Source organism: Shewanella frigidimarina (assembly GCF_003797125.1).
Taxonomy (GTDB): domain Bacteria; phylum Pseudomonadota; class Gammaproteobacteria; order Enterobacterales; family Shewanellaceae; genus Shewanella; species Shewanella frigidimarina.
The window spans coordinates 1-57,671 of the sequence record NZ_RKKE01000008.1; the positions used below are offsets into that span (position 1 = coordinate 1).

At 40.0% G+C, this 57,671-nt stretch carries 41 protein-coding genes, 9 tRNA genes and 3 pseudogenes (1 of these 53 running past the window's edge); 17 read left to right on the plus strand and 36 right to left on the minus strand.

Annotation, left to right across the window (positions count from 1 at the left end; translation table 11 throughout):
* Nucleotides 1–545 precede the first annotated feature (545 nt).
* The 17 genes and pseudogenes from EGC86_RS18355 to EGC86_RS18435 all read right to left on the minus strand — a co-directional run bounded on the left by EGC86_RS18355 (nucleotide 546) and on the right by EGC86_RS18435 (nucleotide 19,943).
* The gene (locus EGC86_RS18355; protein ID WP_123778516.1) at nucleotides 546–731 is read right to left on the minus strand and encodes a hypothetical protein; all 186 of its coding nucleotides are present in this window, start codon (nucleotides 729–731) and stop codon (nucleotides 546–548) included.
* Nucleotides 732–808: 77 nt separating this feature from the next.
* Entirely contained in the window at nucleotides 809–1,414 is a 606-nt protein-coding gene (locus EGC86_RS18360; protein WP_165872455.1) for a DUF3592 domain-containing protein, read from the minus strand.
* Between the two features lie 372 nt (nucleotides 1,415–1,786).
* Nucleotides 1,787–2,894: pseudogene (locus EGC86_RS18365) on the minus strand (IS91 family transposase).
* A 4-nt stretch (nucleotides 2,895–2,898) separates the two neighbouring features.
* Nucleotides 2,899–3,735 carry a tyrosine-type recombinase/integrase gene (locus EGC86_RS18370; protein ID WP_123778518.1) on the minus strand — a complete coding sequence of 279 codons (837 nt, stop codon included), beginning with the start codon at nucleotides 3,733–3,735 and terminating at the stop codon, nucleotides 2,899–2,901.
* Nucleotides 3,736–4,750: 1,015 nt separating this feature from the next.
* Nucleotides 4,751–4,836: transfer RNA gene (locus EGC86_RS18375), tRNA-Leu, on the minus strand.
* 49 nt (nucleotides 4,837–4,885) lie between these two features.
* Nucleotides 4,886–4,959: transfer RNA gene (locus tag EGC86_RS18380), tRNA-Cys, on the minus strand.
* A gap of 41 nt (nucleotides 4,960–5,000) precedes the next feature.
* Nucleotides 5,001–5,076, minus strand: a tRNA-Gly gene (locus EGC86_RS18385).
* A 237-nt stretch (nucleotides 5,077–5,313) separates the two neighbouring features.
* On the minus strand, nucleotides 5,314–5,862 hold the full coding sequence (pgsA, locus tag EGC86_RS18390; RefSeq protein ID WP_011638096.1) for a CDP-diacylglycerol--glycerol-3-phosphate 3-phosphatidyltransferase: 549 nt from the start codon (nucleotides 5,860–5,862) through the stop codon (nucleotides 5,314–5,316).
* A gap of 44 nt (nucleotides 5,863–5,906) precedes the next feature.
* Entirely contained in the window at nucleotides 5,907–7,739 is a 1,833-nt protein-coding gene (gene uvrC / locus EGC86_RS18395; protein ID WP_123778519.1) for an excinuclease ABC subunit UvrC, read from the minus strand.
* Between the two features lie 44 nt (nucleotides 7,740–7,783).
* Complete coding sequence (gene uvrY / locus EGC86_RS18400; protein ID WP_011638098.1) at nucleotides 7,784–8,428, minus strand: UvrY/SirA/GacA family response regulator transcription factor; 645 nt, start codon at nucleotides 8,426–8,428, stop codon at nucleotides 7,784–7,786.
* 246 nt (nucleotides 8,429–8,674) lie between these two features.
* Nucleotides 8,675–9,094, minus strand: a complete 420-nt coding sequence (locus EGC86_RS18405) for a secondary thiamine-phosphate synthase enzyme YjbQ (RefSeq protein ID WP_123778520.1) — start codon at nucleotides 9,092–9,094, stop codon at nucleotides 8,675–8,677.
* A 512-nt stretch (nucleotides 9,095–9,606) separates the two neighbouring features.
* Nucleotides 9,607–11,442 (minus strand): PKD domain-containing protein, encoded by a 1,836-nt coding sequence (locus EGC86_RS18410; protein WP_123778521.1) that lies wholly within the window; start codon nucleotides 11,440–11,442, stop codon nucleotides 9,607–9,609.
* Between the two features lie 421 nt (nucleotides 11,443–11,863).
* Nucleotides 11,864–13,615 (minus strand): PTS glucose transporter subunit IIBC, encoded by a 1,752-nt coding sequence (gene ptsG, locus EGC86_RS18415; RefSeq protein ID WP_123778522.1) that lies wholly within the window; start codon nucleotides 13,613–13,615, stop codon nucleotides 11,864–11,866.
* A gap of 37 nt (nucleotides 13,616–13,652) precedes the next feature.
* Nucleotides 13,653–16,244: a phosphoenolpyruvate--protein phosphotransferase gene (gene ptsP / locus EGC86_RS18420; RefSeq protein WP_207893060.1), complete on the minus strand. Its 2,592-nt coding sequence runs from the start codon at nucleotides 16,242–16,244 to the stop codon at nucleotides 13,653–13,655.
* Between the two features lie 480 nt (nucleotides 16,245–16,724).
* Nucleotides 16,725–18,020, minus strand: a complete 1,296-nt coding sequence (locus EGC86_RS18425) for a carbohydrate porin (protein WP_123778523.1) — start codon at nucleotides 18,018–18,020, stop codon at nucleotides 16,725–16,727.
* Between the two features lie 760 nt (nucleotides 18,021–18,780).
* Complete coding sequence (locus tag EGC86_RS18430) at nucleotides 18,781–19,470, minus strand: LrgB family protein (protein ID WP_102036316.1); 690 nt, start codon at nucleotides 19,468–19,470, stop codon at nucleotides 18,781–18,783.
* A gap of 35 nt (nucleotides 19,471–19,505) precedes the next feature.
* Nucleotides 19,506–19,943, minus strand: a complete 438-nt coding sequence (locus tag EGC86_RS18435; RefSeq protein WP_102036317.1) for a CidA/LrgA family protein — start codon at nucleotides 19,941–19,943, stop codon at nucleotides 19,506–19,508.
* Nucleotides 19,944–20,049: 106 nt separating this feature from the next.
* On the opposite strand from EGC86_RS18435, the gene EGC86_RS18440 reads away from it, so the two are divergent.
* Nucleotides 20,050–20,961 (plus strand): LysR substrate-binding domain-containing protein, encoded by a 912-nt coding sequence (locus EGC86_RS18440; RefSeq protein ID WP_123778584.1) that lies wholly within the window; start codon nucleotides 20,050–20,052, stop codon nucleotides 20,959–20,961.
* Nucleotides 20,962–21,537: 576 nt separating this feature from the next.
* A complete protein-coding gene (locus EGC86_RS18445) occupies nucleotides 21,538–23,409 on the plus strand; it encodes a methyl-accepting chemotaxis protein (RefSeq protein WP_123778524.1) in 1,872 nt (623 codons plus the stop codon).
* Nucleotides 23,410–23,650: 241 nt separating this feature from the next.
* Here EGC86_RS18445 and EGC86_RS18450 read toward each other — a convergent pair whose 3' ends face one another.
* From EGC86_RS18450 to EGC86_RS18460, 3 genes are read right to left on the minus strand one after another with little or no spacing between them, the layout of a single operon-like run.
* Entirely contained in the window at nucleotides 23,651–24,310 is a 660-nt protein-coding gene (locus tag EGC86_RS18450; RefSeq protein WP_123778525.1) for an SCO family protein, read from the minus strand.
* A complete protein-coding gene (locus EGC86_RS18455) occupies nucleotides 24,285–24,869 on the minus strand; it encodes a toxin-antitoxin system YwqK family antitoxin (RefSeq protein WP_245423183.1) in 585 nt (194 codons plus the stop codon). Before EGC86_RS18455 ends, EGC86_RS18450 begins: the two co-directional genes overlap by 26 nt.
* Nucleotides 24,856–25,683, minus strand: coding sequence for a YHYH protein (locus EGC86_RS18460; protein ID WP_123778526.1), 828 nt, complete (start codon nucleotides 25,681–25,683; stop codon nucleotides 24,856–24,858). The genes EGC86_RS18455 and EGC86_RS18460 overlap by 14 nt, the downstream gene beginning before the upstream one ends.
* A 135-nt stretch (nucleotides 25,684–25,818) precedes the next feature.
* Here EGC86_RS18460 and EGC86_RS20995 point away from each other — a divergent pair, with 135 nt between their 5' ends.
* Nucleotides 25,819–26,043, plus strand: a complete 225-nt coding sequence (locus tag EGC86_RS20995; protein WP_245423184.1) for an anion permease — start codon at nucleotides 25,819–25,821, stop codon at nucleotides 26,041–26,043.
* A gap of 162 nt (nucleotides 26,044–26,205) precedes the next feature.
* Here the strand turns inward: EGC86_RS20995 and EGC86_RS18470 are convergent, their stop codons facing one another.
* Nucleotides 26,206–27,837, minus strand: coding sequence for a methyl-accepting chemotaxis protein (locus EGC86_RS18470; RefSeq protein WP_123778527.1), 1,632 nt, complete (start codon nucleotides 27,835–27,837; stop codon nucleotides 26,206–26,208).
* A gap of 513 nt (nucleotides 27,838–28,350) precedes the next feature.
* On the opposite strand from EGC86_RS18470, the gene EGC86_RS18475 reads away from it, so the two are divergent.
* The gene (locus tag EGC86_RS18475; RefSeq protein ID WP_123778528.1) at nucleotides 28,351–29,577 is read left to right on the plus strand and encodes an MFS transporter; all 1,227 of its coding nucleotides are present in this window, start codon (nucleotides 28,351–28,353) and stop codon (nucleotides 29,575–29,577) included.
* Nucleotides 29,552–30,526 (plus strand): HTH-type transcriptional regulator YidZ, encoded by a 975-nt coding sequence (gene yidZ, locus EGC86_RS18480; RefSeq protein ID WP_123778529.1) that lies wholly within the window; start codon nucleotides 29,552–29,554, stop codon nucleotides 30,524–30,526. Before EGC86_RS18475 ends, yidZ begins: the two co-directional genes overlap by 26 nt.
* Before the next feature lie 190 nt (nucleotides 30,527–30,716).
* Here the strand turns inward: yidZ and EGC86_RS18485 are convergent, their stop codons facing one another.
* Nucleotides 30,717–32,861 (minus strand): putative bifunctional diguanylate cyclase/phosphodiesterase, encoded by a 2,145-nt coding sequence (locus EGC86_RS18485; RefSeq protein ID WP_123778530.1) that lies wholly within the window; start codon nucleotides 32,859–32,861, stop codon nucleotides 30,717–30,719.
* A gap of 931 nt (nucleotides 32,862–33,792) precedes the next feature.
* A tRNA-Ser gene (locus EGC86_RS18490) sits at nucleotides 33,793–33,882 on the minus strand.
* A gap of 275 nt (nucleotides 33,883–34,157) precedes the next feature.
* Between EGC86_RS18490 and EGC86_RS18495 the strand changes: the two genes are divergently transcribed.
* Complete coding sequence (locus EGC86_RS18495; protein WP_041413633.1) at nucleotides 34,158–35,897, plus strand: AAA family ATPase; 1,740 nt, start codon at nucleotides 34,158–34,160, stop codon at nucleotides 35,895–35,897.
* A gap of 75 nt (nucleotides 35,898–35,972) precedes the next feature.
* Nucleotides 35,973–36,488, plus strand: a complete 516-nt coding sequence (gene fabA / locus EGC86_RS18500) for a bifunctional 3-hydroxydecanoyl-ACP dehydratase/trans-2-decenoyl-ACP isomerase (RefSeq protein ID WP_011638105.1) — start codon at nucleotides 35,973–35,975, stop codon at nucleotides 36,486–36,488.
* Nucleotides 36,489–36,584: 96 nt separating this feature from the next.
* Here fabA and rmf read toward each other — a convergent pair whose 3' ends face one another.
* The 5 genes from rmf to rlmKL all read right to left on the minus strand — a co-directional run bounded on the left by rmf (nucleotide 36,585) and on the right by rlmKL (nucleotide 43,207).
* Nucleotides 36,585–36,761: a ribosome modulation factor gene (gene rmf / locus EGC86_RS18505; protein WP_011638106.1), complete on the minus strand. Its 177-nt coding sequence runs from the start codon at nucleotides 36,759–36,761 to the stop codon at nucleotides 36,585–36,587.
* A 251-nt stretch (nucleotides 36,762–37,012) separates the two neighbouring features.
* Nucleotides 37,013–38,902, minus strand: coding sequence for a DUF3466 family protein (locus EGC86_RS18510; RefSeq protein ID WP_123778531.1), 1,890 nt, complete (start codon nucleotides 38,900–38,902; stop codon nucleotides 37,013–37,015).
* 25 nt (nucleotides 38,903–38,927) lie between these two features.
* Nucleotides 38,928–40,844: an ABC transporter ATP-binding protein gene (locus EGC86_RS18515; protein ID WP_123778532.1), complete on the minus strand. Its 1,917-nt coding sequence runs from the start codon at nucleotides 40,842–40,844 to the stop codon at nucleotides 38,928–38,930.
* Between the two features lies 1 nt (nucleotide 40,845).
* Nucleotides 40,846–41,082 carry a glutaredoxin family protein gene (locus tag EGC86_RS18520; protein WP_011638109.1) on the minus strand — a complete coding sequence of 79 codons (237 nt, stop codon included), beginning with the start codon at nucleotides 41,080–41,082 and terminating at the stop codon, nucleotides 40,846–40,848.
* The gene (gene rlmKL, locus EGC86_RS18525) at nucleotides 41,069–43,207 is read right to left on the minus strand and encodes a bifunctional 23S rRNA (guanine(2069)-N(7))-methyltransferase RlmK/23S rRNA (guanine(2445)-N(2))-methyltransferase RlmL (RefSeq protein WP_011638110.1); all 2,139 of its coding nucleotides are present in this window, start codon (nucleotides 43,205–43,207) and stop codon (nucleotides 41,069–41,071) included. The genes EGC86_RS18520 and rlmKL overlap by 14 nt, the downstream gene beginning before the upstream one ends.
* Before the next feature lie 295 nt (nucleotides 43,208–43,502).
* On the opposite strand from rlmKL, the gene EGC86_RS18530 reads away from it, so the two are divergent.
* From EGC86_RS18530 to EGC86_RS18555, 7 genes and pseudogenes are all read left to right on the plus strand, one after another.
* Nucleotides 43,503–43,578, plus strand: a tRNA-Met gene (locus tag EGC86_RS18530).
* A 45-nt stretch (nucleotides 43,579–43,623) separates the two neighbouring features.
* A tRNA-Met gene (locus tag EGC86_RS18535) sits at nucleotides 43,624–43,699 on the plus strand.
* A 45-nt stretch (nucleotides 43,700–43,744) separates the two neighbouring features.
* A tRNA-Met gene (locus EGC86_RS18540) sits at nucleotides 43,745–43,820 on the plus strand.
* Between the two features lie 46 nt (nucleotides 43,821–43,866).
* A tRNA-Met gene (locus EGC86_RS18545) sits at nucleotides 43,867–43,942 on the plus strand.
* A 44-nt stretch (nucleotides 43,943–43,986) separates the two neighbouring features.
* Nucleotides 43,987–44,081, plus strand: a pseudogene (locus tag EGC86_RS20910).
* Nucleotides 44,082–44,127: 46 nt separating this feature from the next.
* Nucleotides 44,128–44,222 (plus strand): annotated as a pseudogene (locus EGC86_RS20915).
* Between the two features lie 46 nt (nucleotides 44,223–44,268).
* Nucleotides 44,269–44,344 (plus strand) — tRNA-Met (locus EGC86_RS18555).
* 390 nt (nucleotides 44,345–44,734) lie between these two features.
* Here the strand turns inward: EGC86_RS18555 and EGC86_RS18560 are convergent.
* From EGC86_RS18560 to prmB, 7 genes are all read right to left on the minus strand, one after another.
* Nucleotides 44,735–45,097, minus strand: coding sequence for a rhodanese-like domain-containing protein (locus EGC86_RS18560; RefSeq protein ID WP_123778534.1), 363 nt, complete (start codon nucleotides 45,095–45,097; stop codon nucleotides 44,735–44,737).
* Between the two features lie 416 nt (nucleotides 45,098–45,513).
* On the minus strand, nucleotides 45,514–46,056 hold the full coding sequence (locus EGC86_RS18565) for an RNA methyltransferase (RefSeq protein WP_123778535.1): 543 nt from the start codon (nucleotides 46,054–46,056) through the stop codon (nucleotides 45,514–45,516).
* Nucleotides 46,057–46,079: 23 nt separating this feature from the next.
* Nucleotides 46,080–46,358: a YfcL family protein gene (locus EGC86_RS18570; protein ID WP_059744468.1), complete on the minus strand. Its 279-nt coding sequence runs from the start codon at nucleotides 46,356–46,358 to the stop codon at nucleotides 46,080–46,082.
* Between the two features lie 3 nt (nucleotides 46,359–46,361).
* The gene (locus EGC86_RS18575; protein ID WP_123778536.1) at nucleotides 46,362–47,513 is read right to left on the minus strand and encodes an ATP-NAD kinase family protein; all 1,152 of its coding nucleotides are present in this window, start codon (nucleotides 47,511–47,513) and stop codon (nucleotides 46,362–46,364) included.
* Nucleotides 47,514–47,583: 70 nt separating this feature from the next.
* Complete coding sequence (locus tag EGC86_RS18580) at nucleotides 47,584–48,756, minus strand: MFS transporter (RefSeq protein ID WP_123778537.1); 1,173 nt, start codon at nucleotides 48,754–48,756, stop codon at nucleotides 47,584–47,586.
* A complete protein-coding gene (aroC, locus tag EGC86_RS18585; RefSeq protein WP_059744462.1) occupies nucleotides 48,756–49,850 on the minus strand; it encodes a chorismate synthase in 1,095 nt (364 codons plus the stop codon). The genes EGC86_RS18580 and aroC overlap by 1 nt, the downstream gene beginning before the upstream one ends.
* 56 nt (nucleotides 49,851–49,906) lie before the next feature.
* Nucleotides 49,907–50,851 (minus strand): 50S ribosomal protein L3 N(5)-glutamine methyltransferase, encoded by a 945-nt coding sequence (gene prmB, locus EGC86_RS18590; RefSeq protein ID WP_123778538.1) that lies wholly within the window; start codon nucleotides 50,849–50,851, stop codon nucleotides 49,907–49,909.
* A 79-nt stretch (nucleotides 50,852–50,930) separates the two neighbouring features.
* Here prmB and smrB point away from each other — a divergent pair, with 79 nt between their 5' ends.
* Nucleotides 50,931–51,458 carry an endonuclease SmrB gene (gene smrB, locus EGC86_RS18595; RefSeq protein ID WP_102037301.1) on the plus strand — a complete coding sequence of 176 codons (528 nt, stop codon included), beginning with the start codon at nucleotides 50,931–50,933 and terminating at the stop codon, nucleotides 51,456–51,458.
* Nucleotides 51,459–51,542: 84 nt separating this feature from the next.
* Here the strand turns inward: smrB and sixA are convergent, their stop codons facing one another.
* The gene (sixA, locus tag EGC86_RS18600) at nucleotides 51,543–52,016 is read right to left on the minus strand and encodes a phosphohistidine phosphatase SixA (protein ID WP_011638119.1); all 474 of its coding nucleotides are present in this window, start codon (nucleotides 52,014–52,016) and stop codon (nucleotides 51,543–51,545) included.
* A gap of 188 nt (nucleotides 52,017–52,204) precedes the next feature.
* Here sixA and EGC86_RS18605 point away from each other — a divergent pair, with 188 nt between their 5' ends.
* Both EGC86_RS18605 and EGC86_RS18610 read left to right on the plus strand, forming a co-directional pair.
* Nucleotides 52,205–54,994, plus strand: a complete 2,790-nt coding sequence (locus tag EGC86_RS18605; RefSeq protein WP_123778539.1) for an insulinase family protein — start codon at nucleotides 52,205–52,207, stop codon at nucleotides 54,992–54,994.
* A gap of 247 nt (nucleotides 54,995–55,241) precedes the next feature.
* Nucleotides 55,242–57,671, plus strand: the 5' portion of a protein-coding gene (locus tag EGC86_RS18610) for an EAL domain-containing protein (RefSeq protein WP_123778540.1). 1,920 nt of this gene lie beyond the right edge of the window; 2,430 of the gene's 4,350 nt are visible here — the first part of the coding sequence; its start codon is at nucleotides 55,242–55,244; the stop codon falls past the right edge of the window.

Consider the following 57,671-nt stretch of genomic DNA (forward strand, 5'->3'; position numbering starts at 1 on the left):
ACATAAGCTTGGTCGCTGCGTCTATTTCATGCTGAAGAACAAAACGGTGTTTGATGAACAACGATTCTTAAAAGGATAAGTCGCGCAATAAGGTGAGCTGAACGTCTAACTAGATACTCTTAAAAAGAGAAGCGAGCATGACCGTGAATGATGTGGCTAATGAAGCAATGACTTCTCACCATCATCACTATGCCAAATGCTATTTAAGCTACATTGCCTTGATTAGACACCTTATTGGCGCGCATTGATAAATACAATCAACAAAGTCGTTTACACCCTAAATGAGCCTGAAACTAACTGTGCAAAAAGCACCTCTGACTTGAATAGTGCCATCTTAGGGTTAACCGATAAATGTCTAGTGCCCCTGATATTTCAACGGATTGAAAAGAGTCAGGCAGCGATAAGATCGCACTAAGAGAGCCTCTATATGTGTTTGCTGTAAACGATGATTTGACAGCTAAATGACGTTGATTGATTTTAATTTGACTGCAAAAGCAGTCAAATAAGTTAAGCTCGCCTATTGACTGGTGGAAGGCTCATATGTGTTATGTGTTTTTTGCACTCCACTGGCCAGAGAGAATCATGACATAAACACCGACGGTAATTGTACCAAGCATTAATCCTATAAAAGGCGATGAGCTCCCAACAAATATAGACATGCCTAGTGAAGTACCTAAACATAAAGTTACAGCACTTAACTGTACTCGATTAAGTTTATTTTTGAATTTCATTTTGGACTCCTCATCCTTGAAGTTACTGTAAATAGTCGAAACACATAACGCCCCATTAAGGGGAAATTTATAGTTTGCTAAAATGTTGAGCGGAGCGAAAACAGCAAACTGTAAATTTTCCCTCTTGAATGGCTTGTTATATGCCCGACAATTACCTTTTTTGATGTTTTTACTAACAGGTAAACAATCCCACAGGCAAAAAGTATAACAATAATAAGTATAATTCCCATACTAGTGAACTTTGACCAATGAATAGCTCTATCTACGACAGACTCACAAGGCTTATCAGGATTTACAAAAACTTTGATAGGTATTTTATGCTTAAAATGATATTTAAAATTATAAGCTAACTCTTTCAATGGACCGTCATCTCCACCTTCTACCCACGCTACTTTACTGCCTATACAAGCTATACCATTAAAATTATATTTATAAGAAATTTGAGGGGCATAATAGGTGTATCTGGTTCGATTTGACGAGCTAGTAGAACCTTGAGTTATTTTAATAGATGCATTTAACAATGTTGCATCCATTTGAACCCAGTTAATTGATTTAATGTTACCTGATATTGATTTTATAATATTTTGTGACATCAAATAAACAAAAAAAATCATAGCTAAAATAAAAAAATATAAAATAAACCGAGTCATTTTAATATTGTCCTTTTTAGGCTTTCTAGTCATATTAACATCCATATTTGAACAACAAGGAACATCTGCTTAGGGCATATAACGTTTTAGTATTTATGCGTTGCGCTGTTTGCAAAGCATAAATCGCTTGTTGGACTTGGCCGATGCCACATCCATATTAATCGGTATGATTTATGCTATAGGAATTTGCTTTTTAACGGTAGTGGTATTTTGTACAACCTTTCGGCTAATCGTCTGTTCTGATTACACCTTTTAAGGTGGATTTTGTTGGCTTCCATCTTTTTCCATTGCTCGATTATTGCCTTATTTACTGATTTCTCGATACCAAATCGTGTGCCATCGTCCCACCTAATCCAAGATTAGCTAAGTCTGCTTTATTTGCTGACATCCCCCCACTTAATCTGACTAACCTGACAGCTTCAACTTCGCTTCACGCGCTAACATCGTTAGCAGTGGCACCAGTCCCATAAACATTAGCCGCCCATTCGCGCACTGTGGACAACACCAGTGGCCTAATGCGTCAGTGATTACTGCTGGGATGTCTTTCACTTTACTCCCCAGTTGCTCTCTAATTTTGGTGAGCCTTTTACGCCGACAACTGTTGGCTAAAAAACCAAAATGTCTTATCCGCATCACGCCTTTAGGCAGTACATGTAATAAGTAGCGCCTAATGAGTTCTTCTGGAGCCAGTTGCATGATTTTACGTTGGTTATCGACATAGTCGGTGTAGCTGATATCAACACGCTCTTTGGTGACCGCCTTAAGCCGTGATTCATGCAGCATACCTTTGCGGGTGTAACGCCCAAGATAAGCCACTACGGTTTCTGCTTTATACAAACACGCTTTGCTGTATACGCACCACGTCTTATTGATGAGGTTATTGGCGTCGGGAATAGTGAGTTCACGCTGGCGCAGTGCAGCCAACATCTTAGCTTTGAACACGGTTGAGACAGCCTTAACAGGAAATAAATAGTCTGATTTAACGCCGCGCCACTGACCTTGCTCAGTGACCACGCCACCTGGGATTAAACAGTGTAAGTGGATATGCTGGGTTAAGGTTTGCCCCCATGTATGCAGTACGGCAGTGCACCCTAGTTGACCTTGTAAGTGTTTACGGGTCATGCCAAATCGGCTTAAGGTTTGCCACACCGCTTCAAATAACGCGCTATACACAAGCTTTGCTTGCTCATCGGTATGGGTGAGCGCGTTGAGCTCATGGGGCAAGGTAAACACCAAATGAAAATAGCGACAACGCAGTACTTGCTGTTGCTGTTTCTCTATCCATTCTTGAGTTTGCTTACCTTGGCAGCGCGGACAATGCCTATCTCGGCATGAGCAGAACACGCTTTGCTGATAGTGGCATTGATTACATTGCCACTGCTGTTGACCCAGTGCAGCTGTGCGACAGGCCAAAATACGCTGACACCAAACGCTGTTGCTGACTCAGGTGATGATGTTGTTGATAGTGACCGTAATGGGTTTGCAGTATGTCACTCAAGTGATAATGCGCCATCTCATCACCCCAAGTCAGCGAGTAAATCGCCCCCTTTATGCCCAAGCTCTGGCGACCAGTGCAGATATCGCTCGGTGGTTTTAATGCTTTTGTGACCCAGTTGATGTTGGAGTTGATTCAGTAACATGCCAGCGGCCAATTGATGTGTCGCATAGGCATGGCGCAAGCTGTGCGGGCTGCAAGGTTTGGTGATCCCTGCGGCTAACGCCGCTTTTTTGAGGGTTTTACGCACGGTTGACACATCTAACGGGTAGGTGTTGCCATGGTAATGCACACCAAACAGCCACGTTTGCGGATGATACTTAAGCCAGTAATGGCGCAATAAATTAAGCAGTGAGGGTGAGATGATAACCAAACGGTCTTTAGCACCTTTGCCCTGACACACTTTGAGTAACTGTCGCTGACCATCAATATCACTGACTTTAATATTCACCAGTTCACTCACCCGTAATCCACAGCCATAGCACAGCGCTATCATGGTGTGATATTTCTGATTAGGGCAGTGTTGCAATAACTGACCAATATCTTGTTTACTGAGCATTTGCGGCAGTTTTTGACTGGGACGAGGTAAACACACATCAATCCTAAATTGACGCTTTAAAATGTGTTCAAAGTAAAAGTGAATACCATTCAGCTGAAGCTGAATGGACGCTCTTGATAGTTGCCTTTCAAGGTTTAAATAGCGGAAATAATCACTTAACTGCGTATCGGTAACTGTATCAACGGGTTGATGATAGTGCTCTGCCAGTTTAGTAATGGCATATAGATACGCTTTGCGGGTTCGCTCAGAGTAGCGCCTAAGCGTAATTTCATCATGGAATAATTGGGTTTGTACTAACATGACTTACCTCCTTGATAGTGGGAAATCCACTGAGGTAAGTGTGGTGCAAATGACAGGCTTTGGGGCTCCGCGCAGCGGCTTAGTTCAACAGCTTATTGAACGGCTCGCCCGATAAAGTCGGCTGTTCAAGTTATTGATTTATATCATCCTACATTCTCTATGTCTTTGATGTAAAGCGATAAAACACTCTCAACATCCTAAAACAAAACGAGCTTGCGTGTTAATACCGTTCAAAAAACAAGCAATAAAATTTATTTTCAATATTATCAATCAATTATATTTTTCTAATTAAGCCTACGTTACGACTTTAGGCTTAATTAATGAATTGTTTGATTTAAATTAAGCCAAATCTCATTATACCTGTATATAAAACCAGTTCATTAGATTATGCAATCTAGGCAGTAAGAATGGCATCGGTAAAAGAGCTATATCAATTGTATTTTGTATGGAAAACGAAGGTAAGCATTATTAAATAGAGCTTTGGTTCTAAGTAACTTTAGGTCAAAAACCAGTTAGTTTTCTTGACTTGGAAATGGACCGATTCAACATTAAAATTGAGGCCGTTGAAGAAAATAGCGTGAGCCTGACAGGACGTCAGGCTAGCTTTCGTTGGCCAGGGATGGCCTATCGGAAGCGTTAGCATTTTCGAATAAGGACTAAGCAGGATTCAAATGAAGTTAAAAGCTGGATCTACCCCATGGCGACCTTTTCGCTGTTTGGAAATGTTGCGGGGCGGCAGGGTGATCCAAGAGGGAATAGCCGTTGATTTCCTCTTGGTCTGGTGTGGGCGAAGCGCCACGACGTTAGTGGCCACAGGCCATGATTTAAAAACATAATGGGGCAGAAATGTGTTGGCCTGCTTAATTGAAAATGGACAAATTGAACTCTGAACTTGAGGCCGTTGAAGAAAATAGCGTGAGGGATTTCATCTTTATTCTTTACCATTAATTTCAGACGTAAAAAAGCCCCAACTAATGTTGAGGCTTTTTTACACCATACTTACGTATTTAAAGGATGGTACCCGAGGCCGGACTTGAACCGGCACGCTTATTCAGCGAGGGATTTTAAATCCCTTGTGTCTACCGATTCCACCACTCGGGCAAAGTGTTGTTTTAACCGTTACTTAAAGTAACCATTAAACGCAATTTTGTGGAGGCGCGACCCGGAGTCGAACCGAGATAGACGGATTTGCAATCCGTAGCATAGCCATTCTGCCATCGCGCCATCTTTAACCAAATTCAAATCCATCGGATAAGATAAGAAATTGGAGCGACATATCGGGTTCGAACCGATGACCTATACCTTGGCAAGGTATCGCTCTACCAACTGAGCTAATGTCGCGTATTCAATCGTTTCAATGCTTTATTATATCTGCTAGAAAGGTATCGTCTTTCAACCTATTCAACTGAGCTAATGTCGCATTAATCGTGTTAGTTAACATAAAACCCTAAGGCTTGTTGCTGACTCATCACTTGTCTACGGGGAGGCATTCTACCGAATTAACCTCGTGTGTCAATTATTGATTTACGCAATTTTGACTGTTTGCGCACTAAATAATCTTATTGAACTATTATTACGCTATTCTGCCGTTAAATCTTTCCAAGCTGCTGAAATGTAACTCATCATCGACCAGAACGTCAGTGCTGCGGCAATATAAAACAAGCCGTAAGCGACATCTGTTAGCCAAGGTGTGGGTTTCCAAATCAATCCAATAATGGCGATCATTTGCGTGGCAGTTTTATATTTACCAATCCAAGACACGGCAACTACGCCACGTTTGCCTATTTCGGCCATCCATTCACGCAAGGCTGAAATAACAATTTCGCGACCAATCATAAATAACGCCGCTAAGGTTAAGTACACATTGTCATTTTGTTGAACCAACAGCACTAATGCTGTCGACACCATGACTTTATCTGCTACTGGATCTAAAAAAGCGCCAAATCGGGTTAGTTGACCAAGTTTACGCGCAGCATAACCGTCTAACCAATCGGTCAAAGCGGCCAACCAGAAAATAAATGCCGAAACAAATGGTGCCCATGGATATGGTAAATAGAATACCGCTATAAATACGGGTAACAAAGCAATACGGAATAGTGTCAGTGCAATAGGTAAGTTAAACGGCATAAAAAGACCAATTTGTCAGAAGCAGCGCCAATCTTGCCTTAATTTTAGCCCCCTCGCAATGCATCATGAATTGTTTGTGCCATTTCTAAGCTAATTCCGGGTACTTTTGTCAATTCAGCCACACTAGCGCCCTTCACTTCTTGAATTCCGCCTAAATGTTGCAACAAAGCTTTACGTCTTTTAGGGCCCACACCTGCGATGGATTCTAGGGTAGAAGTATTGCGAGTTTTTTGACGTTTATTACGGTGTCCGGTAATCGCAAAGCGATGTGACTCATCGCGAATGTGTAGCATCAAATGAAATGCAGGTGAGTCACTGGCAACCTCGAACGTTTGCTCACTACCACCAACGGTAAACGTTTCGAGCCCTGCTTTACGGCCTTCACCTTTAGTTACGCAAATGAGCAATGGCGGATGATCAATGTTGACACACTTTTCATCGACAATTGTTTGCGCCACTCTTAACTGGCCAATACCGCCATCAATGAAGACTAAATCGGGTACTTTGCCATTGTTATCGATTTTATCAAATCGACGGTTTATAGCTTGTTCCATCGCGGCATAATCATCACCACCAGTAATACCGGTAATGTTGTAACGGCGATAATCAGCTTTATGTGGCCCTTCACGATTGAACACCACACACGATGCGACTGTGCTTTCGCCCATGGTGTGACTAATATCAAAGCATTCCATCCGCTTAATCGGTTCATTAAGCTCAAGTGCTTCTTCAAGTAATTGAAAGCGTTGTTCTACGGTATTCTTATGCGATAACTTGGTAGCGACGGCATTACTGGCATTGGTCATGGCAAGGCGTAAAAAATTTGCTCTGTCGCCTCTTACTTGCGTTTTTAACTCAAACTTTTTATCTAATGCGTGTTCTATCGACGCTTGTAATTCTGTTATACCGTCAAAGTGATGACTGAGGATGACTTCTTTTGGAATCGTGCGCTGAATATCGGCATTTAGGTAAAACTGGCCCAGGAATGATGACAACACTTCTTCAATTTCAGTTTCTGCTGGTACGGAAGGATAATAGCTGCGACTGCCAAAAATTTTACCATCACGAATAAACAGTAGGTGAAAACAGGCAATACCAGAGGCGTAATCGACGCCGATGACATCCATATCACCTTTATGATTTGACACTTCCTGCTGCTCTGCTACGCGCCTTAATGCGGTAATTTGGTCACGATACTGCGCAGCTCGCTCGTATTCCATATCAATTGCAGCGGTTTCCATTTTGGCCACCAGCTGTGATATGACTTGTTTGTCTTTTCCGCGTAAAAATAAACCGGCTAATTTGACCTGTTCACTGTATTCCTCATCACTGACAATCCCCACGCAAGGCGCACTGCAACGATCTAATTGATACTGTAAACAAGGGCGAGATCTGGATTTATAATATAAGTCATCGCATTGACGGATTGGAAACAGCTTTTGCATTAAATGCAAACTTTCACGTACTGCGCCACCATTAGGATATGGGCCAAAATAATGGCCTTTTTCACGCTTGGGACCACGATGATAAGCAAGTCGAGGGTGCTTATGGCCACTCAATAGAATATACGGATAAGATTTATCATCACGCAGTAGCACGTTATATTTGGGCATGTACTGTTTGATGTAATCGTTTTCGAGCAATAGCGCGTCAGTTTCGCTGTGAGTAACGGTCACATCAATATTATCGATATGCGAAACCAGCGCCTGAGTTTTGACATTAGGAATGTTGACTCTAAAATACGAGCTTAAGCGTTTTTTGAGATCTTTGGCTTTACCAACATAAATAACCTGTTGGTGTTTATCGTACATTCGATAAACACCAGGTGCTGAAGTGACATTTTTTAAAAAAGATTTGGCGTTAAAACCACTTGGCATGATTGAAGCTACTTAATGCGTTGCGAGGAATACATTATTCCTGACTAGAATGAACCTGTATCGAGCATTTTGTAACGGATAGCTAAACGGGTCAACTCAACGTCACCGCCGATCCCCAGTTTGGCAAATAGTCGATAACGATAACTATTGACTGTTTTAGGACTTAAATTTAATTTTTCAGAAATATCATTAACCTTTTCACCATTGGTAATCATCATCATGATTTGCAATTCACGTTCAGACAAACTGCTAAATGGATTCTCGTCAGAGTGGTTAAATTGACTGAGCGCCATTTGCTGCGCAATTTCTGGCGACAAATAACGTTGACCACGAGCCACTTGAGTAATGGCTCGTAATACTTCTGGCGATGTGGAGCCTTTAGTTAAGTAACCAGAAGCACCTGCCTGCATTACTTTAGTCGGAAAAGGGTCTTCAGTTTGCACGGTTAATACAATAATTTTAGCGTCTGGCTGATAGCGCAAAATCTTACGGGTGGCTTCTAACCCACCCATACCAGGCATATTCATGTCCATTAAAATGACATCAGCTTCATTCTGTCGCGACCACTGTACAGCGGTTTCTCCATCGGGCGCTTCACCGATGACTTTAATACCGCGTTCATCTTCCAATATGCGACGAATGCCCGTTCTAACGAGTTCATGGTCGTCAACCAAATATACAGATATCAAGTAAACCCACCTATTATTATGCGTAATTCATTTTTGAATTTTAGGGCCGTTTTTATATATGAAAATTTGTATGTAAAATCTTATCGAAAAAATACTGGTTTCATTGCATATTTTACACATCTCACTTATCTGCCTGAATTTAGCATCTTTACATTTACTGACACAAGCAAAGTCAGTTATTAACGTGAAGATGGATATAAAACAGCCAGTTTTGTTGCCTTATTATTGCAATTTAACCTTTTTAAATCATTCACCCTGCAAGGTGATAATAATGGTACGAGCCGATGCATAATCGCGATGTTCACATAAATATAAACCTTGCCAAATACCCAAGTTCAAATGCCCATTGGTAATCGGTATAGACTGACAAGAACCAATCAACGTCGACTTGATATGAGCAGGCATATCATCTGCACCTTCATAGGTATGCTGGAAGTATGGTGCACCTTCGGGTGCGAGTATATTAAAATGCCGTTCCAAATCACCACGGACCGTAGGATCCGCATTTTCGTTTATCGCCAGTGATGCTGAAGTATGCTGGATAAACACATGTAATAAGCCAACATTGATACCTCTTAGCTCAGGCAGCTGCGCTATCACTTCATCAGTAATTAAATGAAATCCACGCTGCTGAGGATTAAGTGTCATCTCTCGTTGTAACCACATCAAATAAATCCTTCTTTAAACGACATTTGCAGGTAGATCAGCAATTATGTAGCTTATCATCGACAATACTTTTGGCGGAATAATGGTAAATTATACACCTGATTAGGGTTACGTTTGAAACATCTTGCATTGATTTTCACGCAATTTACCTACCATTTACCGAACAAACGCCCAATAAATAGTAACATCAATATTTACCACTAAAACAGATGTTTTGAGCCTTAACACTAAAAGTGGAGTAAACGTCACGATTGTGAGTGATTGTATTTAAATACACAGCAGCATAGAGCGGGTACGCCCAAGTGATGAATACAATAAAAACAATATGATAATAATAAATTTAAAATCAGCTACCAATAACGCCAAAAGCAACGGCATAAATATACTGTGACAAGTTTATAGCACTGACATATATACAAAAAAATTGCACCAACGGCAAATAATAAAGCCCTTACATCTTTATTGATGTAAGGGCTTCACAAAATCTGATTAATGCATTAGCAAAATGATTGCTACGTACATGCTCCCCAAGTAATACCATCCTTACTGCACTGCTTAATATTAGTATTATTACTTTGCTCAGTTAACTGGGTCCAACTAATCATACCAGTACTTGCATCATAGTTTTTCTCGGTGGTTACCCTATGCTCTTGAGAGTCGTCTGTTTTACGTTTATACCAACTAAAGTCAGCATCTTGTAAGCCAGTATCATCTGTAAATATATAACCATAATCAGTTAATAAAGTGACTAATTCTGTGGTTGAATATTCTGCAGAACGGTCTTGTAAATTAACCCAATCATTAAGCGTTGCAAACGCCCCATTAGTTTTAAATTGTGAAAACTGCATAAGATAATTAATATTGTTTTCGCTATAATCAACGTAATAAACACGCTCATAAGCTTGAGTAAAAATATCGGCCGTGAATTGACACTCACCAGTATCTGTTGAGTAGGTATTGCTTAGTGTAAATTGTACCGGTACGAGTTCGACGTCATGAGTAACCATAACACTTTCGTTATTAAAACAAGTCTCTAACTGACCATCAGCGGTATTTCGCTCATCATAACTAGCGATGTACCTGCCATTGTCCCCCCATGAAAATGCGTTGTTATGACGGCGATAATAGACATATAGAACGGCATCAGTTACGTCGCCATTATCATCGCTTTCCATTCTTGCCGACTCTGAGAAAAATTGACTATCGTCAGGGTAGAAAACAACGATATCTCGGTACCAGACATTTTCAGTAAGCTGTTCTGCTGCAGGTGCTTTATCTAGATAATGAATAACTCGGATATAACTCGCGTCCTTGTAGGCATCATTAGTTAACAGTTCAGCTTTCTTCTTCAAACTTAAGCTTAACCCTGTCACATAACGGCGCGCCGTCTGTTGCAATGCTTGATTCCCATTTTCAATAAAGTCGCTGAATAGATCATCAATCGATATGTTAGATTTTCGAGTAAAATCGTCAATGGCTTCATTAATAAGCGAAGCATAATTCAGTTGGCTTTGAGGATTGTCAATGAGCTGTTGACAACTAGCTTGAAGAACCTCGGCATTTCTATCCATTGCGTTTGTACTGTTAACCGTAGGAGATGAAGATAACATGTCCCAAACTGCCGACGTTAGTGGCGTAATATATGCGGCTTGTTCAGGATTAAACTGTCCATAAAGCGGAGGATAAATAAGTTGATAAGCAGAGGTAACCACGCCTTCGGTTTCATCAATTGCGCCGACAGGAACATCTACTCTTACCGGTACTAAAGTGGCACAAACTTGTTGCTCGGCATTATATTTCAACGAATACTCGCCGCCTGCATCGGTGACATCATTTGGCTCATCTTCATCAAACACACCGTTATTGTTAATATCTAACCATACCGTAGCACCCATTAAATACCCATCAATCACTCTCCCCTGATGCCCTTGTTGTAAAGGGATAGGTAATACAGTTAGTCGGGTTTCAACGCTGTTTGTTGCACCTTCATTATCGGTAACAGTCAGTTGGAAACTAAATTCGGTATCTAGTTGTACTTCAGGTGCAATAAAGCCTGTTACAGATTGCGTAGCATCAGAAAGCGCAACCGTGGGCGCGCCATTGTCAATTTGTAGCCATTGATAGCTTTGGATTTGGCCATCGGAATCCACGCTGGCACTGCCATTTAATTGTACTTCGGTCAAAGAAATTACTGATGAAAGAGAGGCAATGTTAGCAACCGGAATAATATTTTCCGGCGGGGGCGGGGGCGGTGTCAATGGGGCTTGATCTGAGCTACTGTCATTTCCACCACCACATGCTGTTAAACCCAGTAATGTGGTTAATGTTACTATCCTATGTAATTTCACTGTATATCCTTATCTTTTTTTGATTTTAAATTATTAGTTATTAGTGAATCAATTGTTGCAAAATATGAGTATTTTTAGTTAACAACAAAGAATACTATCACCAAGGTTTATTTTCGACAACAAAAAATGAAAATGAAAACAAAGGTTAACTAACATAAAAACATATACTTAAGTTTTTTCATTATGTCGAGGATGAATCGAGACCTTATAAGCATCAACTTTAGGCACAAAATGATGAACATATTAAAATCATTAAAAAGCCCCATCATTTCTGATGAGGCTTATTCTTTTCAACGCTAATCGGACACTTTCCTAAAAAGCCTTTCCAACTTCAATTGTTAGCTATTCAGCATGTGGTAAATACTGTCATCCTATATTGTAATACTCATATATCTGACTGCATCACCTCTTCTTAACAGCTTCAGTCGGCAAAAGTCTCATTTAACACGCTGGCTAGTCCTGCTGTATTCATACTAAAAATTAAATGAACCAAGTTCAGATTTAAAACCAACATAGCTTCAATGCCATGGGCTTGAAGGGCGGTACTGTCTAATAGACTGGCATCTTTCACTTCTAAGCGTAAACGATTATCAGCAATAGCACGACATGAACTCACGTCACCCAATAGTGGCAGGATAGCTTGAGCTTGCTCGCGATCTTTTGCTGAAATGTTAACCGTTGCTGTTGCTATTACAGGCGTGGGAGTAGCTGCAAGATAACCACCCGACGCGAGCATTTCATCAATTTCGGTACGTGACACTTCGGCGATAGTCCCCACAATGGCTTGTACTGCATTCCCCGAAATCAATACGCCACTGGCGCCTAACTGCTTCAATCTAGCCTGATCCACTTTACTGGTATCGCGCACATCCATCCGTAAGCGGGTAATACAAGAATCCACATTGACGAGATTCTCTGGTCCGCCAAAGGCTTCGATAAAGTTACGTGCTCTTTCTGTCCCTTCTGATGAAACGATCTCTAATTCGACATCCATCCGCCCTGGCGTTTTCAAGTCGAACTTCAAAATTAAGAATCTGAACACTACGTAATACAACGCCGCATAAATGAGACCTAGCACTACCAGTAGCCAGATTTTTTGCGAATTCCCCGAAAGAACAAGAAAATCGATTAAGCCATGAGAGAAAGAGGTTCCATGAACCACACCCAGCATATTGACAAGCACATAAGCAAAACCAGCCATCAGCGCGTGTACAACATAAAGTAAAGGTGCAGCAAATAAAAATGCAAACTCGATAGGTTCAGTAATTCCGGTTAAGAATGCAGTTAACGCTGCCGAAATCATGATACTACCGACCATGACACGATTTTCTGGACGGGCAGTATGCCAAATCGCCATTGCAGCGGCAGGTAAACCAAACATTTTAAACAAATAGCCTCCTGCAAGTTGACCGAAGCCATTACCCGCAGCTCGACTCGCATCGTCCGCTTGCAAATAACACGTCAATACACCTGTTGCAGGTTTACCTAAACTGTCAACACAATTGCCCGCTTCGAAGAAGAAAGGCACATTCCATACATGGTGTAAACCGGCTGGAATTAACGAACGCTCAACCACACCATAAATACCAAAGGCTAATGTTGGGTTTTGATATGCCGCCCAATGGGAAAATGCAGCAATAGCATTGCCTATCGGAGGCCAAATGAACGATAAGATGACTCCCGCAAAAATCGCTCCAAAACCAGTAATAATAGGCACACTTCGTTTACCTGAGAAGAATCCGAGATATGAAGGTAATTGAATTTTAAAGAAACGGTTAAATGTCGCTGCAGCAATAGCACCGGCAATCATACCGCCAAACACGCCCACATCAGTACCAGGTTCAAGTACGCCGATGGTTTTAACCATGATGGCATATCCCACTAAGGCCGCCATAGCAGCCACACCATCATTTTTAGCAAATCCTAACGCGATACCTATCGCGAATAGCAATCCCATATTGCTAAAAATGGCTTCGCCCGCTTGTACCATTAACACATTGACGATATCGGGGAGCACACTAAAACCCGCGCTCCCAACGCCTAATAAGATACCCGCTACGGGTAATACGGAAACCGGCAACATGACCGATTTGCCCACTTTTTGTAAAACCGAAAATGCGCCACTCATCATAGCCTTCTTCGGTTTAGCTGCTGTTATTGTTTTAGATGTCATAATACAACCTTAGAAATTTTAATAGATTACCAAGTGATCAACGTTTTTCAATATCGCCTTTAACGGCAAGTAACGTATTAGGATCTCGCATTAATGCTCGAACATCTTTGGCATCTGCACAGCTCATCGCTTTAGCAGCGATAAGCTGACACGCTTGCTGATTTAAATGACGCACTTGATGCTTCACTTCTGGAATTGAAGGCACACTCACAGACAGTTCATCAATACCTAAGCCGACCAAAATTGGCACAGCATCTTTTTCGCCGGCCAATCCACCACAAATGCCAGCCCATTTACCTTTGGCATGCGCGGCCTTAACCGTCATATCGATCAGGCGTAATACAGCAGGATGCAATCCATCAGCAATGGCGGCTAACTTAGGGTGTCCACGATCAATCGCTAAGGTATATTGAGTCAAATCATTAGTACCAATGGAGAAAAAGTCGACATGTTCGGCCAACACATCTGCCATTACGGCTGCCGATGGCACTTCAATCATGATGCCAATTTGGATCCCACTAATATCGATAGCCAATTTTTCGGCTTCTTCTTTAACGACTTGTTTGGCCAACTTAAGCTCAAACAAAGACGCTACCATAGGGAACATAATGCGTAAGTTTCCTGCATCAGCCGCTTTCAATAGTGCGCGAACTTGTTGTCGTAATACTGCAGGCTTATCTAAACCAACACGGATACCACGTTCACCGAGGAATGGATTATCTTCTTTAGGCAAAGGTAAATAGGCTAACGGCTTATCTCCTCCTACATCTAACGTACGTACAACTAAAGGACGCTGTCCTAACGTTTGCAGTACCGCACGATAGACTTGTTCCTGATCATCCTCTGAAGGTGCAACTGATTGGTCTTGATAAAGGAATTCAGAACGCAATAAACCAACCGCTTCGCCTCCCATTTCAACTAATTTCTGGGCATCACTGACTTTAGCGATATTGCCGGCAATTTCAAATCGCACTCCATCTAAGGTAACGGCTGTCTCATCTTTGTGCGCGAAAGCCAAGGCTTTCTGCTGCTCAGCGACATTTTTAATCACATCAAGTTGCGCCATTTCAGCTTCAGTTGGCGACAATAATAGATAACCTTTTGTTGTATCGAGTAACACCTCAGTACCGTGCAAGGTCATGATCTTAGCTTCAACACCAGCCATAGCAGCAATACCCATTGCTCTAGCTAAAATAGCACTGTGGCTCGATGCCCCTCCTAAAGTGGTGCAAATGCCTTTAACAAATGCGGGGTTTAGTTTGGCAGTATCTGAAGGGGTTAAATCTTTGGCGACTAAAATGGTATTTTCAGGGAGTTCAGCCGGAATAGTATCTTGAGACAATCCCGCCATAATACGTGAAACTCGATTACCAACGTCGATAAGGTCTGTTGCTCGTCCTGCGAGTAATGGGTTGTCCATTCCAGCAAGTTTGTCCGCTTGGCGACAAATACTCTTACTCCAGGCATAAGGAGCCGACTTACCTTGCTGTAATTCAATAATACAGTCATCGTACAAATCAGGGTCTGACATTAGCTCTTGGTGGGCCACAAAAATATCGGCTTTTTGCCCCATATCCTTGTTATGCAGCTCTTCAACCAGTTCGACTAAGGTTTGATTAGCCACCTTCATTGCATCGTCTAAAGTTTGCTGTTCAATCTGCGCATCGTCGGCAAAAGTGTCAAACTTAGGCACTTCAGCTTTAATCACATATAAACGCCCTTTAACTTGACCGGGAGAGGCTTCCACACCAATAAGCTGACGTGGATCTTGGCTCGTTTGTAGTAGTAGTGATGGTTCGGAAAAAGGATCGAAGTCGCTTTCAACATTCTTAGTCACAAGTGAAGCATCGGCGCCCTCTTCACCTAAACCTGTGCTTATCGCCTCTGATAATGCTGCTATTGCTGCTTGCTGATCTTTACCTTTAGCGAGAATAACAATCTGCTCACCAAAAGCGATGTCTAACCCCATAAGACCAACCACACTACGAGCATTTACTTGCTTGCCTGCTTTATCAATCATCACGTCACAGTCAAATGCTTTAATCGCAGTGACAATGGCAGCAGCAGGCCGAGCATGAATACCGGTTGGATTAATAACCACTATTGGCGCAGAGCTAACCATGTCATCTGACTTTGTTACAGCACGAGTTGCCGCTGATACCTCAGCACTAAATAACAGATCGCCCGCGTTGACAAATTGTTCAGTCGTTGGTGTTAACGTAATAATTCTGCTCATATCCGTGAGCAGTATGACGGTACGCAAACTTTTTACACCGCAGCCCACTTTATCTAAATCCAGCTCAATCAGTGGCGTTTTAGCTTTTACTGCATCACCCACTTTCACTAATGCCGTAAATCCTTCGCCTTTCAACTTAACGGTATCTACACCTATATGAAGCAGGATTTCGATGCCTGTCGCCGTTAATAAAGTCACGGCATGCTTAGAAGGATGTATTTGAGTAACGGTGGCGTCACATGGAGCGTGAAGAATGTTTTCAGTAGGGTCTATCGCTAATCCATCACCCACCATCTTTTGGGAAAATGCGGCATCAGGAACCTGACTCAGTGGACAGCATACCCCCGTAAAAGGGGCCAGCAACTGAATTGTGGTTGAAGTTTTTTTATTCATTGGAACTCCGAATTAAACACTTAACTGCATAATATTAATGTATTTTTATTTTTTTTGCAGTGAAAATAGTAAAAATGAAAAGCTGCTGCTTACATTATTACCCACTACTCCCTTATCAATCTGACTATTAGCACAACTAAATGAACGTCTTTAAGGAGACCAACGATTACCACTCCTTAATGCGTAGGGACAACGATACCCTTTAGGTGAATACCTTAGTGATCTGGCACTAACTTACCAAAGGTAAGATGTGATGTCCCAACCAGATCTTCAAGATATGATATTGGTAACAAAATTACTTAATTGTTACCAATATCCCAAAAAGTTAACAATCACCAGTACAGATTGAAAAAAGTTTCCTCTGTATTTAGCCTGACGTTTATTCACCTATAATCGAATCTAAAACATGTAATAAAACTGTCTACTTATATTAGCGTTAATTTAAGTTATTTTAGAGTGCATGTTGTATTTCAGCTTTAGTTAAAATGCAATATCGCCTTTGAGAGTGACAACCCATGCATCATTATTCTCGCTGATACCACCTGGATTATGTATGTACTGAATTTCAGGACGAATAGCAGAATACTTAGTCACTTGAAATTTGTAATAGCTAGCAATGACCGTCTCTGTTTCCTGAATAGGCATATAAAGAGCATTATTGTCATTATAAAGTTGGGCGCTATCAGCCAAGCTATCATTCACATGCAGGTATTTAGCGGCTAAGCCCCATTTATCTGTCGGACGAGCAGCAAATGGACCTTGATAGCTCACGCCTAATGCCAATGATTTATCAACACTAGTGATATCTTGATCGTTTAACGTCCCCATAAGGAACACACTAACACCGCGGGAAGAATCACCATCTACAGCAGTAACCTGTTGCTCTGCAACAAAATAAGCGCCATCTTTACTGTCATGATGACGTGCTTTACCACCATCAATAATCAAGGGGTTACCATCTTGATTGTAGTAAAGATCATCACCGCCAACGGTATCATGCCAATAACCCAGTTTATAAGTACCGGGTAATTCATTGAGGTTAGGCATCCAAGCAAGCTCTACAGGAATCGTCATTCCCAGAGTGCCATGAGGACTGCCTAAATTAAGATTCTGACTATTTTTAAGCCAGCTTGGGTTCATTTGGTAAACCCCGGTCTTTACATACCATTCTGGCGCTAGCTGATACTTGACAACACCCGCCCATTGGCTAATAGGCCAGTTGTAAACCGTAGAATTAACATTACCGAATTGGGAACCACAGAATCCAAGATAAGCAAATTCGCATTGGAAAGCGCCAAATTCAGCACCAACATTCATACGGCCTAACTTAATATTGAGGTCGTCACTAAGCAGTTTTTGCTCATAATAAAACTCAGAAATACGGGTCACCCTACCGCGGCCAAACACTTCTATCGATTGCATTAACTGGCCGATTTCAGCTTTATCATTAATATTCTGGCTTTGCCCACCTCTATTGGTCAGTGCAAAGTGGAAGTTGGCATCGGACAAGTCTAATAATTTTTCAAGATCGAAGTTAACACCAAGAACGGTTTGATCGGCATAACTAGTGGCATGATGTTGTCCACCTGTTAAGTTACCTCCGGTTTCAAAGGTATAACCTAAGCTAACGTCGATACCGGCATTATGAATCTGGCTACGAATACCACCAATATCACCGAACAAATAGTTATCCGCGGAGAAATTGTCGGCTTGTACTGAACTACTGCAAATAAGTAACAACACTGAGGCTGTTGTGAGAGAATTTATACTTTTCATTGAATACTTCTTTTAGTCAATTGGAAAGCGCAATGCATCGTCAAAAATAAATGCACTATTTGATATAGCAAAATCGTTATTTTGTTTAAAAAAATAGTAATTACAAAACGAGAATACAGTAATAAATTTACACGCCAATCTGAATGTGTTGAATATGAGCGCGTGGTCTCATGTTGAAAATTGCCACTGTTCTTTCAGACATGCTTGAATTTAGTTGGCTTTTAGTTTGCATAACAAACAGTGTTTCTAACGCAATATAGATTCTAGTGGGAGCACATAGATGTACAGGATTGCCGACAATGGATGCGTTGGCAGAAAACTCACTTGGCAGGAGTGACAGGTGCTAGTAAGACGATATAGTCCAATATGAACACGGACTAATAAGTAATAAGATGGAGCGATGGAGCGATGGAGTAATAGCGAGTTTGCGGTTAGGAGTACCACTTACAAATAATAATGCGCAACCTTACATCTGAGGCCATATCATCATGCCAAAGTGTGGGTTTTAGTGTTCTTATTGCGGACGATATCGACTGATTAACATGAGCGATTAACTCACCAGCATAGGTAATAAAAGCAACCATCTGAGTAGGTTCATCTAGCGATTTGATTCGTTTTTGAAGATGCTAATAACATCAACATTGCGCCATAATGTACATAAAATTGCACTCCAGCACTGTAACGAGTGAACAAAGACTCTACATTTGTATCGAAAGGTAGAGTCTTTATCGCGTAAAAATTTGTCGAAGCAGATATGAGATTAATTAAACAGTAACGCAAATAAAGGCGCAGTGATAACCATGGCAATACCAGTAAAAATCATGGTTAAGCTAGCAATAACACCTTCCTCCCGCCCCATTTGATTTGCTTTAGCTGCTCCAGCACCGTGTGCCGACGCACCGAGAGAAATCCCCCTCGCTAAACTGCTTTTTATGTTGGCGGCTTTAAAAAGGGGCTCACAAATCAACATTCCCATAATACCTGTTACCAATACCAACATTGCGGTTAATTCAGGTATGCCGCCAAATGCACCTGTTGCTTCAATAGCAAACGGGGTTGATACCGATCTAACAATTAAACTGTGAGACAGCTCTGACGGCATATTGGTGAAATGGATAATCAACCATGAAGATCCAACACCCAAACATAATCCAGATAATACGCCAACACTTATGGTTAACGGATAACGTTTAATGAGTGCCCGTTCTCGATAAATGGGTACCGCAAATGCAATAGTGGCTGGGGCGAGCAAAGCAGGTAGCCAATGAGTAAACTGAAAGTAGTCGACTAATGGAATTTGAAATATAACCACAGTCGACAAAATGATAGTTGGCGCCAAGATAATAGGGGCAAACCAAATACGTTGTTGGCGTAAATAAAGCCGCTTGCTGATGTAATATCCTGCCAAGGTAAGTAATAAACAGAAAATGCCTAATAGTGAACCATTCATTTGGTGTATCCATTTTATCTAATGTTAAGGCGTTTTTATTTAAGCAGTGAACGCTGCAACGAAATGCTGTTTAGGCGTTGTTTACGTTCAAATTTAAATAACTTATCAACGATAAAAGCGGTTCCAACTAACACGCTGGCACTGGCCAATAACATGCAAACAATCAACTCTGCACCATAACTTTCTAGCAATGACTCATATTTTGTAATGGCAACAACTGGAGGAATAAAAAATAATAGTAAATCGCCAATTAACCAGCTCGAACCTTGTTTGACGACTTTCTCAGGGATCCATCGGCAAGACAATAATATCAACAATACGCCGAGGCCAATCACGCTTCCTGGAATAATCGAATGAACAGAATAAGCAACCCATTGACACAACCAAGCAAAGAAACATAGGCCGCTGACTTGGATGATTAAGGTTGTTTTGCACTTTAAAAAGGCACTATGACCAGTGAATAGAGATAACATTTAGTTTCACGCAATGGTTATTTAGTTGATATGCGCAGTTTACCCTTGCTTAATTGATAAAAAAAATGAATATTAATGATTGATTACATCACTTTTGGTTATGACATTGGATCTTAAAGCACTGCACTATTTCACTGAGGTTGTTAATGCTGGCGGCTTCGCCAAAGCTTGTCATTCGGCATTTGTGACTCAACCAGCGCTATCAAAAGCGATACGCTTGCTGGAAGACGAGCTTGATATGATATTGCTAGAACGCGGAAAGCGTGGCTCGCAAATCAGGCTAACTGAAGCTGGGAAAGTGGTTTATCACCATGCATCAAAGTTAATGGAAGGCCGTCAACTTATGATGGCTGAACTCGACAGTTTACGAAATTTAAGTGGTGGCTCACTAAAATTGGGGTTAGCCCCATTAGGCAGTGCAGAGTTATTTGCTCCTGTGATAGCTCAATTTAGACAACAATATCCTAGTATTGAGCTGCAATTATTGGTGCGCGGCGGTATAGAGCAAACGGCTGCCTTACACAAAGATGAAATAGAACTAGCGACAGGGATTATTGATTTCGATGATGAGTTTTGTGGTATTCGCATTCGCAATGAGTCAATGGTGGTTGTATTGCCCGCAGGGCATAAGCTCGCGTGTAAAGAAACGTTACAGTTAAGTGAGCTTGATCAACTAGCACAAGTGATGTTTGAACCAGAATACGCCTTATATGAGCTAGTGCTTGAAGCTTGTGCCAAAGCGGGATTTAAACCCAAAAATATTACTCGAGTCAGTCATGCTGACTTTGGTATTGCACTGGTAGCGGCAGGGTCTGGAGTAATGATATTGCCCAAAATTATTGCTGAACGATACCGGGTCGAAGCGGTTGTTAATATTCCCTTAGCCAGTGAAGATTTACGCTGGGAGTTATCATTGTTTTGGCGTAAACAGAAACATTTATCATTTGCGGCTCAAGCAATGATAAAGCTTATTAAGCAGCATTTAAGTCAGCTAGAAAACAAACCTCGAAACGAATAAACCAGCATTACGGTTTAAGTTGCATTAGCCACTAAAACCAAACAAATCATTTTTAATCTAATACAGTAAAATCGCTAAATAACCGTTGCGATAATACGTTGATGAGAACTAATAATCCAAAAATATCGCTGTGAGTGAATTTAATAATAAATCGGTTCTAGTTTGGTAAACATAACGATGTAATCAATATTGAAGTGTAAAAAATCATTGTGTCATTTCATTTTGCCTTTCATTAAATATGTACACCTTAATTAGGCTTTACAATAAAAACCAAACCCAAACACTTTAAAAACAAAAAGCATCACTACTGTTAATTTTTACACACACTTAATTACATTGAATAATAACTTAATCATTAGTAAACATTCTTAATCAATTAATATAACAAACCGATATCGTCACAGTGACTACACTGCGTAAAACTTTGATTATCATTTTGTTTTTTTATGATGTATGAGAAAATAATCACATATTGAGGTGCTCTTTCTATCCTCACTCATACTCTAAGTTCAGCTGAAAGTAGTTGTATTTATATACGTATTCCCATTCAACAAAATAGCAGTAGTAGCACTCCATATGAATTCATATTCACTAAAGAAAAAGATATTATTATCGGTTGTACTCGCTCTCACGGTTGTCATTATACTTTTATCGTGGCAAAGCTATTCCAGCCAAAAAAACTTACTATTAAAAAGTAGTGTCTATCAAGTAAGTCAACTTGGTAAGCAGCAAGCGTTGCGAATTGAAGGATGGTTAGCGGATCGACAGCGAGTTATCACCTCTGTAGCCACTAAAGTCGAAGGCGATACGCTAAATGCATTGCAGCAAGCACAAATCTCCGGAGATTTTCAGCTGACCTATTTCGGTAACAGTAATGGCGCAATGGTCGACTCAGATCCAAGTATTGACCGTACCAATTACGATCCAAGAACTCGTCCTTGGTACCATCAAGCGCAGCAAGCTCGTAGAGCAATTCTTACCAAACCTTATCTTGATGTCGCTTTTAATATATTAGTGGTGACGATGGCACAACCGACTCGTAATGGTGTCGTCGGTGGCGATGTATCAATTAGCAGTTTAGTCGATAGTATCAACGATATGTCACTACCGGCTAACGGTTATGCCATCATGATGCATAAAGACGGTACAGTCATTGCTTACAAAGACTCACGCAAGTTAATGGGCAAAATTACCGACATTGACGCTCAATTAAACAGCCAAAAGATTCAATTGAGTCGCCAGACAGAGCAATTGACGCCAGTCTATTTTGATACTGAAGGCAGAGACAAACTGTTATGGAGCGAAGAAATTCCAAACACAGATTGGCAACTCGTTTTTATACTAGATAAGCAAACATTAGAGGCTCCACTGACTAATTTAATGCTAACTCAATTAGGATTAGCATTATTAGTATTGATTATCAGTGTGTTATCTATTTCATGGCTGTTAAGTCTTTTACTTGGGCCATTAAGCCGAGTATCACAAGCCCTATCACGCATAGCAGACGGCAATGGTGATTTAACTCAACGTATTACAGTCGACAGTCAAGACGAAGTAGGCATGTTAGCAAACAGTTTTAACCGTTTTGTGAGTAGCCAACATCAGCTGATCAGTCATATACGTCAACTGGCGACCGAACTAGATGTCGATGCAGAGCATAGTTTGCTTACCAATCAAACAACAGTTGAAGAGTTACAACGCCAGCAACAGGAAGTGGCAATGGTGGCCACTGCCGTCACTGAAATGTCGAGCGCGACCCATGAAATTGCAGCCAATGCTGAAAGTACCGCTGCGGCAGCGCAACAATCAGCCCAAAGCAGTAGCCAAGGGAAAGGGTTGGTTGATAAAACTCGTACAACCATTAATTCATTGGCATCAGAGATCGATGAAACAACCACAGTGATTGGCGAGTTAAGTCGACATGCACAAGCTATTTCTAGCATTCTTACTACTATTCAGGGAATTGCAGAACAAACTAATTTATTGGCATTAAATGCGGCCATTGAGGCAGCACGTGCTGGCGAGCAAGGTCGTGGCTTTGCCGTAGTTGCAGATGAAGTTCGAGTGCTATCGCGCCGAACACAAGACTCTACTGCTGAGATTTACACCACCATTGAGACGTTGCAAAATACGACGAAACAAGCCGTTAGCTTGATGGATAGCAGTAAAGCGTTAGCGAATAATAGTGTTGATGATGTTAACGCTGCAGCACAAGCTCTAGAAGAGATCACTCAAGCAGTAAATGTGATTTCGGATATGGCGGGACAAATAGCCATAGCAGCAGAAGAACAAACGCAAGTCACTAACGAAATCACTAAAAATACTGTCGCGATTAAAGATGTCACCGATGAGATAACCTCATCTGCAATGACTCATTTAGACCAAGCAAAAATGCTCAAAGGCCGTGCAACCGATCTGAGTGATAAAGTCGCTACTTTCATTTTGTAAGCAGCACTATTGGTTTATTGAAGGCTTATTGGTAGGTAGAAATACCTGCTCAGTTGATGTTAACAATTTAAATCTTTGGAGGTAAAAACGCGTAAGTTTTTACCCTAAAAGTTTACGGTAAACATCAACATAACAATAATGAAAGCAATAAGTCATACAAAGAGAAAAGCTATTAAGCAATACATCACTATCTGCTAAGCATGTGCTGCACATACTTAGCAGATAGTGATATGGTATTACATTACTGAGTACTCATGAGTAACTTCATATCAGTAATTAAATTGGTCACAGAGGTATTATTTAGGCCATTATAAATACCGCGAATATGCCTGTTTTTATCGACTAACACTAAGTTTTCGGTATGTAAAAAATCTTCATTACTCACAAACTCACCTAAGTCTTCATTCGCAAAATAAGCATTGCGCGCTAATGCATAAATCTGATCTCGCTCGCCAGTCACTAAATGCCACTTTTGGGCTTCAATACCATTCTTCTGTGCATATTGCTTTAGCACTTTAACCGTATCGTTACCGGGTTGTATAGAGTGAGAAATGATAATGACATCGTCATCGTTCAAAAACTTACTTTGCACTTTAGACAATTGTGAACGCATGCGCGGGCAAATGCCTGGACAACTGGTAAAGAAAAAACTCGCCACATAAATTTTATCTTTTACCGTATCCAGAGTCACTGACTCGCCCTGTTGATCGGTAAAGTTAAATTCTGGAACTTGATGAAAATCAGCAAGCTCTGGGCTATCAGATTTAAACCAATGTGGGGTAAATTCAGCACTGCCATAATAAGGTAGTTCAGCCAGTTCTTGCTCACCATGCGGTACTGCCATTGCAGGTATAATAAACACCACTGCGAATACTCTAATCAGATTCAATAACATTTTCATCTTCTAATCCTACACACATATTTGCACGTTTAAGGCCAAATACTCGGCCGTTAATATATTGATAATTACTATAAAGCTTACCGTTGCGACGCCATGCTTGCTGCAGCCCAACTTCGAGTCCATTTTCGTAATTCATCTTTTTAAACAATTCACCCGTTGCATACCACTGCAGGGATACACCGTTCACTTTACCTTGCAGGTAAACAGACTCTGATCGCATATTGCCATTACTCCACCAGCTTCTGGTTGTGCCCTCAAGCACACCAGCACGATAATTGGAGTCAAACGCAAGGGTGCCATTGTCAAACCATTGTTTTAGAAAACCGTCTCGTAATCCTTGTTCAAAGTGCGCTAATTTCGCCATTTTCCCATTAGGATAATAAGTAACCGCATCGCCGGTAAAAGACTCTTTTTGGTATAATCTCAAACCCGTTGTGCGCGAGATACTAATATGCTGACTCAAAACCGGTCCGCTTGGTGCAGCAAATAGCTGCACATACATCAGTAATCCGCCTAAAAAGACGACAAATAACATTGCCCCATATTTAGCGAATTGCACTTGCTGTTCCTTGGTAATCGCCTGGGAACAAGATGTAATATGATCCTAAATAAAGCTCATTTTGAATGTGATAATGGTATTCAGCATCTTGAGCAAACTGAGTAATAGATGTGTGACCGCCTGATGCGTCTAAATCAGTTGGGTAAGTGCCTGTAGAGTTACACTTACGACCATACAAGAAAAACCCGTCTGCAATAACACCGATCAAATTGGAATCATCTTCAGAAAATGAGATAGGCTCTAAATGATAGTGATAACTTTGCGGTCCTGTATGTGCCCCGTTAAAATCAAGACTGCCAGCAGCGCCGTCAAGTGGAATACCAGGACCTTCTTCATCGTTATAAATAACCGCCCCACTCACTGCAATACCAATTGCCCCTAAACCCGTTGCAGAGGCTGATGTCGCTTGAGATGGGCTGATATCTACCGTTAACGTGTAAGTCCCCACAAAGTCATCAATGTAGCCGGGGGCCATTTTTGTGTAAGACGTCACGGTGGGTTCAACATGCAGTTTATTACTAGCAGACCAATAAGGCGATGTATGGTTTGGCATACCATTGGTTTCAATAACGACTTTAGTGCCGCTGAGCACCACATTGACGTTGTTATCATCAAACTCATAGTACGCAGTATGTAAAATGCCACAGCCTAAATCTTCTGTTCCCGTATCGATGCCAGTATCAGTTGAAGTATCGGTTGAACTGGTTGTATCGGCTACATCGGTGCTGTCTTCAGAACCGCCACAGCCTGTTAACCCCAAGGTTAATGCTAAGGTGATGGCAAGAGTAAGCGAACTTAAATTTGAAGGATGCATGTCATATCTCATAGGTGTAAATATAAGATAAAGCTTAACAATGAAATGTGCAGAAACTACGCAGAAATTATGAATAATCAGCAGTTTTGTATATACGAATGTTAATGAGGTTAAAAAGCCGCTTGGGATACCGTGGTGTGGTTTTCAGCAACGTTCATATATAAGCTTGGAGAAGTCGCTTGGTTTTCTGGTGTGGTTAAACAGCTTGGTGTCAATTTGATGATTTCAGTGATTATCTTTAGCTCCGGTTACGTATCAATGGAAGACTTGTGGGTAATGGGCTTTATTATGAGTGTTGTTAACTTAACTATTTGGGGTGTTGTCGGCGGACTTTGGTGGAAATTACTTGGTTACAGGTAAGATTGGGAGAAATAAAATCAGCCTGTGCTTAAGCCATATCGATAAAGCCAAAAATTGATTAAGCCGAAAGTTAATTAAGCTCAAAATTGATTATATTAACGCTGACAAATAACATGAGTGATTTGTCAGCGTTAATCTGTCACCTTTTCACAAAACGAATAACTATATTTCGGTCTTAAACTGTTTTACATTTAACTCTAAGCTTTTAGCAAGCTCTTCAAGTTGATAACTAGCCGCGGTAATTTTACCGGCTTCTTGCTGAGCCAATAATGCTGAATGAGTAATTTGAATAAAGTTTTGATTTATATCCGCTGCCACCACAGACTGCTGCTCTGCTGCTGTGGCAATTTGGATATTCATATCACTTATTTTAATTACAGATACATTTATAGCCTGTAATGATTCACCAGCATTTTTAGCTTGCTGAACACTGCTGTTGGCTTGATCTTGACCTTCGTTCATAACAGTCACGGCTTTAACAGAGCTGGCGCGCATGCTTTCAATTACAGCTTGAATTTGTCTTGTTGATTCTTGTGTGCGCTGAGCAAGATTACGCACTTCATCAGCAACAACAGCAAAACCGCGGCCTTGTTCACCTGCACGTGCAGCTTCAATGGCCGCATTTAAGGCCAATAAATTAGTTTGCTCTGCAATCCCTTGAATCACATCCAACACAGACCCAATTGATTTGCTGTCTTGTGACAGTAAATCAATGATCTGTGCCGCTTCACTTACTTTAGCGGCTAACGCATCAATATCTGTCTGTGTTTTAGTGACTTCAATCTGACCTACATTAAACTCATTTGTGGCCGTTTGTGAAAGTAGCGCTGCTTCACTAGTATGACTTGCCACTTCTGAAACAGTACTCGACATTTGGGTGATCGCAGCAGCACCATTATCGGTCGCTAATTTTTGATTATTGATGAGAAGTTCGTTTTGCTTTGCCGTTTGGTATAAATCTTTAGACGCCGCAAGTAACTTATTTGCGGCCAACATTGAATTTTGGGTTATGTCGGTCAGGTTAATTGTTAAATCCTGCACCGCACTTAATATACTCTGAGAAGAATTAACGGTTAATTTAACCGTTAGATCACCTGAAGCAATTTGTTGAATCACACTGGCTGCATATTCTGGTTCGCCGCCAATAATATTTTTTAAGCGCTTAACAGAAGTTAACGCCACCATACACCCAATAAATAGTGCAATGGCCGTTACAACTAGCATCACCGACTGAAAACTAGTTGTTTGCTCACGAGCTGCAGAGACTTGTAGTTGAATCTGCGCTTCTTGATAATCAATAAGCTTATTAATTCTTTTTAGCCACTCACTATATAATGGGGAAACGGTCACTAATAAGTGTTCTGTTGCAGCATCATTACGGCTTGAATTCACCATCTGTAACAAGGTTTCAGTAGCCGCTAGCGTAGTCACTTCAATGTCTTTAATCGCTTGTAGTAAGCTTAACTCTTCATTGCTATGCTGCACGTTGGCATACATACCCTTAAGGATTTGTGCTGCAGTTTGATAAAACTCGTTAAGACGAGAAATGTCATGCTGATGTTGTTGCGAAACAGCAGTATTTTTGACTAACACAGCATCTCGAATTGAGATGGCGCGATCATGCACACTGCCTCTGAAATTAATTGCTTGGCGCTGCTCTACAGCGGTTTGCTCCGACAACTGAGTTAAATTGTTGTCTGCAATACTGATTTTAACTAAACCAAATACAGTAATACCAACCATAATGATCAGTAAACTTGCAAAGCCAAAGTAAAGGCGACTTATTATTCTCATTGTTAAGACCTTTTGTGTAATTAAGTATATTGGTAATTTTCGGTGATATTTGAAGCGTATGATTGAGTCAATAAAATTAAAAACATGATTAACAAGCGCTAAAAACAACAGCTATCGGCAATTAAGACTCTGATTTTAGGTGGTAATTAAAATCAACGTCAATCAATAATGGTAATAGTGTAATTGATGTACAGTAGTTACCGAACATCATAACCAGTAAGGACTGGATAGTTGTTTCAATAATTTCAGCAATTCTTTTACGGCCTAACCTAAAGAGTGGACGTATAGAAAGCACGATAGCGATAGAATAATATTCTGCAATCAGCAAACTCAATACGCTTAGCGATGCTCCGCAGATCAATTTTTATCAAAGATTTCTGTCAATACATTTAGAGTCATAAGATTCAAATTAACCAACAAGATGTCGTAAATAGAAATACCTGTTGTCAAAATAGCAACTCGTACTTACAAACCTTTCAATCTATTATCCTTACAACATTAAGTGAGGGTTTTATGACTAGATTTATACTGTGTAGCTTTGCGTTGGTTCTGCTTTACCCCACTGCAATTGACCTTTACTTGGTTGGTTTACCGCAAATAGCCAAAGACTTAGGTGCAAGTGAGTCACAACTCCATATCGCTTTTTCTGTGTATTTAGCGGGTATGGCCACAACGATGGTATTTGCCGGTAAATTATCGGACGTTATCGGCAGACGACCCATAGCAATTACTGGCGCTATTATTTTTACATTAGCTTCGTTCATGGGCAGCACAGTAGAAAACAGCCAATCTTTTTTAATCGTCCGCTTTATTCAAGGTATTGGCGCAGGCAGTTGCTACGTGGTCGCCTTTGCTATTTTGCGTGACAAGCTGGACGATAAACGCAGAGCAAAAGTATTATCTATGGTCAATGGGATTACCTGCATCATGCCCGTTATCGCCCCGGTGATTGGTCATTTGATCATGCTTAGCTTTCCATGGCCAAGTCTGTTCATCACCATGGCGGCTATGGGCGGAATGGTGTGTTTAATGTCAGTATTTGTTTTAAAAGAAACCAATACTACACGCCAATCATCACGAGCTAATGTAACAACAGTCGAAACAATGGAACCAATGGAACCCCAACCAACAACTGCAACAGAATCCTTTTACCAACGATTCTTTTTAAGCCGACTAATCATTAGTGCCATTGCCGTTACAGCAATTCTTACGTTTGTAAATGTATCGCCAATGCTGATCATGAATATCATGGGCTTTAGCCGCGGCGAGTATTCAATTGCGATGGCACTAACGGCACTTGTTAGCATGCTCACCTCATTTGCTATGCCATTGGCGTTGTCATATATCAAGCAACATAGTTTGATGCTGGTATCTCAAATATTGTTTATCGCTGCCGCAGTCATCCTCGGGCAGACTCAACTCAGTACCGATAGCCAATTTATCAGTCTATTTGGTCTTAGTCTTATCTGTGCAGGATTTTCAATTGGGTTTGGTGTGGTAATGAGTCAAGCGCTTAGCCCATATCGTTATCGAGCGGGTGTCGCAAGTTCTATGCTCGGAGTGGCTCAAATTTGCAGTTCAGCTTTGTATATTTGGCTATTAGGCTTGCTTGGTATAAGTGCATTGAATATGCTGATATTAATCTTGCTAATGGGTGGTGTTATCAGCGCTGTTTTAATATTATTCATTCCCTCACCACTGCCGAGTATTTCCAATGAAGAAATCATTAGCACGCCTTGATCTAAACTTGCTGATCACTCTGCAACTGTTACTACAGGAGCTCAGCGTCACCAAAACAGCAAAAAAACTGAACGTGACACCGTCAACGGTGAGCAAATCTCTAAGCAAGTTACGAGAATGGTTTGACGACCCCTTGTTTATAAAAACACCTCATGGATTTAGCCCAACATCACTCGCCATCAGTATGGAACAAGAGCTTGCTGACTGGTTGCAAGTCAGCAGTCAAATACTCGCCAAACGCGGCGATGAGATCCCTAACGGTGTGCGCTTTAATCTTGCCATGGAATCGCCATTGCTGCTGACGATGTTTAATCAGCTTACACAGCAAATATTTCAGCAGTATCCAGACGCTAAAGTCAAAGTTCACAACTGGGACTATGACTCAATTGAGGCGATCATTCGAGGAGACGTCGACATAGGTTTTACTGGCCGAGAGAGCCACCCAAGATCAAAAGAATCGATTAAACTTTTACCTTACTTTATCAATTACGAAGTATTATTTACCGACCTCCCCTTAGTGTATTTACATAAAGATCACCCAGCCTTAAAAGAAGATTGGAATATTGATACTTTTGTAAAATATCCACAAATTAACATCACATGGGAAAAGTCTGACACCTGGGCATTAGATGAAGTGTTAATAGAAATGGGCTTAAGCCGTAATATTGAATTAACCATGGCCACGTTCGAACAATCTTTGTTTATGACAGCTCAGTCTGGTCACAACATGATTACCACTGCACCACAATATTGTCAGCACTACTGTCGTAATATACACCCAGATTTAGTGTGTTTACCCATTCCTGTCGACGAAGCATTACAAGATAAACTAATGATCCCCTTCACCATGATTTGGCATAAACGAAACAATCAAAATCCAAAAATAAAATGGTTAAGAGATGCGATAAAAGCCTTATATCGAGACCTTAACAATACCTACTTGCGTTAGTGTAGTGGCATTGTTATTTTGGCCACCTAAATAGAGTTGATATTCTTATCTCGTACATGACTTTAGGTGAACACATGAGATCGATAACCTACTACTTTATAAGCGCTGATGACGGTTACAGTTGTTGAAAAATAGCTTTCATATGCTTTCACACAAAGATCAACATACACTAAAGACTAACTCATAACGCTCATTTACAAATCCAAGGAGGAGACGCATTCCATAAATTAATCCACTCAGGGATTGAACTTGCTGGCATTGGTCTTGCTATACCGAAACCTTGTGCTAATTGACATCCCATTTTAAGTAATTGCCGACCATGCTCTTGGGTTTCAACCCCCTCTGCTATCACAGAACGACCGAAGGTTTTCGATAATTCAATGACACTTTTTACAATGGCTTGATCATCCATATCATCTAACATGTCAATGACAAAAGATTGATCTATTTTTATAACATCAGTCTTTAACTTTCTCAAATAGCTTAAAGATGAAAACCCCGTACCAAAATCATCTAACGAAAAACGTATCCCTAACTGTTTACATTGACTAATAACCTCAGCGATGTGCTGAGTATCTTTAATAATACTGGATTCTAAAATTTCAAATTCAAGCTGACCCGCTTGAAAACTAGTGTTGAGAAATAAGATTTCATTTAATTGTTTAATGAAATCTTCATGCTGAAGTTGTAATGGACTGACATTCACACTGATAGGTATAACTATTCCTAAGCGTCGCCATTCATTATGCTGCTTTATTGCTTGGTCAATTACCCATTTACCTAACTCAATTGCTAGAGGTTCTTCTTCAATGTAGGGCAAAAAGCGAAATGGTGACAAAAGACCTTCTGTCGGATGTTGCCAACGAATAAGGGCCTCTAAGCCTATGATTTCATTACTTTCCATATTGATTTTTGGTTGGTAGAATAACAAAAACTCATTGTTATTAAATCCATTGATTATGTATTCTAACTCTCGATACTGGAGTTTTATCGCTACATCATTTTCAAAGTCAAATTCATGAATGCAATTCTTTCCCTGCTCTTTAGCCCTATACATAGCCTGATCAGCATGACGAATAAGTATATCTGCGTGACTATTATCCTGCGGGAAAAACGTCACTCCAATACTCACAGTTATAGAAAGGCGCTTATTTTCAATAATAAATATTTCTGTTATTGAAGAAAGTATTCGCTGTAATATTTCTGTTGCTTGATGATGACTGTCTAAATCATCAAGAATCAAAACAAACTCATCGCCACCAAACCTGGCAAGAGTATCATCCTCTCGTATTGCAGTTTTAAACCTATTTGCAACAAGGCAAAGGAACTCATCTCCTATATCATGACCGTAAGCATCATTTACCTCTTTAAAGCCATCCAAGTCTAGGAAGGCTATAGCTATTTGTTTGCTATTACGCTGCGCTTTGATAAGCGCTTGCTGCATTCGATCAGCTAACAAATTTCTGTTTGGCAAATGTGTAAGTGGATCATAATTCGCTGCAAACTTTAACTTCTCATTTACTTCTTTTAATACCTGATTACTTTTTTCAAGTTTGCGTTGATTATTTTTTTCGTCGGTAATGTCTTGAAATATACCACTTAATTTTTCAGCAACACCATCGACATATGTAACATGACAGGTCGTTCTAACGTCAATCTTTTGTCCTTTGGTGGTATAAGTTTCAAGCTCTAAGTCATACTCTTCACCAAGTTGAATAGCAGCATCAAGCGCTTCTTGGAATAATTTTTTGGAATCGGGTAATAAATAACTTACCCCCATTTCAACGGTAGGAATATATTCTTGCGGAGTTGTTTCATAAATTCGGTAAGTTTCATCTGTCCAAATCAAGTCACCGTTATGCAAGTTGAGTTGCCAGCCACCTAGCTTGCCTATCTCTTGAGATTCTCTCAATAACTCGGTTGTGGTTGCAAGTAGTTCTTCCTGCCTCTTACGAAAGGTTATTTCTTGGTGCATGCCAATCATTCGTGTCGGTTTGCCTTCAACATCCCATGCAATAGCTTTACCTGTAGACAATACCCAAACATAATGACCGCTTTTGTGTTTTAAACGAACTTCTAACTCACAAAGTTCGCTTTGGCCTTGACAGTGGTAATCATAATTTTTAATTGCCTTAGGCAAATCATCTGGGTGTAATACATCTAGCCAAGTTTGGTAATCAACAGGCATTAACTCCGATAAGGTATACCCTATAATCTCAGCCCAACGTTCATTACAAACAAGACCATCATTTTCAACACGCCAATCCCAGACGCCAACATTAGTCGCATCTAAAACTAACTCATTAACCTCTTGGCTTATCGTATTCTTGTGCATGGCCTTTATACTGTTTGGGAAAAAGTTATGGATTTAACCAGCTTTTGTAAATAAGAACTTTTGCCTTTTAATGAACCACAAAAGTCTACTTATTACTGTTTTTTAACTTCAATACCAAAACAGTCATAACGAACAGATATTCTTTAATATAAGGTAAGCTTGATTAAGTATCAAAGCAAATCACTTAGTTAATGAGCGAAAAAACATTTTAATAAAACGACAAACAGGATGAGATTAGAGCTTCAAATTTTTACACTATATCCAAAATAAAAACGGTAGAACAAGACTGTGCCACCCATCCTCTGAACAACTAACATAGCTCATTTTCATTGCTTTGGCGGTAGCTCTGCTCGATGTACTCAACTCATCAACTTCAATCGACACATCCAAAAACTCGCTTTGAATTAGTGACTTATCGATCATCTACGGAATTCAGCACAGCTGAAAAACTTGATAGCAATCAAATATGAGGATGTGTTGTGTTTTTTTGGAGGGGATACTTAAGCGCACAGCCTGCGCTGGCAATTTGTGGTGCCTTGTCGTCGTTTTCGGTATAAATGCTCACAATATTCACTTAATGCAGGTAAAGCTCAAAATTGTTAATGAGGATGGATAGCTTGCTTTTAATAAAGAGGATCCTTTGGGCTCAAAATCCTATCTTGCGCCGCAATAAATAAGCCTTATATTTGTCGGTTTGGAATTTGGTCTTGAATCTTGAGGAGGGATAGCTTTCTTTTATAAAGAGGAACCCTATAGTTCAAAGTCCTATCTTTCGCCCAATAAAAAGGCTTTATATTTGTCGGTTTGGCATTTGGCCTTAAATCTTGCGGAGGGATAGCTTGCTTGTAATAAAGAGGAACCCGGGGTTCAGAGCCCTATCTTTCGCCCAATAAAAAGGCCCGCTATTTATAGCGGGCCTTTTTATTGAATGTGGCGGAGGGATAGGGATTTGAACCCTAGAACGGGATAAACCGTTGCCGGTTTTCAAGACCGGTGCATTCGACCACTCTGCCATCCCTCCGAACGGGCTGAATAATATAAGTAACTCGTTTGCTTGTAAACCATAAAGTTAAAAAAAACACCTGAGTGCATAGCATTTAATCAGCATGCTCATATTTCTGTCATCATTGAGACTTTTTTAATCAACACAAAACGCATTGGCGACTCTTTTATAGACTTGAATCACTTCAACAGCATCCAGGTAACCTAGAAGAGTTGAATCTGCTAAGGCTTTTGTGGTGCTTTATGCTAATATCATCTCATTATTTTCCGTTGTCGCAGCTAAATTACCACTATATGAATTCAACGCTACTGCCTAGTGCCAAACTCGCTCCTCAATATCATTTACCTGATGCATCGACTTCAGTTTCTTTTCCAAGCCATATACTACTTGGTCAAGAACGAGTGGTTGAAACATTCAAATTAATGAGCAAAACAAATTCGCAACATTTATTTCTTGCTGATTTTTTAGGGGTAGATAGATCACTATTTATTGATGCGTTGGTAACTCAAGCTAACACGCCTTCAAGTCATTACCTTGTTGCAACTAAAAAACAGCAAGAAGATACGGACATTCAGTTTAAGTGGCAACAAACACTCCCGCCTGAACATGTCGGCATTATTGCTAAACAAGAATCACTGTCCTGTTATTTACAAGGGACAATTCGCCGTGCTGATTTACTTGGCAGAATGCTTAAAACGGATAAATCCAGTGTTTATAAACCCGGTGCACTAGCGAAAAATCATTTCGTGTTTATTTGCTTAGCGTCATTATGGCAGCGTGAAAGCCTGTGGGATTTGTTGATGCAAATCATCCACGATGGCTTTTATCGTATCAATAATGAGTTAACCCCTATTCCACTGAATTGTAAGATTGTTCTTGTGGGCTCTGGTTTATCGTATAGCCAGCTTAGAGTTGAAGACCGAAACTTTAATCGCCATTTTCCATTGCTAGCTGAAATGAGCAATGAAGTTGATCTAACGCAGCATCCTGAATCGTCTTATGTGCAATGGTTGAACGTACTTGCCCAAGCAGAATCTGTTGAATTAGAACCATCAAGCTTATTACCATTATTTTGGTATAGCTCTCGTTTGGTTGAGCATCAACAACGCTTAAGTTTAAGTATGTTGGAGTTTAGGCAACTATTAGGTCAAGCAAAAGTGTATTCAGGTCAAGCTACATTGAATGCTGCAGCAATAGCTAAAGCACTGGAAAAATTAAAATTTCGCCACAATAGCTCTGAAATATATTCTGCTCAAAGTTTTGATGATAATTTCATCAATCTGCCAACTAAAGGCGCTATGGTAGGCCAAATTAATGCCCTTACAGTTATTGATACAGGCGATTATACCTATGGTGAGCCTGCCCGTATTACCTCATCAGTGCATTATGGTGATGGCGAAGTGGCAGATATTGAACGTAAATCAGAGTTGGGGGGCAATATTCATGCAAAAGGCATGATGATCCTATCTGCTTGCTTGTACCGAATTTTTGGTCGTGATGCGCCTCTTCATTTAAATGCAAATATTGTGTTTGAACAGTCTTACCAAGAAATTGATGGTGATAGTGCTTCACTCGCCGAGTATTGTTGTTTAATGTCTGCAATAGCAGAACACCCCATTATCCAAAGTTTAGCTGTTACAGGCGCATTAGATCAATTTGGCAATGTACAAGCGATTGGTGGTGTAAATGAGAAAATTGAAGGTTTCTTTAATTTATGTCAACGCCGCGGTTTAACGGGTGAACAAGGTGTTATTATGCCCAAGGCTAATGTATTACAGCTAAATCTTGAACCTGCTGTAATTGAAGCCATTGATAAAGGGTTATTTCATATCCATGCAATTGAACATATGGATCAAGCAGTTGAACTGCTGATGCAAATGCCTGCTGGAGTCGCTAATGAAGATAACGACTTTGCACCAGACACGCTTTACGGATTAGTACAACAACGTTTAGATAAATTAGCCGGTCAAGATGATGACGACGTGGAACTGAACTTTTTTGCTAAATTGTTAGCTAGATTACACATTATTTAGTGATCGGAGTTGTTTAGCTTACACGTGTTCGCTATCTTGTTAGTATTATCAGTCAATTAAGTGGTATCGATTTAAATGGAAAAAGCTAATAGTTTCACTAAAGAGCAACTTGTCGCATGTGGTCATGGCAATCTTTTAGGCCCAAATAGACCACGTTTACCTGTAGACAATATGTTGATGATTGACCGTATCATTACCATTAATGAAGATGGTGGTGCATTTGGTAAAGGTGAAATTATTGCCGAACTCGATATCACACCGGATCTATGGTTTTTTGATTGCCACTTTATCAGTGATCCTGTAATGCCTGGTTGTTTAGGTTTGGATGCTATGTGGCAACTTGTTGGTTTCTTCCTAGGCTGGGAAGGCGCTGAAGGTAAAGGTCGTGCATTAGGTGTGGGTGAAGTGAAATTTACCGGCCAAGTATTACCTGATGCAAAGAAAGTGACTTACAAGCTTAATATTAAACGTAAAATACACCGTAAATTGGTTATGGGTATAGCAGATGCCACTATGGAAGTTGATGGTCGTCAAATATACTCAGCAACTGATTTAAAAGTAGGTATTTTCAGTGATACATCAACTTTCTAGTTAAAACTACTTTACCTCAAAATACGTTGAACATGTTGCTCAATGCCCTCCGATCTGCATCGCGAGGGCATTTCATTAACTGTTACTTATTAAGTACTACTTGTTAAATAAGCCATTAAGACGACCGTCAATACCTTCACGCCATCCACCTAACCATTGAGACCGTGAATCCAGATTCGAATGGGGACAAACCTCCTTAGAACGCCCTCCTACTCCGGCTTGAAATCCTTTTGAAAATGCTCTGTCTAAACGATCTCTCTTCTGTCTTTTCATGCATGCGTCCTCTTCAGTGACAGGCTTCTGTTTGACATGATAAAGCTGAAGCCTTGCATATAGAAATAGATCGTTTTTTAGTCAAAATCAACCCAAAAAACCATCATTTTAATGATCTGTTATTAAGGTATTGAGAATTAGGTTAAAAAAAATCGAGGAATATTTCCTCGATTTATTTATGGTTCTAGACTACCCCCAGTTTGGGGTGCTAGATGACTGTGACTACACTGAGTCTATAATGACAGTTGAGCCTATTTTTTTACTCGACGACGCAACCATAATAATGGCAGAGTGAATAACCAAGCAAAACTGGCTGCACCTTTACGCTCATAAGCCTCTTCTTCAACTGTGTCTGAAGTAGTACATGCTTCACCAGCGGTTGGTTTCAAAATAACCATTCGCGGCAAATATGCTGTTACTGGAGCACCGTTTCCGTCTAGTTCAAATAGCGGTAGGTTATTTTCACCGACAAGCACATTACCAGTAGTTGCATCGGTTTGATATTGTGGCTTACGAATAAATGCAGTCCCTACAATCGTACCGTCTTCATTAATGCTATTGGCTTCTACAACTTGAATATCAGTGTCGTAAGTTAATATTTCACCAGTACCATCTTGAATACTCACTTGATGACGAGCCCACTCTCCATCAGTATTCTGTTCGTAACCTTTAGACCCACAGGTAAGGCGATCGTTTAGATTAAAAAATTCGCTGGTACTATTTTCAAATAGAAAACCGACTTTTGGACGAGGCTTTTCTTTGTCGTAAGTTGATTCAACATAACCGACAACTTGTCCTTTATTGTTGATATCTTTAGGTTTGCTACTTAAATCTGACAATGTGGTTTGGAAGTCATTCGGCGTAACAATCCCTTGTTCTGGATTGTTAGTGTCTAATGTGAAGAATTTATCACGCAAATAGCCACCAATATATTTGCGATAACTGCCGACTAAAATACCATTATCATTAATATCATATGCGATAGAGCTAGTGACTTCATTCTCCATATCTACCCAATTATATTGATATTCACCACTGGCATTCTTTTTCCAGTAAGCCGCATCAAAATATAATTTATCGGTGTCACCGTTACGATAAACATGTGACCGGCCAGCCACATCATCATTCCCGTTAACACCTAATGCTTGGGCGGTGTAAATTAACGTTGAGTCCGTTGCAGGGGTTAAGCCTAACGGTAATTCAGTACGTTCTGGTACTCCGGCATCGTCTATGTTATTTAAATCCCACACTAAAGCGCGTGTTTGATAAATAATATAACGACGGCTGTTAGCGTCTGGGTACTCATAACCTTGAATACAAATAGCGAGTGGCGTAGGGTTATCTGCATCGGTGTCTTCTGCAGTTGTAATACAGCTATCTACACGGTCAACACTCGATGAAGCCAATGCAGTACTACCATAACCAACAACAAGGTTATTTTCATTTACATCGGCAGCAACAGACGAACCACCTAACTCAACGGTAGCAGCACTAGTATCTGCATCTTGTTCACGAACATAGGTTGTGTAAGGAGGTATTAATGAAAATTCGACATCATCTTTTACTGCAATGGCACGAAGTTCAAAGTCACGATAATACCAAAGCTCTTGTGTTGTGCTTGTACCTTCATAAGCCAAGGTCTTTTGCTCACCAGTATAAGCACCTACTTTGGTGCCATTACTGTTAAGACCATAGAAGAAAGTATCAATTGAATTAACAACAAGTTCACCATCACTGTCTACGTCAGTAGGATTAGTCGTACCAGCTAAGCTATAAAATGTAGGTTTCCAAGCACCTTCAGCGGCATTTGCGCTAGTCGTGACGGTAAAGTTATTTGCTTCTATTGGCTTTAATACTGAATAGGTAATTTCTTCTGCATCAGAAATACCATCTTCAACATCAATGATGCCGCCTTCAATGTCTTCGGTGCTAAGTTTCTTTTTACCTTTTGAAATACCGACAACTTCGTCTTGACTGTTCACAGCCATGGCATAGCCATTACGTGTACCGTCAATAGTGCCATTTAGGTCGAAATCTTCAATATTAACAATTTCATATACTGGCGCAGCTTGAACTGTTCCAATCACACTTAATACACCTATCGCAACAAGGGATAAGGCTTTATCAAACTTTAACTTCATGTAACTATTCCTGTTTTATTATGCTTTACTTCAGTGACTCAAGCTCTTCCCATCGCTCGAAGCAAACTTCTAAATTCTGTTCTTTTTCTGCCAACAACTGCAGTGCTTTATTGACCAAATCCTGCGGTTGATTATAAAAATCAGCACCCGCTATTGTTTGCTGCAATTGGGCAATATCTTGTTCGAGCTGTTCCATTTGGCTCGGAAGCGTATCTAATTCTTTTTGCAATTTATAAGACAGTTTTTTGACTGCTTTCTCAGGGATACTGACAGGCTTTGTTTCAACCACTGCGGTAGGTTGGACAACATTAGTTGCAACAGGTTCCTCAGAATAAAACTTTGCACCTTGAGCAACAGCATCATGGTAACCACCAACATACTCAGCCCATTGTCCATTGCCCGCAAACCACCAACTGCTAGTAACGGTATTGTCGATAAATGCTCTATCGTGGCTCACGATAAGTAATGTACCAGCAAAATCAGCAAGTAGTGACTCTAACAACTCTAACGTCTCAATATCAAGATCGTTTGTTGGTTCATCGAGAATAATTAAATTGGCAGGGCGTAATAATAATCTCGCCAATAACAAACGGTTCTTTTCACCACCAGAAAGTGCTTTTACCGGAGTACGAGCACGCATTGGCGAGAATAAGAAATCTTGTAGATAGCTTAGAATATGGCGATCTTGGCCATTAATGGTGACGGTACTTTTACCCTCACCAACGTTTTCTTCTACTGTTTTTTCTGGATCAAGCGCTTCACGATACTGGTCAAAATAGGCAACGTCTAGCTTAGTACCGACTTTAATTTCGCCAGATTGAGGCTGTAGTTTTTCAATTAACAGTTTGATTAGCGTTGATTTACCGCAACCATTTGGGCCAATTAACGCTATGCGGTCACCACGTATAACAGTAGTACTGAAATCTTTAACTAAGTTTTTATCCGGTAAATTATAATTAACATTTTTAATATCAAATACTAACTTACCAGAACGTTCGTTATCAGATACCGACATTTTGGCGTTACCTTGACGGTTTAAGCGTTCACTACGTTCGGTACGTAGAGCTTTTAACGCTCGAACACGTCCTTCATTTCGAGTACGACGTGCTTTAACACCTTGACGGATCCAGGTTTCTTCGTCGGCAAGTTTCTTATCAAAATGAGCGTTTTTCTCAGCTTCAACTCGTAACCATTCTTGCTTACCATCTAAATAAGCTTGGTAGTTACCTGGAAATGAGATCACGACACCACGATCTAAATCGACGATACGCGTTGCCATTCTTTGAATAAAACCACGGTCATGGCTGACAAATACTATGGCGCCTTTAAAGCTTAATAAAAATTGCTCTAACCACTCAATAGTATCGATATCTAAATGGTTTGTAGGTTCGTCAAGTAACAATAAATCAGGATTAACAACAAGTGCACGAGCTAACGCCACTTTACGCTGCCAACCACCAGACAATTCATTTAATGGCTTATCAGGATCAAGGCCTAACAATTGACAGTTTTGGATAATGCGTGAATCTAATTGCCAGCCGTCATTGTGATCTAATACTTCTTGAAGACGCTGCATTTGATTCAGCATACGATCCATTTGCTCAGGATTCGCATCTGCAACATCATGAGATAATTGATGATACTGTTCTAATGCTTCACCAATTTCTTTCAAACCCGCCGCTATATAAGAGTAAACCGATCCAGTTTCTGCTTTAGGAGGGTCTTGCTGTAAACGGCTAACGTTAACGTCATTTGCAATATTAAACTCACCATCATCAAGTAATACATCACCTGATAATACTTTCATTAAACTTGATTTACCGGCGCCATTACGCCCGACGATACATACGCGCTCACCAGGTTCAATGGTAAAGTCTGCATTTAACAGCAAAGGAATGTAACCGTAGGCTAACGAGCCATTATTAATCCGTACCAGACTCAATCTAAACTCCTAAAAATTCTTGTAATTGTGCGGCATCGAAAGGCCAGAATAACTCACGTTCGCCCTGTACAAATACAGGAATGCTCATGCCATAACGCTCAGCAAGTGATGCGTTATCACAAATATCGATGTGCTGATAATTTATTGCGGTTTGGTCAACCAATACTTGTGCTATATCACACAGATGGCAACCCTCTGTGTGATATAGCACATAAGCGACTGAACTATTTTTTTGCATGTGTCAGTAGCCACACATTATGGATATGTGGATTACGTTTATAATCCAGCGGTAAACATAAATGGTCGATATTAGTCACGTCGATACCAGCTTGGTTCAACGCTTCGATATCCATTTTAAATTTACGTTTGTTATTTGAGAAAATAAGCTCGCCATTTGGAGAAAGCAACTTAATTAACCCGCCCAACATCTCTGCATGGTCGCGTTGCACATCCCAACTGTCTTCCATACGTTTTGAATTTGAAAACGTCGGAGGGTCGATAAAAATGAGTTCATATTTTTGATGACTATTATCTTTTATCCACTGCAAACAGTCTGCCTGTATAAAATCGTATTTAGCACCAGACAAACCATTTAAGGCAAAGTTTTCTTTGGCCCAATTGATGTAGGTATTAGACATGTCGATGGTGGTAACTGATTTAGCTCCGCCAATCGCAGCATGGACTGATGCAGACCCCGTGTAAGCGAATAAATTGAGGACATTTTTGCCTTTAGCTTTATCGCCAACCAATTTACGTGTAACACGGTGATCGAGAAACAAACCAGTATCGAGATAACCGGTTAAGTTAAGTTTAAATTTAGCACCATATTCTTCAGTGATAACTTCAACTTTACGTTCGTCAATTTTTTGATACTGGTTAGCACCCTTCTGACGTTCACGAGTTTTCAAGGTGATACGATCAGGATGAATCCCTAAGGCACCTGGCAACGCTAAAAGCACATCACTAATACGGCGTTTGGTCACCGCTTCAGGAATAGTTGCTGGAGCTGAATATTCTTGAATAACAACATAATCGACGTATCTATCAATGGCGACGTTGTATTCAGGTAAATCAGCATCATATAAACGATAACTGTCTATGCGCTCTTTTTTAGCCCATTTCTCAAACTGTTTAACATTCTTTTTAATACGATTCGCAAATGCTGGCGCAATGTCGATAATATCAACACCTTCAGGCAATTCAGGCACGTCGCGGCGGGTACTGTTGGCGTGTAAGGTATAAATGTTAAAAGCACATTCTAATGCGCCGTTGAACATTTTCATCTGCTTATCAGCTTTTAGTTTAAGCGATGATATAAGTTCAACATCACTGCACAACATAGCTATTTTCCAGCCACCAAACTCTTTTTTAAACTTATCACCGAGTTGGTAATAAAGTTGTAAAAGCTCGGTCACATTACCCAAACGCTCACCGTAAGGCGGGTTAGAAATCAAAAAGCCTTCACTTACAGGAGGCGTTACATCGAGCGCATCTGACACACTAAATTCAATTAATTCAGCAACACCAGCATTCTCAGCATTACGCTTAGCGATAGAAATCAGGTGAGGTTCGATGTCTGAACCGTAAAATTTAAGCTTACAACGCGTTTTGCCCAATGTTGCACGCGCTTGAGCTTCGTCAAAAATAACCTGCCACATTGCTTTATTGTGACTCTGCCAATTTTCGAAACCAAATTTCTCACGTTTTAGTCCAGGCGCAATATCAGCAGCCATTAATGCCGCTTCTATTAGTACCGTGCCACTACCGCAAAATGGGTCAAGCACAGTAATAGGATTAGCTTGCCAACCACTGCGTACCAACATATTGGCAGCGAGATTTTCTTTTAATGGTGCTTCGCCCGTAGTTGAACGGTATCCACGTTGGTGTAAAGAAGCGCCTGAGAAATTCATCGAAATAGTCAGTTGCCCATTACGATAATGGGCATCAATTTTAAAATCTGGATTGACACGTTCTACATCGGGACGAGGAGTACCATCATCACGAAAACGGTCAACAACAGCATCTTTAATTTTCAGCGCACCAAATTGAGTGTTATTAATGAAACCACCCGTGCCGTGAAAATCAATACTGAAGGTTTTTTTATGGGAAAAATGCGATGGCCAATCAATGCAGTATGCTGCGTTATAAAGTTGCTCAGCAGAATCACAAGCTCCTTTATAGATGACTAATACGATACGGCTCGCTAAACGAGTCCATAATGTAATGCGATAAGCCAGCTCTAATGAAGCAGAAAAATATACTCCAGCAACACTTTCTTTAACATCGGTTGCTCCGAACTCTTTAAGTTCAGAAGCAAGGCTATATTCGAAACCCTTTGGGGCTGCAGCAAAAAAATTAAACATGTATTAGTCAGTCATCGGTTACGCAAAATTCAGTGCAGCATTATACCTGCTCAAACACATAACCCCAACGACTTATCGAAATGGACGGTTAAAATCCCTTATTTTTGGGTTAATTTGGCAATATTGTACGATAAAGCAGTGACTCGCTTATTTTACCAGCAAACAAATAGCTATCGCCTAGATTTTACTTGCAAATATAAACGGGGATCGCTATAGTTCGCCCCGCTTTGAAGCAGACCGTTAAACACGCTAACTAGTAAGTTTAATAAGATGAATTAAAGCAGCGTCAATCGGACGCGGGATGGAGCAGTTGGTAGCTCGTCGGGCTCATAACCCGAAGGTCGTAGGTTCAAGTCCTACTCCCGCAACCATTTCTTTAATCAATAGAATAAAAATAATTGATAGCGTTTTTCGGACGCGGGATGGAGCAGTTGGTAGCTCGTCGGGCTCATAACCCGAAGGTCGTAGGTTCAAGTCCTACTCCCGCAACCATTTCTTTAGTCAATAGAATAAAAATAATTGATAGCGTCAATCGGACGCGGGATGGAGCAGTTGGTAGCTCGTCGGGCTCATAACCCGAAGGTCGTAGGTTCAAGTCCTACTCCCGCAACCATTTCTTTAGTCAATAGAATAAAAACAATTGATAGCGTTTTATCGGACGCGGGATGGAGCAGTTGGTAGCTCGTCGGGCTCATAACCCGAAGGTCGTAGGTTCAAGTCCTACTCCCGCAACCATTTCTTTAGTCAATAGAATAAAAATAATTGATAGTGTTTTCGGACGCAGGATAGAGCAGTTGATAATTTGTCGGGCTCAGCTTTTTATAAATAAAGAGTCGAAGGTCGTAGTTTTTATCAAGTCCTACTCCCGCAACCATTTCTTTAGTCAATAGAATAAAAACAATTGATAGCGTTTTATCGGACGCAGGATAGAGCAGTTGATAACTTGTCGGGCTCAGCTTTTTATAAATAAAGAGTCGAAGGTCGTAGTTTTTATCAAGTCCTACTCCCGCAACCATTTCTTTAATCAATAGAATAAAAATAATTGATAGCGTTTTATCGGACGCGGGATGGAGCAGTTGGTAGCTCGTCGGGCTCATAACCCGAAGGTCGTAGGTTCAAGTCCTACTCCCGCAACCATTTTATATTCGTAATGTCTTCTTTTACCTAAAATCTCATCATAAAATCAATTTCTTACTCGTCGGACTCAGCTTTTATAAAAAAAGAGTCGAAGGTCGTAGATTTTTATCAAGTCCTACTCCCGCAACCATTTTCTATTGTTATACCTTTCCTTGTAATTTCCCTGCTTTAATTATCTGCACCTAGAACTATATCTTTATCGTGCCCCTATTTTTATATTTTAACCTCAATCTCACATCTTAATTAATTTTTATAGCTCGTCCAGAGAGTATGAAATGATTAATGTCACTCGCCGGACTCAAAAAATAAAAGCTGTTATGAGCCCAGACGACATTTATATCCCCAGCCCCAAAAATATTAACGTCATCAGTTGAGTCTCTTTCTAGTGCGTTATTTTGATGTTGGTAGCGATAATTTCCACCAACTCAGCATCCCACCTTCAAGTTGATATACATCAGAAAATCCAAACTGTTTAAGTTTTCTAACCCCAGGGATACTGCGATGGGCAGAGAGACATATCACGACAGTTGTTATCTCTGGTGATAATTCAAGATGCTTTATCGCATCAATAGAAAGCGACGTGATAGGCAGATTTATCGAGCCTTCTATATGTGACCTGTCCCATTCCATTTTTGAGCGCACATCAATAATCTGAACATCATTTTTCTGGAGTCTTTTATATACGCCTTGAGCATGCATTTCAGGTACCTTACCAAACGGTAACCATTGACAGATTTTGGTTAATATCGACATCTATGAATTCCTAATATTGATTTTTAATGTGCTTGCCTAACAAAGCTTGATTCAGAAGCGTTCATTGCCAAGCCATAAAGCTAAATATTGGCAAGTTAACTTTTATGGAAAACATCATCATGAATGGCGATTGCCTTTCCTATCTCTAATGTCTACCACACAAGTCGTTTCATCAAGCTTTGATCCACTATTTATATTACCGACTTGAAATCTGACATTAAACAACAATCAAGAAACCGAGCTTTTTGAAAAAAAGCTCTGGGACTACATAATACAGCAGCATTATATTAACTATGCGATCATGCAGCACTGGCATGCTCTATTTACAGTCACTGTTGTCGACGATTTTGCGCTACAACACATCAATAAAAATGCCGAATGATTTCTCATTCGGCATTATCTAAAGTGCAATACAGTTACTTCAACCAGTGTTTCACTTTGGTACGATTATTATTGTCTCGGCTTTGCTTAATCAATTCATCATCAGCTTTAATTTGAGTCGTTTTAGCCAAACGGTCATAGAGTAAAACATTCACTGATGCAGCTAAATTCATACACCCTAAAGTCGGCACATACACAACATCACCAGCAGCATCAATTAATTGCTGTGGGATAGTGCCATCTTCTGGACCGAATATATAAAAGGCATTATCTGGATGAATAAATAAAGGCAACGGCGTCGCCCCAACAACAAGATCAACACAGACTATCGTTGCGCCATCAGGCACACTATCAAGTAGTGACTCGACGCCAACTAAAGGGATACGCTTGGCTGCATCTTTAGTGTCCACATCGTATTGGGCATCACCCGACTTAGCCGCTAATTCGTAGCGTTTGCCTGTATAGCAAACATTATCTACACCGTAGCAACCTGCTGCTCGCATAATACCGCCAACATTGACCGGCGTTTTTGGGTTAACTAAACCAATAGTAACGTGTTGCAAAGAGGTATTTACCATAAAAGCTGTTTATCTAATCCAAGTTATGCCGCTTGAGCAACAATACGTTGACGTAACTGCTGCCATGCAGCTTCCACTAATGAAAAATCATGTTCGTCTAATTCTTCATTTGCCAACGCAAGACATTTAACCAACTTTAGATCAAGTGCAGGTAAATCTTGTTCAGGTTCGACTTCTAATTCTGCTAATACAACGGCTACGTGGCCTTGTAAATAACCACAAGCAAATAACGCATCGTCATCGCTGTGGCTAACGCTGTCTTCAATCCAAGACTCTAATGCTGCATCGTACTGTTCTAACATGTTCTAATTCTCCACTAAATCTGGGTTGGCTACTTTATACATCACGTAATCATGGTAACCCGTGACTATTTTGTAATAGCCAGTAAGCGCTTTATCTAATTCAGGGTCGCCACTATCCACAATTAATGGTCTACCTTCAAGTGCTTTTAGTTTAGTTTTTGTGGCTAGGATTAAAATATTGTCTTTTTCTAGCTGCCGGATCAGTTCCGGTGACAACTGCTGATTGCCACGACCCAATATATGCCCTTGCCCACCGATTAAGGTAATCACTAATTTGACACTAGAATACCTTTTTTTATCGGCGATAAATGCGAGTAATTGTTGTGCGGTAACATCCTTAGCAATCACGCTTTTATGCTGAATAACATCGACACCAAGCAAAGTATTTTCTAAACCAAGGTCCTCCATTACTGCCGCTACTGTGCTACCTGAACCCATGATATAAAGCTCATCGTCCATCGATTCAATCACATCTGCGGCAATATCGGCCAACACTAATTCATCAACTTCTTTACCACCCATTTTCACTGCTTGTATATATCGTGGCGCAGCAGGAACCATCATTTCACCAAATCGTTTCGCTTTTACAATCCCCTGCCTAAACGCAGTCTCATCAATATCCATGACATCGGCAGACATTAAGCTCACTAACTCACCTTTGAGTAACATACTGACAACTAGCCCTGAAGCGTGAGGGGTTATGCCATAAACACCCGAGTGAATTTTAACACCGGCTGGCACGCCTAACACTGGAAATGAATCATCAACCACGGCATAAATATCACGGGCAGTACCATCACCACCAGCAAACAGTAACAAATCTAATTGATGACCCAGTAAGCATTTCACCGCTTGTTGAGTGTCTATTGCAGTTGTTTCAGTTGAAGTGGTTTCTAACGCGGTATATATATCTTGAGTCGAAAAGCCCATTTGACGACATAAGCTACCGCCCATATCACCAGATGCAGTAATAATATCGATTTGTTTGATGAAAGGTAAAATCACATTCAGAGCTTGTTGCATTCGTATCTGTGCTTTGGGAATAGCCCCTTTTGCAATAGCTTCTACGGCAACACCATCAGAACCTTTTAAAGCAACACTGCCTCCGAGTCCAGCTAATGGATTAATGATTACACCTAAGCGAAAACGTTTCACACTAACTCCTTGCTGATAGCATAACTTCTGTGTCAAAAATGAAAAGTAAATAAATTATCTATTGAACCAATTATGGATTAGTCGCTGGTTGGCCATTAATATTGGGGATAAGCAATACCGCTATCATAGACAAAAATGCACAAGCGGCAGCAAAGACCCACACCCACATAGTGCTACTACCATCACCCCAAATCATGCCACTAATCCACGTGCCTAATGCGCCACCCACACCAAAGCTGACACTGGCATATAGTGCTTGACCAGTACTTCGATGGCTGATGGAAAAATGACGATGAATAAAATGGATTGATGCAGCATGGACTAAACCAAAAGTGAAAGCATGCAATAGTTGGCTGATAACCAATAAGAAAACGTGTTCAACACCAAAAGCCAATAGTAACCAACGAACGGCGGTTAACAGAATGCTCACCACAAGCAATACTCGAATACCATATTGACGAATAAGACGTGATGAATAAAAGAAAATAATAATTTCGGCTAGCACACCCAAAGCAACTAACATTCCAGCGATGGTCTCAGAGTAACCAACCTGCTTTAGATACAATACAAAAAAACCATAAAATGGTCCGACACTCATCTGCAGTAACATTGCAGATAACATAAACCACACTAATGATTTATCAAATGTCAGTTTAGGACGCTCAGCTTTATTGACTACAACACTGCGATTAGCAGGCAGAGGTAATGAGCAAGCAAACAAACCTAAAAACAATACCATTCCCATATAAGGCAACACTTCAGGGCCCCAGTGATCAATCGCTAATCCACCACTTATCACCAAAATAATATAGCCAACACTGCCCCAACTCCGAATGGCACCATAACGTTCTGCTTTATCACCCAAAGTTTCTAACGTAATCACTTCTAACTGAGCAAGAATGGAATTCCAAAAAAAAGTGTATATGGCCAAACTAACCGCAAGGTACATGAAGCTACCATCAAAGAAAAAACTGATGTAGGTAATCGCAGCAGCAAAGGAGCCAAGCTTTATCAATTCTGAACGCATACCGGTGCGATCGGCTACAGCCGCCCATACATTAGGCGCGACAATTCGAGTGGCCATTAAAATAGCCAACAAAAAACCTATCTCTTGGGCATTGAAACCTCGGCTATCAAAGAAAACCCCCAAATAGGGAACCATGATGCCAAGAATAGAAAAGAAAAAGAAATAACAGGCGCTGAGCCAGCGTAAATCTGGTTCAGCGCGTTTCAATGAGGACATTATCGCATTCCGATAACGGGTGTTTGACTAGTAACATCTTGGTTTTGCGCACGATGTCTTAATAAGTGATCCATCAATACAATTGCTAACATCGCTTCGGCAATAGGCACAGCGCGAATACCCACGCAAGGATCATGACGACCTTTGGTGATCATATCGATTGTTTCGCCCTGCACAGTCATACTTTGACCTGGTACGCTAATGCTCGAAGTAGGTTTTAGCGCAATATGGGCCACAACAGGTTGACCAGATGAAATACCACCCAATACACCACCAGCATGATTAGATGCAAAACCTTGTGGTGACATTAAATCACGACCTTCAGAACCTTTTTGAGTAACAACACCAAAGCCATCACCAATTTCAACGCCTTTAACTGCATTGATGCCCATTAACGCATGCGCTATGTCGGCATCAAGACGATCAAATACTGGTTCGCCTAATCCCACCGGAACACCAGTAGCTGCAACAGTAATTTTGGCGCCTATTGAGTCACCAGACTTACGTAAACCACGCATGTACTCATCTAACGCTTCTAGTTTACTCGCATCAGGGAAGAAAAATGCATTTTGCTCAATTTGAGTCAAATCAATAGTATCAGCGCTAATAGGTCCTAACTGAGCAAGGTATCCATGAATTTCAATGCCGTGAACTTGCTTGAGATATTTTTTTGCTACCGCACCAGCGGCAACTCGCATTGCCGTTTCGCGTGCAGACGAGCGCCCGCCGCCACGGTAATCACGCATGCCATACTTTTGTTGGTAGGTATAATCTGCATGACCAGGGCGAAACGTGTCTTTAATATCTGAATAGTCTTGGCTACGTTGATCGGTATTCTCAATCAACAAACCAATAGAGGTGCCTGTGGTTTTACCTTCAAACACTCCTGACAAAATTCTTACCTCATCAGCTTCACGGCGTGCCGTTGTGTAACGTGACGTGCCAGGACGACGTCGGTCTAAATCATGTTGCATATCTTCAACAGTTAACTCCAGTCCAGGAGGACAACCATCAATGATACAACCTAGAGCAACACCATGGCTTTCACCAAATGTTGTAACTACAAAATTTTGACCAATACTATTTCCTGACATGCGCGTTAACTACCTCTGTTAATTATTCACTTCATTGAGTGCGATTCTTGTCGCTATTATTCACTATCTTTATAGATGGCGAAAAGTGATTCATTTTCAACTAGCTGATCACGGGTTAATACAAACACGCCATCACCGCCAAATTCAAAATCAACCCAAGTAAACGGCATATCAGGATATTGCTCAATCAAATGAACCATTGAATTACCAACTTCAACGACCAGTAAACCCGTTTCTGTTAAATAATCAGCTGCATTGGCTAAGATACGCTTGGTTAAATCTAAGCCATCATTGCCAGATGCTAACCCAATAGCAGGTTCGTGATGATACTCTTCAGGCATATCACCAATATCTTGTGCATCTACATATGGAGGGTTAGACACAATTAAATCGTAATGCTGGCCTTTGGGAATCGCCGAGAATAAATCGGATTGCATTGGGAAAACACGATCCAACACGCCCAAAGACTCAATATTAATCTGCGCGACTTCAAGTGCGTCCTCACTAATATCTAATGCGTCAACTTCGGCATCTTCAAACGCATAAGCACAAGCAATGGCAATACAAGCACTGCCAGTACATAAATCCATAATACGATTAACCGGTTTGTTATATAACCATGGGCTAAACTGATTATTGATCATTTCGGCAATCGGCGAACGCGGTACAAGTACGCGTTCATCTACATAAAATTCAAGCCCTGCAAATTTGGCTTTATTGGTCAAATACGGTACCGGTAAACGTTCACGTACACGGCGAATAATCAATTCAACGATTTTATGTTTTTCGCTGCTGGTTAAATTACTTAAAATAACCTGCTGACCGATATCTTCTGGTAAGTGTAGAGCATCAAAAACCAATGCAATGGCTTCGTCCCAAGCATTATCCGTTCCGTGACCATAATAAATATTGGCATCATTAAAACGGCTGACAGCCCAACGTAACATATCAGCTATAGTACGTAACTCAGTGACAGCTTCATCTACAAAGATCTTATCCAAAACACACTCCTTAAAAATTGTTCTGCGCTATTGTAACTGATGTCTATTAAGATGACCTAGAATTCAATACAATACACCCATGAAAGACGATAATTATCCAGACTTATCGCTGTTTAGTGCATTAATCGAAGGTATCAAACCGCTAAGGCAAGATACTCACCACTTTAAACAGCCTGTCAAAGCCAAACAACAGTTCGAAATAAAAGAACAGCAGCTCCATGCTGATAGCTATTTTTCGGATACATATCAGCCGCTTCTGCCGGTAGATGGCCCTATGCGTTGGATTAATACCAGCACAGATAAGCATGAATTAAAGCGCTTAAGACGTGGTGACTATTCTCCTGACCTGTTGCTTGATTTACACGGTATGCGTCAAGCAGAAGCCAAACTTGAATTAGCCGCACTTATCCAAGCATGCGTTAAGCAAAACACGATTTGTTGCTGCGTGATGCACGGCTACGGAATGGGGATTTTAAAACAACAAACACCAATGTGGTTAGCGCAACACCCTAACGTAAAAGCATTTCACCAAGCGCCAAAAGAATGGGGCGGCGATGCAGCGTTATTGGTATTAATTGATATTGGTGAGCTGCCTCACCGACGTTAATTCGAGGAAATAAGCGCGGACAGTAACAAGGTAAGTAATCACTTACCTTTTTATAAACTGGTGTTATTCAACACGCTATTGCTATTACACAACAACTTGATGTGGTGCCGTCATTGCGACAAAACTCGCATTCTGGGTATGTTTGTCTATTTGAGCCACTGCAGAAGTAGCAAACAAAGGAGGCTCAACCCCCGCCACAAGCTCGCTAACCATAAAACCTAAAATAGGCATATGTGCAATAACCAATACCTTATCTGCTTTATATTGATCGGCATAAGCCAACACAACATCTATCGCCATTTTGGCATCACCCGAGGGAGTCACATCATCAAGCACTAACCACTTACGGGGTTCCGATAAATGTTTACTGACTTCTTGCCACGTTTGCTGCGCACGTAAATAAGGACTCACAATCACCAAATCAAAATGGCTGACCTGTTTTGCTAACCAATTGGCCATATAACCAGTTTGAATACGGCCTGTATCAGTTAACTTTCGTTCCCTATCTGACAGTGCATCAAAACTCGCTTCACCATGGCGCATCAAAAATAGCTGCATACTTCTCTCGTGATGTTTTTATTATCATTCTTAACCAATTGTAGCGTTAATCAGCACAACAACAAACCTAGAATTGGGTATATTTAGATAAACTTTAGTCGATAATTGAATAAAACAGGCTAAGGTAATTTGCTAAAAAGTAATAACAAGATCAATATATAACAAGTTATCTTTTCTGGAGTCTCCTCTTGCCTGAATTTCCAGCTGTTTATAAAAGCCAAAATGACCATCGCCAATACCAATATCGAGTGTTGAACAATCAACTTCGAGTGTTATTAGTTGAAGACATGCAATCAAATCAAGCCGCCGCATCGATGGCTGTGAGTGTTGGTCATTTTGACGATCCTGTTGAACGGCCTGGTATGGCGCACTTCCTTGAGCACATGTTATTTTTAGGCACCGAGAAGTATCCAGATTCAGGTGAATACCACGCTTATATTAATCAACATGGTGGCAGTAATAATGCTTGGACAGGCACAGAACAAACTAACTTTTTCTATAGTATTAATGCTGAAGCCTTAGAAGGTTCATTAGACCGATTCAGCCAATTTTTCATTGCCCCAAAGTTTGACTTAGAGCTAGTTGATCGTGAAAGGCAGGCAATCGAATCTGAATTTAGCTTAAAGTTAAAAGATGATATTCGCCGTGTTTACCAGGTTCAAAAAGAAACCGTTAATCCAAAACATCCATTTTCAAAGTTCTCTGTCGGTAACCAAACAACCTTAGCGGGTAAACAAGCAGACATTCGGGATGAATTACTGGCTTTTTATCAACAACATTACAGTGCCAATATCATGACATTGTGTGTTGTCGCCCCACGCCCTATTGCAGAGCTAGACACCATCGTAAAAAAATATTTCTCAGATATTATTAATAGAAATGTAAGTAAACACTATCCTCAAGAAGCAATGATAACGAAGGACCAACGACAAAAGCATATACAAATTGTACCTTTGAAAGATCAAAAGCGAGTCAGTATTTGTTTTTCTCTGCCAGAGATAGATCAATTTTATAAGCGTAAACCACTCACCTTTATCAGCCATTTGCTCGGTAATGAAAGTCCGGGGAGTTTACTGTCCTATTTAAAAGTGCAGGGACTCGCTAATAACTTATCTGCTGGCGGTGGGGTTAATGGTTACAATTTCAAAGATTATTCAATCAGCATACAATTAACCGACAAAGGATTTGCAGAGCTTGATGAAGTGGTAACTTGTGTATTTGAATACATTGAACTGATTAAGCAGCAAGGTGTACAAGCCTGGCGTTACCAAGAGCGAGCCAATTTACTTGACACTGCGTTTCGATTCCAAGAACAAATCAAAACCTTGGATTTAGCGAGTCATCTCAGCATCAACATGCACCATTACGATATTGAAGACATTATTTATGGCGACTATCGCATGGATGAAATGCTTGAAGATGAAACAATACAGCTACTGTCTATGATGTCGACAAGCAATATGCGCTTACTTACAGTAGCAAAAGAATCGCAAGTCGATACTCAGGCTAAATGGTACGACACTCCATATCAAGTGAGATCATTACAACCTCAACAAATAGCAAAATGGTCTTCCGTGACGGTAAGAGATTCACTTCAACTTCCGGAAAGAAATCCGTTTATTGTCGCCAACCCGCAAGCTCGGGCAGACAAAAGCGATACTCCTGTACCCACTATTGTTGCAGAAGGTGAAGGTTACCGTATTTGGCATAAAAAAGATGATGAATTCAATGTTCCTAAAGGACATTTATACTTATCGTTAGACTCAGATCAAGCGAGCTCAACCCCTAGACAAGCAGCATTAACAAGGCTGTACGTTGAAATGCTTATCGATTATCTGACAGAACCAACATACCAAGCAGAGGTTGCTGGCCTTAACTACAATATTTACCCCCACCAAGGCGGCATTACCCTGCATTTAACCGGTTTTACAGGTAACCAAGAAAAACTCCTCACTCTGATTATTAACAAAGCCCGAGAGCGAAACTTTACCGAACAGCGCTTTAACATGATTAAAAATCAGATATTGCGCAGTTGGAATAATGTTGCTCAAGCTAAACCAATATCACAATTATTTACTAGTTTAACGGTGTCGCTGCAAAAAAGAAGTTTTGAGCCAGTAAGAATGGCTGAAGAGCTCACGCTACTAACCCTTGATGATTTGCATAACCATGTCAGCGCATTGTACAAAAAGGTTTACCTCGAAGGTTTGGTATACGGAGATTGGCTGGTTGAAGAAGCGCAACAACTCGGCAAGCGTTTGCAGCATCTATTGTCATTAGTCACTAAACCAAGTGCAGAATCCTCCCGTGAACTTATTAACCTCGATAAAAGAGGTTCATTACTTCGCGAAAAAGCCATTTCCCATCAAGATAGTGCGATTATTGTTTATTATCAATCTCGGATGGCAACACCAGAACGTGTGGCGTTATTTAGTCTATTAAACCATACAATGTCATCTACCTTTTTTCATGAGTTACGCACTAAACAACAATTAGGCTACATGGTTGGGACAGGTTATTTACCGTTAAACCGACATCCTGGGATGATTTTTTATGTGCAGTCCCCTACTACAGGTCCAAGACAACTGCTCGAAGCAATCGACGAATTTATCGCCGACTTTAATTATGCCGTTATGCAAATAACCAATGAACAATGGGAAAGCACTAAGCAAGGTATGATAAGTCAAATTATGGAACACGATACCAACCTAAAAACACGCAGCCAACGTTATTGGGTGAGCCTAGGAAACCGTGATTATGGATTTAATCAACGTGAAATGGTCGTAGCGGAAGTCGAAAAGCTCACCAGAGCTCACTTGATAAAGTTTATGGTGGCTCACATGCGCAGCAGAGATTGTGACCGCTTAGTATTGTTTAACAGTGGTGAACAACATCACAGTCAAACAAGCTTACGTTCAGATAACATGATAGTCGACTTAAAAACCTTCAAACACCAAGCTGATAAATTTCAATTTTAATCAGTATCGACGTTTAAAGGTCTAAATAATATAAAGCTAAATGAATCATAATTTGGTTAACAAAATGTCTCAACCAAAGTTAACAGTACAAGCGACCAAATAAAACTTTGGTATTACATAACTAATTGATTAAAAAATAACTATAAACAAATTTTACAGCGATAATTGTGTAATATTCTACCAATCACACCTTTTTTGTTAACATGCTTTTGACAAAGGCCCCGCTTTCTGAAAAAGTAGACAATTCATGAACTTCTTTGCGGCATCAAAAGAGAATAAGTATAAATCTATGCCTAAAATTTTACTCTTTATCTGTGTTTATTTTATTTTTAGTTTTGGCGCTACAGCCATTGAAGCTGATGACACAGAATCAAATTTCGATTTGTTACTCAATCATACAAATTATGTCGTTGCCGATGGTTTATCCCAAGATACTGTAACAGCTATTGTCGAAGATCATGAAGGTTACGTGTGGATTGGTACCATTAATGGCTTAAATCGTTTTGATGGAAACGAATTTAAGCAATTCTATGCTGTCGATGGCGATCAAAAATCCCTTCCCAGTTCATTCATTCGCAATTTAATAATCAATAAGAATGGTGAACTTCTAATAGGCACTGACAAAGGTCTAGTCACATACGAGCAAGATACTGGTAAATTTATTAAGCATCAGTTATCTAATTTAATTGGTGAGCAAGCCATTTGGGCTATATCAGAGCAGAACAATGAAATATTAATTGGTTTAAAGAATAGAATAATTTCCTATGATACTTCAACAAAAAAAATAGGAACTGATCTCAACAGAAATGAATTTAGTGAAGTAAAAAAAATAATAAAATTAAAAAAATCAATTTTCCTTAGAAATTATGATGGTGATGTTTACGAAGTCAACAATGATATTGTTAGTAAAGTAATAGCGAGAACAAATGACATAACACTCATGAATGACAGTATAGTTGCAGTCACTGATACTGGAGTGTACATAATCAACGGAAATAAAAAGACAATATCAAGCTTAAATATTAAAACTCTCGATTTAACAAACAATTTCAGCTCACCATATAGATTCGGAGTACAGGGAAATATACTTTACCAATTAGAATTGATCAATGAAAAATTAAAAGTAAAAAAAATAGGTACTTTAAATATAAACAAAGAAAGATTAAACAATATTTTTATAACAAAAACTAACAACCATGTATATCTATCAAATTTCATAGATGGATACTTTGATATTTCAAAAAAGAAAAACTATTTAAAAAAAATAAATATTCCAGACAACAATGTCTGGTCAATGGCTAAAATTAAAGAAGGAATATTGGTAGCTGACAACGAAAGCAATTTGAATTTTTATAACAAAAACTTAAAACTAATTAAAAATGAAATTAAAAACTTGAACCATGGCCCAAAATCAATTCTGACTATTGGAGATAACATATTTATTGGGACATCAGATGGTCTAGTATTAAAAAACAATATTACCAAATCAAATAAAAAACTTTTAACTGATATTATATTCAATATTAGAATGTATGATGATATAATTTATGCTTCAACATTTGATGGTAAGATATATAAAATAAAACTCAACGGTGATTTGATTGAGGTACTTGACACCAATACTGGATATCCAATATATGACACTTTAGTCGAAAATGGAACCTTATGGATAGCATCTCAAAATGGATTAATCCAGTATAGGGAGGGTAGTTTTGAAAATATATTTAATCGAGATTTTGTATTTAATCTGACAAAAAACAATGGGAAAATATATTTTGGAACTCGAAACTCTGTATATTCATTAAGTAAAAGAAAAATAACTAAAATAATTGATAGAAAAAAAATAATATACTCTATAACAAGCATAAAAAACACTCTTACTATTGCTTCAAATAGAGAAGTATTAATCTTTGATACAGATAAAGAAAAAACTTACATTTTGAATTCTGAAAATGGTTCATTTAATGATTACAACACCCAATCAACCCTTATAATAAATGATAATGTTATAATCGGAAGTTCAGATGGTTTACTTATGGTAGATCCTCTATCAATTATTTCCATGCTTAATAATGAACCTAGCTACGATCTTAATTTTGAAGAATTCTTACTATTTAACACTCCATTAGAAACCGGAACTAAAAGGTTAAAAAAACCTATTAATTTTATAGATGAAATCTCATTAAAATACTCTGAATATCCTTTCACAATAAAGTTCAACGTCTTAGGTGAAAAAAACAATGATTTTGAATTCTTTTATTACTTAGAAGACCTTGAAAAGACTTGGCTATCAACAAAAGGAAGTAATGCGGTAACTTACACTAATTTATCTTCAGGTGTATATACATTCAGAATTTATGCTCAACACCGTTTATCCTTAACAAAAACTAATGAACGATTTATAAAAATCATAATAACGCCTCCTTGGTGGTTATCAAGTATCGCTATAGCTATTTATACTACGATAGTACTTATAATAATTTCTTTAATTTTCAGATCTGTTATTCGCCGTAGACAAACCCAAAAGCAAATCGCTCAGAGTGAAGAAAGATTAAAGTTGTCATTGTGGGGTAGTGGCGACGAAATGTGGGACTGGGATATTGAAAGTGGCAAAATCTACCGCTCTAATATCTGGGGCTCTTTAGACTTCCCGCAAGACGGTCGCCGTTCCGGTAAT

Bases quoted from the DNA above. Each gene is read 5' to 3' on its own strand.
- EGC86_RS18355 (WP_123778516.1), bottom strand. From the start codon at position 731: ATGAAATTCAAAAATAAACTTAATCGAGTACAGTTAAGTGCTGTAACT.
- EGC86_RS18360 (WP_165872455.1), bottom strand. From the start codon at position 1,414: ATGACTAGAAAGCCTAAAAAGGACAATATTAAAATGACTCGGTTTATT.
- EGC86_RS18370 (WP_123778518.1), bottom strand. From the start codon at position 3,735: ATGTTAGTACAAACCCAATTATTCCATGATGAAATTACGCTTAGGCGC.
- pgsA (WP_011638096.1), bottom strand. From the start codon at position 5,862: ATGCCGTTTAACTTACCTATTGCACTGACACTATTCCGTATTGCTTTG.
- uvrC (WP_123778519.1), bottom strand. From the start codon at position 7,739: ATGCCAAGTGGTTTTAACGCCAAATCTTTTTTAAAAAATGTCACTTCA.
- EGC86_RS18405 (WP_123778520.1), bottom strand. From the start codon at position 9,094: ATGTGGTTACAACGAGAGATGACACTTAATCCTCAGCAGCGTGGATTT.
- ptsG (WP_123778522.1), bottom strand. From the start codon at position 13,615: ATGACATCTAAAACAATAACAGCAGCTAAACCGAAGAAGGCTATGATG.
- ptsP (WP_207893060.1), bottom strand. From the start codon at position 16,244: ATGAATAAAAAAACTTCAACCACAATTCAGTTGCTGGCCCCTTTTACG.
- EGC86_RS18425 (WP_123778523.1), bottom strand. From the start codon at position 18,020: ATGAAAAGTATAAATTCTCTCACAACAGCCTCAGTGTTGTTACTTATT.
- EGC86_RS18430 (WP_102036316.1), bottom strand. From the start codon at position 19,470: ATGAATGGTTCACTATTAGGCATTTTCTGTTTATTACTTACCTTGGCA.
- EGC86_RS18435 (WP_102036317.1), bottom strand. From the start codon at position 19,943: ATGTTATCTCTATTCACTGGTCATAGTGCCTTTTTAAAGTGCAAAACA.
- EGC86_RS18445 (WP_123778524.1), top strand. From the start codon at position 21,538: ATGAATTCATATTCACTAAAGAAAAAGATATTATTATCGGTTGTACTC.
- EGC86_RS18450 (WP_123778525.1), bottom strand. From the start codon at position 24,310: ATGAAAATGTTATTGAATCTGATTAGAGTATTCGCAGTGGTGTTTATT.
- EGC86_RS18460 (WP_123778526.1), bottom strand. From the start codon at position 25,683: ATGCATCCTTCAAATTTAAGTTCGCTTACTCTTGCCATCACCTTAGCA.
- EGC86_RS18470 (WP_123778527.1), bottom strand. From the start codon at position 27,837: ATGAGAATAATAAGTCGCCTTTACTTTGGCTTTGCAAGTTTACTGATC.
- EGC86_RS18475 (WP_123778528.1), top strand. From the start codon at position 28,351: ATGACTAGATTTATACTGTGTAGCTTTGCGTTGGTTCTGCTTTACCCC.
- yidZ (WP_123778529.1), top strand. From the start codon at position 29,552: ATGAAGAAATCATTAGCACGCCTTGATCTAAACTTGCTGATCACTCTG.
- EGC86_RS18485 (WP_123778530.1), bottom strand. From the start codon at position 32,861: ATGCACAAGAATACGATAAGCCAAGAGGTTAATGAGTTAGTTTTAGAT.
- EGC86_RS18495 (WP_041413633.1), top strand. From the start codon at position 34,158: ATGAATTCAACGCTACTGCCTAGTGCCAAACTCGCTCCTCAATATCAT.
- fabA (WP_011638105.1), top strand. From the start codon at position 35,973: ATGGAAAAAGCTAATAGTTTCACTAAAGAGCAACTTGTCGCATGTGGT.
- rmf (WP_011638106.1), bottom strand. From the start codon at position 36,761: ATGAAAAGACAGAAGAGAGATCGTTTAGACAGAGCATTTTCAAAAGGA.
- EGC86_RS18510 (WP_123778531.1), bottom strand. From the start codon at position 38,902: ATGAAGTTAAAGTTTGATAAAGCCTTATCCCTTGTTGCGATAGGTGTA.
- EGC86_RS18520 (WP_011638109.1), bottom strand. From the start codon at position 41,082: ATGCAAAAAAATAGTTCAGTCGCTTATGTGCTATATCACACAGAGGGT.
- rlmKL (WP_011638110.1), bottom strand. From the start codon at position 43,207: ATGTTTAATTTTTTTGCTGCAGCCCCAAAGGGTTTCGAATATAGCCTT.
- EGC86_RS18560 (WP_123778534.1), bottom strand. From the start codon at position 45,097: ATGTCGATATTAACCAAAATCTGTCAATGGTTACCGTTTGGTAAGGTA.
- EGC86_RS18565 (WP_123778535.1), bottom strand. From the start codon at position 46,056: ATGGTAAATACCTCTTTGCAACACGTTACTATTGGTTTAGTTAACCCA.
- EGC86_RS18570 (WP_059744468.1), bottom strand. From the start codon at position 46,358: ATGTTAGAACAGTACGATGCAGCATTAGAGTCTTGGATTGAAGACAGC.
- EGC86_RS18580 (WP_123778537.1), bottom strand. From the start codon at position 48,756: ATGTCCTCATTGAAACGCGCTGAACCAGATTTACGCTGGCTCAGCGCC.
- aroC (WP_059744462.1), bottom strand. From the start codon at position 49,850: ATGTCAGGAAATAGTATTGGTCAAAATTTTGTAGTTACAACATTTGGT.
- smrB (WP_102037301.1), top strand. From the start codon at position 50,931: ATGAAAGACGATAATTATCCAGACTTATCGCTGTTTAGTGCATTAATC.
- sixA (WP_011638119.1), bottom strand. From the start codon at position 52,016: ATGCAGCTATTTTTGATGCGCCATGGTGAAGCGAGTTTTGATGCACTG.